The organism is Gardnerella sp. c10Ua_31 (assembly GCF_055700915.1).
In genome coordinates this window covers 402,559-460,229 of the sequence record NZ_JANUYG010000002.1, presented here as the reverse complement: position 1 = coordinate 460,229, position 57,671 = coordinate 402,559, and the positions used below count along the sequence as shown (strand labels likewise).

General features: G+C 43.0%; 54 protein-coding genes (2 of these 54 only partly in view). 11 read left to right on the top strand and 43 right to left on the bottom strand.

The genetic code is table 11. The annotated features are described in order from the left end of the window. The 7 genes from dnaB to NYP55_RS04460 all read left to right on the top strand — a co-directional run. Positions 1 to 618, top strand: partial view of a replicative DNA helicase gene (gene dnaB, locus NYP55_RS04490; protein ID WP_004131116.1) — the 3' portion only. It extends 846 nt beyond the left edge of the window; the window shows 618 of its 1,464 coding nt (coding positions 847-1,464); the start codon falls outside the window, past its left edge; it ends in the stop codon at positions 616 to 618. Then, positions 602 to 1,984, top strand: coding sequence for a MurT ligase domain-containing protein (locus NYP55_RS04485; RefSeq protein WP_180963203.1), 1,383 nt, complete (start codon positions 602 to 604; stop codon positions 1,982 to 1,984). Before dnaB ends, NYP55_RS04485 begins: the two co-directional genes overlap by 17 nt. 14 nt (positions 1,985 to 1,998) lie before the next feature. Then, entirely contained in the window at positions 1,999 to 2,802 is an 804-nt protein-coding gene (locus tag NYP55_RS04480) for a type 1 glutamine amidotransferase (RefSeq protein ID WP_472781613.1), read from the top strand. An 80-nt stretch (positions 2,803 to 2,882) separates the two neighbouring features. Beyond that, positions 2,883 to 3,080: a type II toxin-antitoxin system HicA family toxin gene (locus NYP55_RS04475; RefSeq protein WP_018634701.1), complete on the top strand. Its 198-nt coding sequence runs from the start codon at positions 2,883 to 2,885 to the stop codon at positions 3,078 to 3,080. Further along, positions 3,080 to 3,499, top strand: coding sequence for a type II toxin-antitoxin system HicB family antitoxin (locus NYP55_RS04470; protein WP_004116411.1), 420 nt, complete (start codon positions 3,080 to 3,082; stop codon positions 3,497 to 3,499). Before NYP55_RS04475 ends, NYP55_RS04470 begins: the two co-directional genes overlap by 1 nt. Positions 3,500 to 3,715: 216 nt before the next feature. Further along, entirely contained in the window at positions 3,716 to 4,738 is a 1,023-nt protein-coding gene (locus NYP55_RS04465) for an amidase domain-containing protein (protein WP_004131108.1), read from the top strand. Then, a complete protein-coding gene (locus NYP55_RS04460) occupies positions 4,725 to 5,156 on the top strand; it encodes a hypothetical protein (protein ID WP_004116406.1) in 432 nt (143 codons plus the stop codon). Before NYP55_RS04465 ends, NYP55_RS04460 begins: the two co-directional genes overlap by 14 nt. Before the next feature lie 132 nt (positions 5,157 to 5,288). Here NYP55_RS04460 and upp read toward each other — a convergent pair whose 3' ends face one another. From upp to NYP55_RS04445, 3 genes are all read right to left on the bottom strand, one after another. After that, on the bottom strand, positions 5,289 to 5,927 hold the full coding sequence (gene upp / locus NYP55_RS04455) for a uracil phosphoribosyltransferase (protein ID WP_004120306.1): 639 nt from the start codon (positions 5,925 to 5,927) through the stop codon (positions 5,289 to 5,291). Between the two features lie 263 nt (positions 5,928 to 6,190). After that, entirely contained in the window at positions 6,191 to 6,850 is a 660-nt protein-coding gene (locus tag NYP55_RS04450) for a hypothetical protein (RefSeq protein ID WP_016832426.1), read from the bottom strand. 46 nt (positions 6,851 to 6,896) lie between these two features. Continuing rightward, positions 6,897 to 8,129 (bottom strand): NUDIX hydrolase, encoded by a 1,233-nt coding sequence (locus NYP55_RS04445; protein ID WP_004131097.1) that lies wholly within the window; start codon positions 8,127 to 8,129, stop codon positions 6,897 to 6,899. 256 nt (positions 8,130 to 8,385) lie between these two features. On the opposite strand from NYP55_RS04445, the gene NYP55_RS04440 reads away from it, so the two are divergent. Further along, the gene (locus NYP55_RS04440) at positions 8,386 to 9,753 is read left to right on the top strand and encodes an ATP-binding protein (RefSeq protein WP_415702687.1); all 1,368 of its coding nucleotides are present in this window, start codon (positions 8,386 to 8,388) and stop codon (positions 9,751 to 9,753) included. 99 nt (positions 9,754 to 9,852) lie between these two features. Here NYP55_RS04440 and nucS read toward each other — a convergent pair whose 3' ends face one another. The 21 genes from nucS to NYP55_RS04335 all read right to left on the bottom strand — a co-directional run bounded on the left by nucS (position 9,853) and on the right by NYP55_RS04335 (position 31,617). Continuing rightward, positions 9,853 to 10,653 (bottom strand): endonuclease NucS, encoded by an 801-nt coding sequence (nucS, locus tag NYP55_RS04435; RefSeq protein ID WP_472781612.1) that lies wholly within the window; start codon positions 10,651 to 10,653, stop codon positions 9,853 to 9,855. A 76-nt stretch (positions 10,654 to 10,729) separates the two neighbouring features. Continuing rightward, positions 10,730 to 12,202 (bottom strand): amino acid permease, encoded by a 1,473-nt coding sequence (locus NYP55_RS04430; protein WP_415702689.1) that lies wholly within the window; start codon positions 12,200 to 12,202, stop codon positions 10,730 to 10,732. 112 nt (positions 12,203 to 12,314) lie between these two features. Continuing rightward, complete coding sequence (locus tag NYP55_RS04425; RefSeq protein ID WP_472781611.1) at positions 12,315 to 15,128, bottom strand: ABC transporter permease; 2,814 nt, start codon at positions 15,126 to 15,128, stop codon at positions 12,315 to 12,317. A gap of 32 nt (positions 15,129 to 15,160) precedes the next feature. Next, positions 15,161 to 15,862, bottom strand: coding sequence for an ABC transporter ATP-binding protein (locus NYP55_RS04420; RefSeq protein ID WP_020757715.1), 702 nt, complete (start codon positions 15,860 to 15,862; stop codon positions 15,161 to 15,163). A gap of 84 nt (positions 15,863 to 15,946) precedes the next feature. Then, on the bottom strand, positions 15,947 to 16,567 hold the full coding sequence (locus NYP55_RS04415) for a DUF5701 family protein (protein ID WP_004131086.1): 621 nt from the start codon (positions 16,565 to 16,567) through the stop codon (positions 15,947 to 15,949). A gap of 51 nt (positions 16,568 to 16,618) precedes the next feature. Then, positions 16,619 to 17,686: an aspartate-semialdehyde dehydrogenase gene (locus NYP55_RS04410; RefSeq protein WP_472781610.1), complete on the bottom strand. Its 1,068-nt coding sequence runs from the start codon at positions 17,684 to 17,686 to the stop codon at positions 16,619 to 16,621. A gap of 77 nt (positions 17,687 to 17,763) precedes the next feature. Next, positions 17,764 to 18,333, bottom strand: a complete 570-nt coding sequence (locus NYP55_RS04405; protein ID WP_032835986.1) for an ACT domain-containing protein — start codon at positions 18,331 to 18,333, stop codon at positions 17,764 to 17,766. 143 nt (positions 18,334 to 18,476) lie between these two features. Beyond that, positions 18,477 to 19,241 carry an aspartate kinase gene (locus tag NYP55_RS04400; RefSeq protein ID WP_004131083.1) on the bottom strand — a complete coding sequence of 255 codons (765 nt, stop codon included), beginning with the start codon at positions 19,239 to 19,241 and terminating at the stop codon, positions 18,477 to 18,479. A 194-nt stretch (positions 19,242 to 19,435) separates the two neighbouring features. After that, positions 19,436 to 20,044 carry a recombination mediator RecR gene (gene recR, locus NYP55_RS04395; RefSeq protein ID WP_472781609.1) on the bottom strand — a complete coding sequence of 203 codons (609 nt, stop codon included), beginning with the start codon at positions 20,042 to 20,044 and terminating at the stop codon, positions 19,436 to 19,438. Beyond that, entirely contained in the window at positions 20,045 to 22,315 is a 2,271-nt protein-coding gene (locus NYP55_RS04390) for a DNA polymerase III subunit gamma and tau (protein WP_020757977.1), read from the bottom strand. It abuts the gene before it with no gap. A gap of 131 nt (positions 22,316 to 22,446) precedes the next feature. Beyond that, on the bottom strand, positions 22,447 to 22,851 hold the full coding sequence (locus NYP55_RS04385) for an Rv3654c family TadE-like protein (protein WP_018632981.1): 405 nt from the start codon (positions 22,849 to 22,851) through the stop codon (positions 22,447 to 22,449). Continuing rightward, the gene (locus NYP55_RS04380; protein WP_472781608.1) at positions 22,848 to 23,426 is read right to left on the bottom strand and encodes a TadE family protein; all 579 of its coding nucleotides are present in this window, start codon (positions 23,424 to 23,426) and stop codon (positions 22,848 to 22,850) included. The genes NYP55_RS04385 and NYP55_RS04380 overlap by 4 nt, the downstream gene beginning before the upstream one ends. A 204-nt stretch (positions 23,427 to 23,630) precedes the next feature. Continuing rightward, the gene (locus tag NYP55_RS04375) at positions 23,631 to 23,906 is read right to left on the bottom strand and encodes a DUF4244 domain-containing protein (RefSeq protein WP_004132315.1); all 276 of its coding nucleotides are present in this window, start codon (positions 23,904 to 23,906) and stop codon (positions 23,631 to 23,633) included. A 151-nt stretch (positions 23,907 to 24,057) separates the two neighbouring features. Beyond that, positions 24,058 to 24,675, bottom strand: coding sequence for a type II secretion system F family protein (locus NYP55_RS04370; RefSeq protein WP_472781607.1), 618 nt, complete (start codon positions 24,673 to 24,675; stop codon positions 24,058 to 24,060). Positions 24,676 to 24,750: 75 nt separating this feature from the next. Further along, positions 24,751 to 25,389: a type II secretion system F family protein gene (locus NYP55_RS04365; protein ID WP_016795458.1), complete on the bottom strand. Its 639-nt coding sequence runs from the start codon at positions 25,387 to 25,389 to the stop codon at positions 24,751 to 24,753. Between the two features lie 107 nt (positions 25,390 to 25,496). After that, the gene (locus tag NYP55_RS04360; RefSeq protein WP_020757980.1) at positions 25,497 to 26,531 is read right to left on the bottom strand and encodes a CpaF family protein; all 1,035 of its coding nucleotides are present in this window, start codon (positions 26,529 to 26,531) and stop codon (positions 25,497 to 25,499) included. After that, the gene (locus NYP55_RS04355) at positions 26,512 to 27,645 is read right to left on the bottom strand and encodes a CpaE/TadZ family protein (RefSeq protein ID WP_020757981.1); all 1,134 of its coding nucleotides are present in this window, start codon (positions 27,643 to 27,645) and stop codon (positions 26,512 to 26,514) included. Before NYP55_RS04355 ends, NYP55_RS04360 begins: the two co-directional genes overlap by 20 nt. 140 nt (positions 27,646 to 27,785) lie before the next feature. Further along, positions 27,786 to 29,144, bottom strand: a complete 1,359-nt coding sequence (locus NYP55_RS04350; protein ID WP_018632993.1) for a ClC family H(+)/Cl(-) exchange transporter — start codon at positions 29,142 to 29,144, stop codon at positions 27,786 to 27,788. A 131-nt stretch (positions 29,145 to 29,275) separates the two neighbouring features. Continuing rightward, complete coding sequence (locus tag NYP55_RS04345) at positions 29,276 to 29,695, bottom strand: fluoride efflux transporter FluC (RefSeq protein WP_018632995.1); 420 nt, start codon at positions 29,693 to 29,695, stop codon at positions 29,276 to 29,278. After that, on the bottom strand, positions 29,692 to 30,249 hold the full coding sequence (locus NYP55_RS04340; RefSeq protein ID WP_415680882.1) for a fluoride efflux transporter FluC: 558 nt from the start codon (positions 30,247 to 30,249) through the stop codon (positions 29,692 to 29,694). Before NYP55_RS04340 ends, NYP55_RS04345 begins: the two co-directional genes overlap by 4 nt. Positions 30,250 to 30,315: 66 nt before the next feature. Beyond that, positions 30,316 to 31,617 (bottom strand): adenylosuccinate synthase, encoded by a 1,302-nt coding sequence (locus NYP55_RS04335; RefSeq protein WP_116689899.1) that lies wholly within the window; start codon positions 31,615 to 31,617, stop codon positions 30,316 to 30,318. A 309-nt stretch (positions 31,618 to 31,926) separates the two neighbouring features. Between NYP55_RS04335 and NYP55_RS04330 the strand changes: the two genes are divergently transcribed. Further along, positions 31,927 to 32,880, top strand: a complete 954-nt coding sequence (locus NYP55_RS04330) for an Abi family protein (protein WP_020758905.1) — start codon at positions 31,927 to 31,929, stop codon at positions 32,878 to 32,880. A 95-nt stretch (positions 32,881 to 32,975) separates the two neighbouring features. Here NYP55_RS04330 and fbaA read toward each other — a convergent pair whose 3' ends face one another. The 10 genes from fbaA to gatC form a co-directional block, all read right to left on the bottom strand. Then, positions 32,976 to 34,031: a class II fructose-bisphosphate aldolase gene (gene fbaA / locus NYP55_RS04325; protein ID WP_016636068.1), complete on the bottom strand. Its 1,056-nt coding sequence runs from the start codon at positions 34,029 to 34,031 to the stop codon at positions 32,976 to 32,978. Positions 34,032 to 34,107: 76 nt separating this feature from the next. Then, on the bottom strand, positions 34,108 to 34,485 hold the full coding sequence (locus NYP55_RS04320; RefSeq protein WP_346284233.1) for a chorismate mutase: 378 nt from the start codon (positions 34,483 to 34,485) through the stop codon (positions 34,108 to 34,110). Between the two features lie 7 nt (positions 34,486 to 34,492). After that, positions 34,493 to 34,990, bottom strand: coding sequence for an Lrp/AsnC family transcriptional regulator (locus NYP55_RS04315; protein ID WP_004132301.1), 498 nt, complete (start codon positions 34,988 to 34,990; stop codon positions 34,493 to 34,495). 303 nt (positions 34,991 to 35,293) lie between these two features. Further along, on the bottom strand, positions 35,294 to 37,207 hold the full coding sequence (rho, locus tag NYP55_RS04310) for a transcription termination factor Rho (protein WP_346284166.1): 1,914 nt from the start codon (positions 37,205 to 37,207) through the stop codon (positions 35,294 to 35,296). A 206-nt stretch (positions 37,208 to 37,413) separates the two neighbouring features. Beyond that, on the bottom strand, positions 37,414 to 39,033 hold the full coding sequence (locus NYP55_RS04305; RefSeq protein ID WP_004132294.1) for an NAD(P)/FAD-dependent oxidoreductase: 1,620 nt from the start codon (positions 39,031 to 39,033) through the stop codon (positions 37,414 to 37,416). Between the two features lie 102 nt (positions 39,034 to 39,135). After that, positions 39,136 to 39,450: a DUF2469 domain-containing protein gene (locus NYP55_RS04300; RefSeq protein ID WP_004105898.1), complete on the bottom strand. Its 315-nt coding sequence runs from the start codon at positions 39,448 to 39,450 to the stop codon at positions 39,136 to 39,138. Then, entirely contained in the window at positions 39,447 to 40,418 is a 972-nt protein-coding gene (locus NYP55_RS04295; protein WP_346284234.1) for a GNAT family N-acetyltransferase, read from the bottom strand. Before NYP55_RS04295 ends, NYP55_RS04300 begins: the two co-directional genes overlap by 4 nt. A gap of 178 nt (positions 40,419 to 40,596) precedes the next feature. Further along, positions 40,597 to 42,096 (bottom strand): Asp-tRNA(Asn)/Glu-tRNA(Gln) amidotransferase subunit GatB, encoded by a 1,500-nt coding sequence (gatB, locus tag NYP55_RS04290; protein ID WP_346284167.1) that lies wholly within the window; start codon positions 42,094 to 42,096, stop codon positions 40,597 to 40,599. A gap of 32 nt (positions 42,097 to 42,128) precedes the next feature. Next, complete coding sequence (gene gatA / locus NYP55_RS04285; RefSeq protein ID WP_346284168.1) at positions 42,129 to 43,670, bottom strand: Asp-tRNA(Asn)/Glu-tRNA(Gln) amidotransferase subunit GatA; 1,542 nt, start codon at positions 43,668 to 43,670, stop codon at positions 42,129 to 42,131. Positions 43,671 to 43,672: 2 nt separating this feature from the next. Next, positions 43,673 to 43,969, bottom strand: coding sequence for an Asp-tRNA(Asn)/Glu-tRNA(Gln) amidotransferase subunit GatC (gene gatC / locus NYP55_RS04280; RefSeq protein ID WP_004114131.1), 297 nt, complete (start codon positions 43,967 to 43,969; stop codon positions 43,673 to 43,675). 497 nt (positions 43,970 to 44,466) lie between these two features. Between gatC and vly the strand changes: the two genes are divergently transcribed. Continuing rightward, positions 44,467 to 46,017: a cholesterol-dependent cytolysin vaginolysin gene (gene vly / locus NYP55_RS04275; protein WP_020757501.1), complete on the top strand. Its 1,551-nt coding sequence runs from the start codon at positions 44,467 to 44,469 to the stop codon at positions 46,015 to 46,017. A gap of 142 nt (positions 46,018 to 46,159) precedes the next feature. On the opposite strand, the gene NYP55_RS04270 is transcribed toward vly, so the two are convergent. The 6 genes from NYP55_RS04270 to clpB form a co-directional block, all read right to left on the bottom strand. After that, a complete protein-coding gene (locus NYP55_RS04270) occupies positions 46,160 to 47,149 on the bottom strand; it encodes an ABC-2 family transporter permease (protein ID WP_020757502.1) in 990 nt (329 codons plus the stop codon). After that, the gene (locus NYP55_RS04265; protein WP_004131497.1) at positions 47,146 to 48,150 is read right to left on the bottom strand and encodes an ATP-binding cassette domain-containing protein; all 1,005 of its coding nucleotides are present in this window, start codon (positions 48,148 to 48,150) and stop codon (positions 47,146 to 47,148) included. Before NYP55_RS04265 ends, NYP55_RS04270 begins: the two co-directional genes overlap by 4 nt. A gap of 140 nt (positions 48,151 to 48,290) precedes the next feature. Continuing rightward, the gene (locus NYP55_RS04260) at positions 48,291 to 49,097 is read right to left on the bottom strand and encodes a TrmH family RNA methyltransferase (protein ID WP_060785806.1); all 807 of its coding nucleotides are present in this window, start codon (positions 49,095 to 49,097) and stop codon (positions 48,291 to 48,293) included. 57 nt (positions 49,098 to 49,154) lie between these two features. After that, the gene (locus tag NYP55_RS04255; protein ID WP_415702713.1) at positions 49,155 to 49,922 is read right to left on the bottom strand and encodes a hypothetical protein; all 768 of its coding nucleotides are present in this window, start codon (positions 49,920 to 49,922) and stop codon (positions 49,155 to 49,157) included. A gap of 56 nt (positions 49,923 to 49,978) precedes the next feature. Then, positions 49,979 to 51,319 carry a DNA recombination protein RmuC gene (locus NYP55_RS04250; protein WP_415702715.1) on the bottom strand — a complete coding sequence of 447 codons (1,341 nt, stop codon included), beginning with the start codon at positions 51,317 to 51,319 and terminating at the stop codon, positions 49,979 to 49,981. Positions 51,320 to 51,498: 179 nt separating this feature from the next. Next, the gene (gene clpB / locus NYP55_RS04245; RefSeq protein ID WP_472781606.1) at positions 51,499 to 54,090 is read right to left on the bottom strand and encodes an ATP-dependent chaperone ClpB; all 2,592 of its coding nucleotides are present in this window, start codon (positions 54,088 to 54,090) and stop codon (positions 51,499 to 51,501) included. A gap of 273 nt (positions 54,091 to 54,363) precedes the next feature. Here clpB and NYP55_RS04240 point away from each other — a divergent pair, with 273 nt between their 5' ends. After that, positions 54,364 to 55,179, top strand: a complete 816-nt coding sequence (locus tag NYP55_RS04240; protein WP_415702719.1) for a fumarylacetoacetate hydrolase family protein — start codon at positions 54,364 to 54,366, stop codon at positions 55,177 to 55,179. A 49-nt stretch (positions 55,180 to 55,228) separates the two neighbouring features. On the opposite strand, the gene NYP55_RS04235 is transcribed toward NYP55_RS04240, so the two are convergent. From NYP55_RS04235 to NYP55_RS04225, 3 genes are all read right to left on the bottom strand, one after another. Beyond that, entirely contained in the window at positions 55,229 to 56,029 is an 801-nt protein-coding gene (locus tag NYP55_RS04235; RefSeq protein WP_115794065.1) for a YggS family pyridoxal phosphate-dependent enzyme, read from the bottom strand. A gap of 34 nt (positions 56,030 to 56,063) precedes the next feature. After that, positions 56,064 to 57,113 carry a glutamyl-Q tRNA(Asp) synthetase gene (locus tag NYP55_RS04230; protein WP_415702722.1) on the bottom strand — a complete coding sequence of 350 codons (1,050 nt, stop codon included), beginning with the start codon at positions 57,111 to 57,113 and terminating at the stop codon, positions 56,064 to 56,066. Between the two features lie 160 nt (positions 57,114 to 57,273). After that, a protein-coding gene (locus NYP55_RS04225; RefSeq protein ID WP_415694956.1) for an MIP/aquaporin family protein crosses the window boundary here: on the bottom strand, positions 57,274 to 57,671 show its 3' portion. It continues 334 nt past the right edge of the window; the window shows 398 of its 732 coding nt (coding positions 335-732); its start codon lies off the right edge, out of view; it ends in the stop codon at positions 57,274 to 57,276.

Below are 57,671 nucleotides of genomic sequence, written 5' to 3'. Positions count from 1 at the left end.
GCAATGCATCGCGGAACTCCAGAAGACATTACAACAGATAGGTGGACTAAGCTAAATGCGTTTTGGTCAAAAATGAAAGACGCTCCGCTTTTTATAGACGATAGTCCAAATATGAGTCTTATGGAAATTCGCGCAAAATGCAGGCGACTAAAGCAAACGAACGACCTAAAGCTAGTTGTAATCGACTATTTGCAACTTATGACTTCGGGTAAAAGGGTTGAATCTAGGCAGCAAGAGGTTTCCGAGTTTTCGCGTGCGTTAAAGCTGCTTGCAAAAGAGCTAGAAGTGCCAGTTGTTGCACTAAGCCAGCTAAACCGAGGGCCAGAAATGCGAAACGATAAAAAGCCTCAGCTTTCGGATTTGCGCGAATCGGGATCTATTGAGCAAGACGCAGACGTTGTGTTTCTTGTGCATAGGCCTGATTTTTACAACAAAGAAGATCGCCCTGGCGAAGCAGACATTATTATGGCAAAGCATCGTAATGGCCCTACAGAAACGTTTAATCTAGCTTTTCTTGGAGCAACGTCTAAGTTTAAAGATATGCCGCAAGGATACCAGCCGCAATCATATGCGCAAGGAAACGATGCTGTTGGAGGCTATGATGGCCATGCTGCTTGATGCTTTTATGCCTGCTGTAGGAAAGCTGGTTCGCGCGGTTTCTAGAGCGTTGCACCACGGCGGAAGCGCTTTACCAGGCAAAGTTGTAGAAACACTAGACCGTGGGTTTTTAGCTAGAACGCTAGGGAGTTTGCCTTACGGAGTTGTGCTAATTTCGGGAACTAATGGCAAAACTACTACGACTCGCATGGTTGCGTCTATGCTCAGAGATGCTGGATTGCGCGTGTTTACAAATCCTACGGGATCGAATTTTACGCGCGGAGTTGTGGCGTCGCTTGTGCAAGAAATGCCTGTTTTTGGCACAAAGTTAGATGCGGATATAGCTGTTTTAGAGCTTGATGAAGCTTATGCTGTGCATTTTGTAAATCAAATAAAGCCGCGCTATTCGCTTCTTCTAAACGTTATGCGAGATCAGTTAGATAGATTTGGCGAGATTGACACTACAGCTAAATTGCTGAGTAATGTTGCGCACGCGACTAAGCGAGTAGTTGTGTTAAATCGCGAAGATCCGCGAATTTCCGCGCTTTCTAAAGACGTTTTGCCGCCTTGCAAAGTAAAGTATTTTGGTTTGGATGATTCGTTAAGAAGCATGTTCCCAACCGACGACGATTTGCATAGTGATTTGTGTGGCGATTTGTGTGGCGATTCGCGTAGTGATTCGCATGATGATTCGCGCAATCTTCCGCATGCAGATGTTGTTTTGGCAAAAGTTGCAGATGCAGATAATAAAGCCGATTTTTTGATTGATGGGCATAGAAAAACTACTAGCGTTAAGTTGCGAGGCGTGTATAACATTTTTAACGCGGCTGCTGCGTCTACGATTGTGCGCGCTATTTTGGCGGATGCTGCTAAAAAAGATGCAACACTCGCAAAATTCGACGACGATGCGCTTATGGAAGCTATTTCTCGCGTAACGCCAGCATTTGGTCGAGGCGAAGTAATCGAAGTTAACGGCGCTCCTGTGGAGCTTGTTCTAGTGAAAAATCCTATTGGATTTAGACTTGCGCTCGCTTCTTGTAAGCCTGCAAATCATGACACAATGATTGCAATTTGCGACGAATACGCGGACGGTCGAGACATGAGCTGGCTGTGGGATGTTGATTTTACGTGCTTTAGCAGCACTGGAGTCGCTTGCGTTTCTGGCACACGCGCATGGGATATGGCTTTGCGTTTGCAATACGACAAAGTTGCTTCTAGAAATGTGAACACTGATTTAGAAGAAGACGTTAAAGCTTTTGTGAATGGTGATTTTAGTAGCAATGCTAAAAACGCAAAACGCATATATTGCACATACACTGCAATGCTTCGCGTGCGAGCTACATTAGGGCAAATCGCAAGCGTTAAAGACGTTGGAGTTGGAAAGTAAAGAAAGTAGTCGTAATGAATAATATGAGTGATGTTGGTCAAGCGAATACTGTAGTTGCAAGCAAAGCCGAAAATCGTGTATTAGATATTGTGTCGCTCTACCCGAAAGACATGAATATTTACGGTGATTATGGCAATGTGCTTACGATTATGCGCCGAGCGGAATTGTATGGCTACAAGCCCGTGCTTCACGAGTACAATGTTGGTGATGATTGGCCAAAGCGCGTGGATATGATTCTTGGTGGCGGTGGCCAAGATCATGGTCAAAGTAGAGTGACAGATGATTTATTTGCGCGCGCAGACGCGATTCGCGAGCTTGCAAAAAATGGCGTTCCAATGCTTATGATTTGCGGGCTTTACCAGCTTTTTGGAGAATACTTTGAGACTATTGAAGGCCAGAAGCTTAAAGGCATAGGCATACTCGGCGAGCATACGGTTGGCCAAGACGTGCGCATGATTGGAAATCTTGTGGAGCATAGCGCCGATTTTGGAGATATTGTGGGATACGAGAACCATTCTGGGCGCACAAGTTTGCAAGATGGTACGCAGCCACTTGGATTGGTTTATGGCGAAAATTGTGGAAACAACGGCGAAGACCACACGGAAGGTGCGCGCAAATACAACGTTATCGGCACTTATATGCACGGTTCGGTTTTGCCAAAAAATCCGCGTTTGGCTGACTTTTTAATTCGTACAGCTGCGCAAAATCGTTACGGTGAATTTGCGCCAAAGCAAAGTGACGCTCAGCGCGCGGAGCTTGCCAAATTGGACGAATTAGCCGAGCGCGCTCGCAAAGTGGCCGTAACTCGTCCGCGGTAAATTAACATAGGCATATGCGCGATTTAGTAAAAATTTGATTGATTATTTTATTTTATGCGCATAGTGTGTATAATCTTTTTATGAGATACAAAGAGATTGAAAAACGTCTTAAGAAGGACGGCTGGATACTTTTTGCACAGCGTGGAAGTCATTGTCAATTCGTACATAAAACTAAAACAGGTAAAGTCACAGTGCCTAAACATCCAGGTGATATTAACCCATCTGTTGTTAAGTCAATTTGGCGTCAGGCGGGAATTAGTGAAGCAAAGGTGAAATGATGAAATTAGCGTATCCTGTTATTCTTACTCCATACGAAGATAATAGTGGGGGTTTTGTTGCAGAAGTCCCTGATTTGCCAGGGTGTGTAACTGGCGGTAGTAATCTTGCAGAGGCTCTGATTATGGCAGAAGATGCAGCAAGTGGATGGGTTCTTACAGAACTCGAAAGTGGTAAGACTGCGCCAAAAGCTAGTGATATTAGTGATATTGTTGTAGAAAATCCTAATTCAAAGTTGTCTATGGTTGCGCTTGATATGGATTCCTATGCTGCAAAATACGGTTCTCAGGCAGTTCGTAAAAATGTTACTGTTCCAGCTTGGCTTGACACTTGGGCACAAAAAGCTGGCATCAGCTACAGTGGGGCTTTGCGCGATGCTTTAGAGGCTTTATATGCTAAAGGAGCTGTGAATAAAGCTTAGTTGTATTATTAGCTATATTATCTGATTTGTTATGCAATATTGCACAATCAATTAATACAAAAGCCTGCTGAAGCTTGCAAAGTGTTGCAAATCAGTAGGCTATTTAAATGTAGAACTGATGAGTATATGATTACATAGCCGCTGTGTATATTTGACAACTGGTATTTATTGTGATAAAATAATGAAAAGGGATTTTATATAATAATGGAGTTATATATGAAAAACAAAGTTGTCTTGCATTATACATTTATAGCTGCGCTATTTTCTATTATTTTAATATTGTCATTTGCTAATGTTGCTCAAGCTGAATCATCTGACTATAAATCAGAGACTTATGTAGATTTTCCCAAAAAGCAGCATAAGACAAAATTTCAGAGTATGTATTTTTCTTTACTAGATACTTATGAAAATCCAGAGTTAGTAAAAAAGTTCTATATTTCAAAATATTTTACAGAATTACAAAGAATACAGAGCGAAGCTATGCTTCCTTCTCTTAGTGAAGAAACAGCTACTATTTACAAAAATTCTCTTTTTAATTCCTCGCATAAAGATAACAATAATGTAACAAAAATATTGCAATTTCTAGATATATATGAGAATAAATATGAAAATAATCAGATTCTATCAGAATTGCATAAATTAGAGTTAAAAGTATTAAAAAATGAACTAACACAAAAGGAAGCTATTAATATTGCAAAATTGTGGCTTCCATCAAAGCAGGAGGTTACACCTCGCAAACCTTTACTTACTGAGAGAAATTCAGGCATAAATCTTGAAGCGGCCAGAGCATATGCGCGAGAATGGGCGTGGAAAATAAATCCAAAATATGGTGAAGAAAAAAGTAAGTTAATATTTCCGGCAGATTGCACAAATTTCGCTTCGCAAATTCTATATGCTGGTGGTATTGGTATGGATAAGCATAATGATGTATTTAAAGGGTGGTGGTGGAAAGCTAGAGGAGATCGTTCGGTTTCTTGGATTAATGCCAATGTTTTTAAAAATTATATGGGGTATGGATTTAGTACAAGTTATTGGGGAATGTTAGTAGATAATGTTAGGGATGGAGATTTTATTGGTGTTGATGAAAGTAATGATGGTACTGTCGATCACATAGGGTTTGTATTCCTAAAAAGCAACGGTAGATTGCGTATAGCTCAACACACTGAAAATTATTTAGATTGGGATAAGAATTGGTATTCATTCAATGGTGAAGGAGCTTATTATCGTGTTCGTCGTTAAATATTGGAAAGAATGGTTTTTACCATTATCTTTTGTATTTTTAGCAGTTTTATTGCTTATTAAAATGCCAGGAAAGTATCCAGCAGATTTTGATTTAAGTCTTTTGGGTGTTGTGTTAGTTTCAATTATTTCACCAATAATTCAAATGATTGTTGGGTTGTGTAATAGAGGATTAATTCGTAAGAAAATATTAATTATTATTGATAGCATATTAATACTTGCTGGCTTTATTGAAATATTCTTTGGCCAATTTATTGTTGTACATGTTTTGAATCGTGGAATGGTCAAGTACACAATGGATCGTGGACCGCAAGTTAATGTTGCTACTGTTGCAGCTGCATCTATCGTAGTTGTCTCAATGGTATTATGGAGTATTCACGAACTGGAATTTAATAGTAATAAAATTAAACGAATATGAGACCGACAAATAATTAAAGATGTAAATACAAAAGCCTGCTGAAGCTTGCAAAGTGTTGCAAATCAGCAGGCTATTTTGTAGTTTTATTTCTAGCTTTTGATTCTAGTTTTCGTTTGATTTAGCTGGTGATTATTAGTCAATCAAGCCGTACAAACGATCGCCAGCGTCGCCAAGACCTGGAACAATATAAGCTTTGTCGTTCAAATGCTCATCTACAGCGCAAACAACAACCTTAAAGTCAATAGAAGGATCAATCTCCTTCTCAATGCGCTCCAAGCCTTCTGGCGCTGCCAAAATGTTAATAGCAGTAACATCTTTAGCGCCGCGCTCTGCCAAATAATGCGTAGCAGCAATAAGAGTGCCACCAGTAGCAAGCATTGGGTCAAGAAGGAAGCATTGACGACCAGTCAAATCTTCTGGTAAACGATTAGCATAAGTGACGATGTCGAGAGTTTGCTCGTCTCGCTTCATGCCAAGGAATCCAACCTCAGCGGTTGGAAGAAGGCGAGTCATGCCGTCGAGCATACCAAGACCAGCGCGCAAAACAGGCACAACCATTGGGCGTGGTCGGTTCAAATGCTTGCCAGTCATCTTGCAAATAGGAGTTTCAATCTCGCGATCGCTAACTTCCAAGTTGCGTGTTGCTTCGTATGCTTCGAGAGTTACCAATTCGGAAACTAACTCGCGGAAAATATTAGATGGTGTATTCTTATCTCGCAAAACGGTGAGCTTGTGGTCCACCAGCGGATGATGTAAAACATGAAGATCCATACCTTCTAGATTAGTGCAAGCATTGCACGTTAAGCTAGCGGCGTGCCGTGATTATTTAGAAAAAATATAAACAATTGTTAATGAAGGTTGAATTTTGTGAATTGTTGGAGAATTTAAAACATCTTAAAAACGCTGACTTGTGAAAGCGCCTGTCGGCGCAAACGCCGCTCGCAGCGGCAAAAAATGGAGCCCGGGGCTTAAGCACAAGCCAGCGTCACTTCCTGAGTATACATGCTTTTAGATTTCAGCGCGCCGCGAATAATCTAATCAAGCTTGCCTGCTTGCCATAATTTTGCGCCGCTAGCAAAGTCTAAAGAAAGCGCGTGCATGTTTGCGCAAGTGTGTAAAACGTTGGCAATTTTTTGCGCGCTGCTGCTTTCAGAATTTTGCGTCTGGCCTAGTCTTTTTGCGTACGTGCGCATTCCGCGCGAAATAATCGCGCTAAACGCAGAAGCGCGATATAGCGCAACAGCAAAATCGCCAGTAAACGCGCCAGAAAGAATCGAGTCTGCAAGTCGCGCAATATCTTCTTTTGTAGGAGACTCGTCAACTCCAGTAATCGCCGAAGCGCTAGTGGCCTCTGGCTCGCCAATGCGCCAATATGCAGCATAAGAGTCGCCATTCTTGCGTAGTGATGTTCTAAGCAAATACAGTCTCCAAAGCATTCCAGGAAGCGATTGTGCCTCTGCTTTACTCCACAAATCCGCAATAATCTCAATGCCTTCGTTTTCTACCAAGTTAAGCACGCGCGCAACAATCTCGGGAGTTTGCGTTTTATGAACGCGGTTCAGCAAGACGGCTGCGGAAGTGTGGCTAATCTCGCTTACGATTTGTGGGTCTGTGCCGCCTTCGATTTGCGCGAGCATAGCTGGATCCATTTGCGCTGGCCTACTAGGGCGATTTGCGCCGATTGGACTTGGCATAAACGCAGATCTACTCGAGTGAATTGAGCCAGATTTTGAATTTAGATTAGTAGACAATTGGCAAAACCTTTTCTATGTTTACGATTTTAGGGCCTTTTTCGGTGCTTACAATGTGCAAAATTACGGCACTTCCAGTAGGCATATATGGCGATTTTTGACTAAGTATGCGTTTATTTGCTTTTGGCTTAGAAATATCCCTTAAATGTGCAAAAAATGTTCCAATAATTGGGCGATGCAAGCACATAACTGTTGTTGCGGTTGTTGTTTCTGATTTTGTTTTTGTTGTTGTTTCTGTTGTGTTGCTATCGTTAGTTGTATCTATAAGATTTTTTATTTCACTTGTTAGCACGTTTAGAGTTGATTTTGGATTTTTATCGTGAAAATCTTCTGTAAGTTCCGCCACTTTTTCTATGTTGATTGAAGAGTTTTTTGCAAAAGCGTCTACAGTTTCCAAGCATCGCTTCCAAGGAGAAGAAACAATTTTGTTTGGAGCATAGCAAGCAAGCTCGCGACCGAGCGCATAGGAGGCGGCGGACCCAAGAGGTGTGATTGGACGAGTGGCTTCGCTGCCTTGCCAAGCTTTTCGCGATTCCGCTTTGCCGTGACGCACAAGAATAAGCGTTTTATAATTTGCTTGACCAGACTTTATTCGTTCAAGGAATGCGTCTAAAACAAGTTGATCACTATCGTGCGTAAGTTTTTTGCGAGCGTCTTCGGGTGTAAGCCAAATAACATTGCCAATTTCTGTAGGTTTTGCTGGTTTTATTGGGCCAAATGCTGGAAGTCGCTTTATTGCATCGCCTTCGCTGATTTCGCGCATCATCCAATAGTGAATTCGCTTGATTACTTCTGGCTGATCGTTATTTTGCGAGCCGTTTTTTGTGCTGCTTTTTATGCCGTTTTTTGCAGACGATTTTTTGCCTTCGTTTTCGAGTGGATACTCGATTTGCGCAATATGTGGTCCAAGTGTAACTGCGTAGCCAGTCTCTTCGCCAACTTCGCGCACAGCAGTGTGACGATGCGATTCATTGGCTTCGTTCTTGCCTTTTGGCCAGCTCCAATCGTTGTATTTTGGGCGGTAAACAAGGCAAAGTTCTATGTTGCTTTCGTTTAACACTTGATTACAAGCGTTGGATTCGCTGCCAACATTACCGAAATCTTTATTTGGATTTGTGATGTTCGGATTGCTTGACTTGCTTTCTTTGCTAGCAGTTTTGCGCAAGCGGTAGATAATACCGCCAGCTGCTTCAACATATCTCTTCGCTACTGTTGCACTCATATTCACTATTTTAGCGTTTTTCTTTTGTAACTTTTAGTTGTGCTTTAATGTTTTATATTTTGTACGCAGGCATGACTGGCATAAACGTGCGTAGCAAAAGTGTTGTTATTGTTTGCTAATCTTCCAAATATCCTAAAACTGGCAAATTATTGCGTAAAAAATATCCTAAAACTGGCAAATAATTACTCAAAAAACATCCCAAAACTGGCAAATAATGCTATAATCGTTGTAATATCAACATTAAAAAGAGTAAGCCATGAAACGACTAGCATTACAAAAATTAATCGCCTGGAATAGTAAACCAAATCGCAAGCCACTAATAATATGGGGTGCGCGTCAGGTTGGCAAAACGTATCTAGTAAAAGATCTATTTGCAGAAAAGTATTATAAAAATAGCTATATTTACATCGATCTTAAAAAAGAAGATGAGGTTCGTAACTTTTGCGAAAGCACAGCAAACGCAGAAAAAATTATAGAATACTTGTCTTTGCGATTTTCCAAGGCTATAGATGAAGGTACTTTGCTGATTTTTGACGAGATCCAAGAATGCCCAAATATTATTTCGTCGCTTAAATATTTTTGCCAAGATTTTAGAAAAATTCACGTAATTGCAACGGGTTCAATGGTGCGAATCAAATTGCATCGCGAAGCTCACAAGCAAAATTCGTCTAAATCAGCAGTTGGTCAATTCCTCTTTCCAGTAGGCAAAATTGACCAGATAACAATCTATCCAATGACTTTTGGTGAGTTCCTACTAAACAATAACAGTCTTTTATATTCTAAGGTGCGTGAAGCTTATGATTCTAAGCAAGCGCTTTCTGCCGAAATACATAATCTTGCGTTAAGCGAGGTGTATAAATATTTGCTGATTGGAGGTATGCCAGAAGCAGTAGAAGCATATATTGAACGTAAAGATTTACTAGAATCGCGTGAGATTTTGCGCTCGCTTTATGACAATTATCTTGCAGATATGGAGTTGTATCAAGCAAGTAGCGAATCGATTTTAAGATCTCGACTTTTATTTGAGAATATTTTTAGAGAGCTTAACAAGGAATCAAAAAACTTTTCAGCTGGTCTTATTAAAAAAGATAGTAGAACTAGAGATTTTGCTACGTCCATTCAGTGGCTGCTTATGACCCATATTGTTAATCAGTCATTCCAACTCAAAGAGCATATAACCATGCCGCTTATGCAAGAGAACGAAAGTAATTTCCGACTATTTTTGTGCGATATTGGCATGTTCTCGTATCAAAGTGCCATAAATGCAGCATCTTTTATTTCAAACGAAAGAGACAATACTCTATCTGGAATTTTCTTTGAGAATTACGTTGCGAATGAACTTAGTGCAAATGGTTTAAATCTGTTTTATTGGCGTGGAAAATCGGATTCGGAATTGGAATTTATAGTTGAATCAAATAACAAGCTTTTTCCGATTGATGTTAAAAAAGGCAGAGGAACTCTTAATTCTTTAAATAAGTTTGCAATGCACAACAAGTTTGAGTTTGCAATAAAAGTTTCTAAAAATAATTATGGCTATGATGCAAATCAGAAAATCGCGACTATGCCATTTTATTTTATGACGTTTGTTGCTGGCGATTTGGCTGCTGGAACGCTTGAGATTTAGTGACTGTGACTGTATGACGTGACTGTGTGGATGCGGACTGTGTGGATGTGTGGATGCGTAACTGTGTGGATGCGCTAGGATAGCGATTCGTGAGTATGCCTAAAAAAGTCGCAGCTCGTTTGAATCAGCACCGCGCATATCGTCATAATCCAAAATAAGGCAAGTAAATCCTCTATCTTGCGCAAGAACGCGTGCTTGTGGACTAATCGTTTGCGCTGCAAAAATTCCGCGAACGGGCTTAAGAAGTGGGTCGCGGTTTAGCAACTCGCAATATCGCGTAAGCTGCTCAACGCCGTCAATGCCGCCATTTCGCTTGATCTCAATAGCAACGTGAACGCCGTTAGAATCCTTAGCCATAATATCCACTGGTCCAATCGCAGTAGGGTATTCGCGGCGAACAAGCTTTGCGCCTTTGCCAATGCGTTCAATTTGCTCTGCTAAGTAATGCTGTAAATGCTCTTCCACGCCGTCTTTAACAAGACCTGGGTCTTCGCCTAAATCGTAGGAAGAATCGCTATAAACGTGTTGCAAAACTATGCGAAGTATGTCGTTGCCCTTTTTTGCTGCGATTTTTAGAACAGTTCCGTTTGCAAAAACAGATTCGACATTAGACACGGTATTAGATTCTTCGCTAGATTCATTAGATTCGCTATCTAATTCTGATTCTTCTGATTCTTCTGATTCTTCTGATTCGTCCGATTCTTCAGAATCGCCAGAATCCTTCTCAACGTGCATCGTGCACGGAGCAACCATCCAATTTAGAGGCTTGTAAGAGCCAATCTCCGAAAAAATAAGCACGCTTCCGTCTTCTTTAATAAGCAAAACGCGCTTAGCTGTTGGAAGACTTGCGTTAAGCCTACCCGTGTATTTTGCACTACAATCCGCAACAATAATTCGCACACAAAAAGCGTAGCATAAATCGCGTAACTATCTGCACAAAAACTATCTACCCAAAACTTCCGCTAAATCGCGTAAACTATCTGCCCAAAGCCGCCGCTAAATCGCGATTCTGCCAGCGCTGATGCAACGCGCAATAGCCTCCAAAAAGCAAGAGCCAAATAAGGCCGCCAATCGCAGATCCACGAGTGTCTTCGCTAATAAACAGCGTTATGTACACAAACACAAAGAACGCAATCGTTAGCGAATTAAGCAACTTATAGTGCGGCATAACAAAGCCGTCTGGCATAAAATCAGCCGAAGCGCGGTACTTTCTGTGCGTAACCATAATCAAAATGTAAATCATGATTATTACTGCCGAAGATGCAGAAGCAAACACAATAAACGCGCCATGCACTCCAGGAATTGAGTTAATAAGCGGCGAGAACAGGATTAGTGCAGCAGAGAAAATGATTGCTCGCGCAGGAACCTTAGTGCGCGAAACCTTGCGCAAATGCGAAAGAACAGGAGAATTAGATTCCAGAGCAATTTGATACATGTGCCTTCCTGCAGAATAAAGCAGTGAATTAAGCGCAGAAGACGCTGCTGTAATAACAACAAAGAACACGAGCGCCGAAGCCCAATGAAGTCCCGCATATTGGAAAACCATAATAAACGGAGACATGTAAACGCCTTTAGAATCGGTAGCTTTAAATTGTTGCCAAGGAACAATCAGCATGATTGAAGCGAGCGCTCCAACGTAGAAAATCAAGATTCGCATAATGATTTCATTAATCGCCTTTGGCAAAACTTGGCGAGGATTCTTAGTTTCCGAAACTGTAACGCCTACAAACTCAATAAGCTGGTATGCGTAGAACACCATTTGGAAGCTCATCAAAAATGCCAGCCATCCATTTGGCATAAGCGAGAAGTTGTTGAAAATATTGTCAAAGCCTGCGTGGCCTGCCGGATTTGCAACGCCACTAATCTGTGTTGCAGGGTAATGGTAGCCAATAATAACCATCACGGCAGCAGTTACAATAAGGGCAACGATTAGCGTTATTTTGATCATTGAGAACCAAAACTCTGTTTCTCCAAATAGCTTTACAGCAACCAGATTTATGCACACTAAAGCAGCCAAAAACGCTACTTCTATAAGCCATTTCCAGCTGCTAACGTCTATGCCAAAAGTTTGGAAGAAAGTAACGCAATATGTGCTAACTGCCGTAATCTCACTCATGCCAATAAGCACAAGCACTATCCAATACGACCATCCTGCAAAATTGCCCCAGCCTTTGCCTAAATATCGCGTAATAAAGCTAATAAACGTGTGCTGATTTGGGTCTTTATACATGAGTTCGCCAATGCCACGCATAAGCAAAAACATGATTAGGCCAACAATTATGTACACAAACATAATGCTTGGGCCTGTAAGACTAATGGATTTGCCCGAGCCTAAGAATAGGCCAGTGCCGATTGTTCCACCTATAGCAATGAATTGAACGTGTCTTTTTGTAAGGCTGCGCTCCATCTTGTTAGTGTGACCATTGTTAGTTTGGTCAATATCACTCATTGCTATAACTCCATTCTTTTAGACGTGAGCTTTCAATTTTATAGGAACCCTTAAATATTGGATTATTTATATTATTTGGATTATTGTTAAACATTTTTTAACGCATATAGGATTATTCCACACTTTTAAGCGAACTTACAGGGTCAATGCGGTCCAATGCGGGATTGGTTGACCATTGAACAATCAAAGCAAAGATTAGCGTTGCAAAGCCAGCAATCGCATAGCTTAGCCAAGATACCTCGACTTCAAAATACAGTGCTGGCATTCGCAAGGCGTTTGTTAGCAAGCCAGCAACTAGTCTTCCTAGTGGTAAACCAACTAGAATACCAATTAAAGTAAGAGTAAGCATCTCCTTATGCACGTAAGCGTGAACTTCTCTACGGTAGAATCCAAGAACTTTTAACGTTGCCATCTCTCGCGAGCGCTCCGAAATATTTGTGCTTGCTAACGTGAATAGCACGGCTAATGCTAAGCCAGCAGCCAAAGTTACTATAAGCGCTACAACAGCATTCATTAAATCGAAGCTAAACGAATGTTTCATGCGCGTAATGCTCATAACAGCTAGAATGCCGCTTCTGTTTGCAAACTGATCTGCGTAACGCATTTTTGCGTCATCGTTTCCGCGAAGGCGCATCATTAGTGCATTATTCTTAACATTTTTCCCATTTTTAAAACCGAATATTCTTTCATAGCAACGAGAAGTCATATAAATGTTTGAACCAATAAGATTACGCACGATTGCGCGCAACTTCACTTTTGCACGCTTAAAACTTGAGTTTGTTATTGTAATGTAGTTTCCACTCGAAATGCCCAGTGATGATGATGCGCTTTGTGAAAGAAGCGGACCCGAGTCATCAAGCGAAATATTTTGCAAATTATTGTTAACATCTTGAAGGCGAATCATTTTAGACAACGTTGCCGAATCTTTAACAACTACGATTTGCACGCTTTCGGAATCTTCAACGCTGCTATTATGTGATTTGCTATTAGATTTGCTGTTAGATTTACTATTAGAATTACCATTATTCGCATTGCTTTTTGCGATTTCTCCAGAGCTAATGTAGGCAGGCAAAATGGCATCAACAAGATTGTTGGATTTATCTTTTTGCACGCTTTTCTTCATATTATGGAATGCATCTGGAGTAGAAATAGAAATCATATCGTAGTGGTAAATGCCGTCATATTGGCGTATTCCAAGAGTTGCTACAGTATCGTTTAACGCTAAAGCACACACGATTAATGCCGTGCAGCCAGCTACGCCACCAATCGTCATAAATAATCTGCTTTTAAAACGAGCTAGATTTCTTATAGATACTTTGTTTAGGAAGCTTAGACGATTCCAAATAAAAGGTAATCGTTCAAGAAGCACGCGGGCTCCAGCTTTTGGAGATTTTGGACGCAATAATGCCGCTGGAACTTGCCTTGTCTCCCTCCAGCTTACGATTATTGTACATATTGCAACTGGTATTACAAACGCGAGCACACAAAGCGAGCCATAAAGCCAGTCGTATCGCAAAACGACTCCAGGAACTGTGTACAATCCGCGCAAAATCTTAAGTAGTAAAGATGGGATCGCTAAGAATCCTAGAATATCTCCTATTCCACCGCCTATAAAGCATGCAAAAATCGCAAAGAAAGCGTGCCTTGTTATTGCTGCGCAACGACCATACCCTAAGCTTAAGTATGTTCCAATTAGCCCTCGCTCTTCTTCTACCATTCTTGCCATGGATGTAAGGCTCATCATCATTGCTACTACAAGAAAAAGCACTGGGAAGGCATATCCAAGTGACTGAATTGAAGCTACGTCGGATCTTAAGCTAGCATAGCTTCCATTCTCAACGCGAGTAGTAATATACCATTTTGCTTTAGGAACATTCTTTTTTACTTCTGTCTTAATTTTTGCGTAAATTTGCGCACGAGCCTTAGCTAAAACCGAGTTGGGAGCGTTTTTAAGCATTGGCATGTTGACTATAGTTTGATCTACTTTTTGATTAGCTTGGTCTTCTATAACTTGATTTGTGCGCGCTTCTTCGCAATCATTTTGCACGCCATTTTTAATTTGGTTTGAAGCATTTGCCACAATTGCGCGATACTTTTGTGAAAAATTGTTAACTCGTTGAGTCTCATCTAGGCGCACAGAAATAGACGTGTATGGAAGATTATTTGTGTTTTCAGTAATCGCAGAGGTAAAAATTGGGTAGCGCGATACTACAGAATTGCGGAAAGCTTTTGATTGATACCCTTTTGGATTGTCTAAATCGTTTATGTCTAGCACGCTTCCTGTGATTAGAAGCTTATATTTTTGATTTTGATTCGTTTGATTAGACGAATTATTTTGATTATTTTGATTAGCTTGATTATTTTGATTAGCGTTCTGTTGCATACTCAAAAACAGTGTGCTACCAACGCGCAACCCACTATCGTGCAAAAATCGTTCAGTTACGGCAGCTTGGTGATTATTAGTTGGCATATTGCCGCGCAGTAGATGCAGTCGATTTAGATTTTTAGAATTGTGATTATATTGCACAACGTTCATTGCATAAGATGAGTCGGCATTATTTGAAGGATGAGCAGTAGCTTTTAAAGACTTTTCGCCCTCGGCTTCACTAACAAATGGCAATTTTTTGATTGATTTAACATCGTTTTTAGTCAATCCAAGAGTGGAAACGATTTGTAAATCGTAAGCTTTGAGCTTAGAGTAAGTGTCATCTGCTCCAAGAAGCATATCGTTGCATCCTGCATAAATGCCAGTCATAACAGCAACACCAAGCATTGCTATAACTGCTAGTATGCAAAAACGGCGCCATTCGTGAATCCACATTCGTACAGCGCTAATAAAAACTATTGGCAAAATAGAGTGTGCGCGCTTAGTGCGAATCGCAGTTTTACGCTTGATTATCTTGGATTTTACGGTTTTGTTATTCACTATAAATCACCACTCTGCATCACCCTTCTGCATTACCACTCAATATCTGCAATTGCCGTAGGATTTTCTTGCACTGTTTCGCTTATAACTTTTCCAGAATGGAATCTCACAACCTTATGAGCCATAGGAGCAATAGCAGCATTGTGTGTAATAATAAGAACCGTCATTCCTTCTTTTTGGCAAATATCTTGCAATAATTGCAAAACAGCTTTTCCAGTTTCGTAATCTAACGCACCCGTAGGCTCATCGCATAAAAGCAACTTAGGTTTTTTAGCAAGTGCGCGCGCAATAGAAACTCGCTGCTGTTCGCCTCCAGAAAGTTGTGCTGGGAAATTATTAAGTCTTTTTTCCAAACCTACGTCAATAAGTGTTTGAGCTGGATCAAAATGATCTGAGCAAATTTGTGAAGCAAGCTCCACATTTTCTAATGCAGTCAAGTTTGGAACAAGATTATAGAATTGAAAAACAAAGCCAATATCTTCTCTTCGATACTTTACTAATCCGCGGCCATTTAACTTTGTAATATTTAAATCACCAACAGTTACACTACCGCTTGTTGCTGTATCCATGCCACCTAAAATATTCAAGGCTGTAGTTTTACCTGCACCCGAAGCGCCTAATATTACGGTGAGTTTACCGCGTTCGGCAGTAAAACTAGCATCATTTAGCGCGCGCACAACACTTGAGCCAGATGGATACTCTTTTACAACATGATCAAAAGTTATGTACGCCACAATACTCCTTGCTTACTGACTACTTAATTGTGCTTTCGCTATTAATGTTTAATTTTAATTTATTCGGTTAATATTTAATTCTATTTATTGGAATAGTGATACGCCACGCCTTGCTGTGCAATATGCGTTTCCAAGCCAAGTGTGCCTTGAATTTGGCCAAACAGCGCCAAGACGTGCGGCTCCTTGACTTATCCAAATACTTGGAACCCTTCCATCGGAGCTTTTTGAGCCTAAAAGATTAAAGCCATTTTTGCTTTCAAGCCAATCAGGATGCTGCGTTGCAATCGCTAATCCTTCTTCTAAAGTTAAAGGAAGGCGCTCGTCGGAGTCTATAAGCTTTCTGGCAACATCTGGCTCACGATTCAAATACGATGTGCCCGTATGCGGGTCAATCGCAAGGTAAAATGGTCCTTCTGGAGGCTCAAAACCATCTTGAGGCAAGAAACTAGCTATATCTCGAGGTGGCATTGTTGTAAAACCGGCCATTCTCTCAATGCTAGTTCTAGAAATCAAGGATTCTGGCGAAACCAGCTCGCGAGTAGGCACAAGAAGAATGTTTGTTCCCAAATCGCTTTGCTCAAGCGCGCGAATAAGTGGCAATGCTAAAGCGCGGAACGCCGCTGCACTCATATCTGCAACATCTGGGTAGCCAAGGGCAACAATGCGGTCAAGCTGTTTTTGTATTTCTTGCGAAGCAATAGACATAGTTACATTTTACGTAAAATTTTCTACAATCGCGAGTGCGACTTAGCTTGATTAATACGCAAATCCGCGTTTTTTAGCTACGATTTCCGCCAATTGTACAGCGTTAAGCGCAGCGCCCTTGCGAAGATTGTCGTTTGTAATAAACATTGCTAATCCGCGCTTTCCATCAACCGCTTGATCTTGGCGAATGCGGCCAACGTAGCTCGCAGACTTTCCTGCAGCAAGCTGAGGCGTAGGAATATCGTCTAGTGCAACGCCAGCGGCCGATTTTAGCACTTCGCGAGCCATATCTGGAGTTACATCGTGCTCAAATTCGGCATTAATGCTCATTCCATGACCCGTAAAAACGCCCACGCGCACGCATGTGCAACTCGCTGCAAGCTTTGGCAAGTGCAAAATCTTACGACTTTCGTTGCGAAGCTTTTGCTCCTCGTCGGTTTCTTGCGATCCGTCATCAACAATCGCGCCAATAAATGGCACAACGTTGAATGCGATTGTGCGCACAACTTTGGTTGGTTGCGGAAAATCAATCGCATCTCCATCAAACACAAGCTTATCTGCGCCCTGATTTAAAGCCGCTTGCGCTTCGTTCATAAGCTGCAACGCACCAGCTCTGCCAGCTCCAGAAACGGCCTGGTAGGAAGATACAATAAGTCGCTTTAAGCCAAAAGCGTCAGAAAGTGGCTTTAGAACAGGCATGCACGCCATTGTTGTGCAATTAGGATTTGCAACAATCCCACGCGGAATATCGTTCAAATCTTGCGGATTTACTTCTGCAACTACAAGAGGCACATCGTTATGCATACGCCATTGAGAAGAGTTATCGATTACTATTGCGCCAGCATCCGCAAATCGCGGCGCCCACACTTTGGATGTTCCGCCACCTGCGGAGAAAATCGCAATGTCTATTCCGCTTAAATCTGCTTTTTCCACGTCTTCTACAACAACATCTTTGCCGCGATAGTTCAAAACAGTTCCAGCAGAGTGCGCGGAAGCCAAAAATCGCAAGTTTTTAATTGGAAAATCGCGCTCGTCTAATACGCGACGCATAACCATTCCAACCTGGCCCGTGGCACCTAAAACCGCAAGGTTTACGCCTGTGTTGCTTATAATTGCCATTTTGTCTCCCTTATTTTTGCGATTTTGCGTGAGTTTCTTTGATTTTTACGATTATTTAAGCGGATTTTTGCGCGCGATCAGCGCCCGCTTCCTCCATAAACAACAGCTTCGACTTTGCTTGCGTCCAATCCGTAGGCTGTGTGAAGTGCGCGAACCGCTTCGTCGAGCTGCTTTACTGGAACAATCGCCGCAATGCGAATCTCGGATGTGGAAATCATAAGAATATTAATTCCGTGATCGCTTAGCGCTGTAAAGAAGGTGGCTGCAAGACCAGAATAAGTTTTCATTCCAACGCCAACAACTGCGACTTTTCCAACAGAAGGGTCCACATCCATAGACGTAAATTGCAATTCTCCGCGCGCGCCCTGCAAAACCTTGCAAACGGCGTCCAAAGCCGAGCTTGGAGCTGTAAGAGATATGTCTGCCGTCTCGGTAGATGCGCTTGCCTGAGCAATCATGTCTATGTTAACGTTTGCTGTAGCAAGAGTCGTAAACACTTTTGCTGCGTTTCCAGGCTTGTCTGGCACGCCTCTAAGAGTAATCATGGACTCGCTTCTATCGTGTGCAACGCCAGAAATTACAGGAGTTTCTGGTCCTAAGTCTGGGAATAAATCGCCCATTGTGGAGCGAATATCTACATTTGTCATTTTATTTGCTATTGTATTTGCCATTTTTGCCGCCTTCTGTCTATTGCTTCTGCTTATTTACTGTGTCTTACGTTTCGTCTTATTTTGTGTGTTTTATTTTGTGTTTTATTTTTGTGTATTATGCCTATATTTTTAATAAATAATTAGCTTAGATTTGGCAGGCTTTTTGGATCTACGCCATTAGGAACAACCAAAGTGCCATTTCTGTGCGAAAACGAGCTGCGAACATGCAATGGCATGCTAAATCGTTGCGCATATTCAACGCATCGCAAAGCCAAAACGCGCGATCCACAAGACGACATCTCTAGCATTGAATCGTAGTCAATAACGGGGATTCGCTTTGCTGTTGGAACAATTCTAGGGTCTGCTGTAAAAACGCCATCAACGTCTGTGTAAATCTCGCAAATATCTGCGCCCAAAGCTACAGCCAGCGCCACTGCAGAAGTATCTGAGCCGCCTCGGCCAAGCGTTGTGTCGTCGCCAATTTCGCTGATTCCTTGGAATCCTGCAACAATAGCAACACTGCCTTTTTTAAGCGCGTGTTGAACGCGATCTGGCTTAACAGCGCGAATATGCGCCGCTCCAAATTGCGCGTCTGTCATAAAACCAGCTTGCGACCCTGTAAAAGAGTATGCGTGCGAGCCTTGCGCGTGAATCGCCATTGCCAGAAGGCTCATAGAAATGCGCTCGCCTGCAGTCATAAGCATATCCATCTCTCTGGCAGGCGGATGCGCGTTTACACTCATTGCTTGGTCAATAAGATTGTCTGTTGTATCTCCCATAGCCGAAACAACAACCGCAACGTCGTTTCCAGCAGCTTTTGTGTCTAGAATCCTTTTTGCTACGCGCTGAATTGCGTCCGTGTCTTCTACAGACGAACCGCCGTATTTCTGCACTATAAGAGCCACTTTAACCCCTTATGTTCAGCTGTTATGCTTCTAAAGCACGCGCGTTAGAAGAACTAATCTAAAATCAGACTACAAAATCAGATTACCAAGCGTGCTCTATTTATTTTTATTTTTATTTTGCAATATATTAGTGGTGTGCATTCTGGCTAGCGGTTGCTTGCGACTTTTCAGCGTGCAATTTCCGCGTGCAATCTCTAAACATCTTGCCTTCCTGCAAAAGCGCGCCCAAGAGTCACTTCGTCTGCATACTCAAGGTCTCCACCAACTGGCAATCCGCTTGCAAGCCTAGTCACCTTTATATCAAGCGGCTCAAGCAGTCGTGCTAAATACGTAACTGTTGCTTCGCCTTCTATATTTGGATCTAGCGCTAAAATAACCTCTTTTATTTGCGCGTCTTTTAAGCGCTCAAGTAGTTGCGTTATTTTTAAGTCTGCAGGTCCCACGTTTGCCATTGGATTAATCGCTCCGCCTAAAACGTGGTAAACGCCTGCGTACTCGTGCGTGCGCTCAATGCTCATAATGTCTTTTGGCTCTTCTACAACGCATATTTTTGTGTGATCTCTTCTAGGGTCTAAGCAAACAACGCAAGGGCTTTGTTCGCACATGTTACCGCAAATTTCGCAAAATCGCACGTTTTCTTTTAAGTCGTTAATCGAGTTGATTAGTTCTTGCGCTTGCGCGTTAGAAGACGAAAGTATGTAAAATGCAATTCGTTGTGCGCCTTTTGGGCCGATTCCAGGAAGGCTAGAAAATGCGTCTATAACTCTGCCGATTGCGCCTTCGTACGATGACACATTATGCATTTATTCCTCTTGCTTTCTTTTACGAGCACGCGCGTTTTTAGGATTATTTGGGTCGCTTGCGCCGAATTCTTTTACAGATTTGACTTCAAACATTTTTTCCAAGTCGTCTATGCTCAAATTTGTAGCGGATTCTAAAGACTCGTCTTGCATTGAGCATTCGTCTTCTTGAGCGCCATTTATGCCCTCTGCAGAATGAGTTTGTGCTTGTGACGACTCTTGCGACGACTCTTGCGACGGAGCTTGTTCTTGCAATGATTCTTGCGATTGATAAGATTCTTGCGTTTCTTGCACGTTTTGCGCACTGTTAACTGGCTTTATTGCTTGCTTTTCTTGCTGACTATGCAGTGCTTGCGATTGCTGAGTTTTATCTTGCGACTGCGTTTTATTTTGCGCTCGCGCAGGTGCAATTGCGTCTCCCATTGGAGCGGAAGCCATACTAGCCCAAGCGTCATCTTGTGATGCGTCTAAATGATCATCTAAAGGGTTATCTAAATGATCATCTAAAGAATTATCTAAAGGGTTATCACCGCCTAAAGGGCTATCAGCATTTAACTCGCTTTTCTCGCTTGTGTTTTTGCCAAATCCTTTTACAATTCCAGCTTTGCGCATAAGTAATTCGCGCTTAACTTGCGCAAGCTTTTGCGGATCCATTTTTGCTACAGACTCAACTTTTTGTCCATTTTCCGCAACAGAATCAGGCGCGATTGAAACATCTTTACCAAAAACGTCTTTTACTTTGCTCATAACAACAACTGGCACTTTTTTGCCATCGTAAGGAGCAGTCGTGCAAAGAGCAAGAGCAAAAGCATGCTGACTTATAGGCTCATCAAATGTTAAAACAAGCTTTCTTTTTAGCGGATTGCTTTCGTCTAATCTAACTTTTGGAACGTGATTTCTTTCTACGTATTCGCGAACATCGCTTGGAAGACTTTTAACAAGATTGTTCCAAGCTTCGTCAACGTCTAAAATTTGAGGCGCGCTTGTAGTTGCGCTTGCATTTGCATTTGTGCTAGCGTTTGCGTTTTCTGGCTGTTCTGGCCACTTTGCAGCTGTTTCTGCAGTTTCAATCGCATTTGCCGCAGCCGACCCAATAAAATGCTTTACGTTCGCTTTTGGCGCTTCAACATTTTTTGCATAAACTTGTGTTTGAATGTTTTCGCTCGAATCCGTTCTAGTGCAAAGTAAGCGTGCAACAAGAATTTCAAGATTCATTCTAGGCGAAACAGCATTTGCCATTCCTGAAAAAGCATTATTTACGATTTCTGCCATTCTAGACAAGCTTCGCAAAGTGAGCTGACTTGATTGACGTTGCAAAACTTGCATGTCTTCTGGCGATAAATCCCCAAGCAAGTTTTTAGCACTATCTACTCCAGCAGAAGCCAATAGTAACAAATCGCGCAAGCGACCAAGCAAATCTTCTACAAACTTGCGACTATCGAAGCCTCCAACAATAACCTTTTGCACAGTTTCGTAAAGTTTTGCTCCGTCTTTTTCAATAAGAGCGTCAACAACATCTCCGATTAAGTTAGAAGGCGTAAATCCAAGAAGAGCAACCGCAGAATCTAGCGATATAACGCCATCTACGGAGCCAATCATCAACTGGTCTAGCACAGAAAGAGTATCTCGCATCGATCCGCCGCCTGCTCGCATAGCAAGTCGTAATACGCCTTTTTGCGCGTTAATTCCTTCTTTTTGGCAAATGTTTTCTAAATACGGGCCCATTACTTCTGGTGGCACAAGTCTAAACGGGTAGTGGTGAGTTCTGGAGCGGATTGTTCCAATCACCTTATCTGGCTCAGTTGTAGCAAAAATAAACATAACGTGCTCGGGCGGCTCTTCCACAATCTTAAGCAAAGCGTTAAAGCCTTGAGGAGTTACCATATGAGCTTCGTCTAAAATAAAAATCTTATATCTATCTCTTGCTGGTGCGAATCCTGCGCGCTCGCGTAATTCTCTAGCGTCGTCAACGCCGTTGTGGCTTGCTGCGTCTATTTCTACAACATCTATAGAACCTGGGCCGCCTGTTGCAAGATCTTTACAGCTTTGGCATTTTCCGCACGGCTTAGAAGTTGGCCCTTGTTCACAATTAATGCATCGCGCTAAAATTCGTGCCGAACTTGTTTTTCCACATCCGCGCGGTCCAGAAAACAGATACGCGTGCGTAATTTTGCCTTGATCAAGTGCTCTAATAAGCGGAATCGTAACCTGATTTTGACCAATAACACCTTCAAAAGTGTCTGGTCTATATCTTCGATACAACGCAAGTGCCATAACTATAACCTACCGCCAACTAGATATTAACTTGAATCCGCTTACTGTTTAAGCAAATCATCTGTTCCATTTTAATCATCTAAGTACTAACATGCTAACGATGCGCACTCTACTACATGCTACATTATGGTTCACTCGCTACAATCCACTAAACCCGCTTTAGCGCTTACGGTTATTCTAGAGGCCATTGGAACGTGTAAAGGAACGCTTAATTTTAGCGATATGTCGTTATCTTTTTCCACACAAGACTCGATTTTTGCATTGTTTGCTGTAGCTGTGTTTTGCGCGATTTTGCAAGCGTCTCCGTTCATGTTCTGTATAGCAACCGCTCCCGATATTGCCGATGCATTTGCTAACGCATATGCGCGATGTTTTGAAACAAGAATCGTTCCAATAACCGCACAAAGAACCAGAATAGAGCAGATTGCGGTTACTAATCCTATGCCAAGCATAGTTCCAGATCCGCAATCCGCTCCGTGTAAATGTTTAGCTTTTAAGCATTGCGTTATTAATCGCTTAGCTCTTTTTTGATTCATATTAAAACCTGACTAATGCGCGCTTCTACTTGCATTGGCAAAATCTTCAGCGGGTCTGGCACAACCGGGCAACTAACAACAATATCTGCCATATTTCCAACATATTCGACTTTTACAGAACTATTTTTTCCAGATACTTTATGCACTATATTTTGAGCTTCTTTAGAATCGTGTGTAGATGCAATGTAGTAGGCAACTTGGCCTGCTGCATCGTTGCAATTCATTGTATTTACTACTGATTTGCCTACAAAAATTAACACTATAGCAAGAATCGCAACTGTAGGTAGAATAATCGCAAATTCTGCGGTTACTGCACCTGAATCTTTAACATCTTTAACATCTTTAACATCTTTAACATCTTTAACATCTTTAACATCTTTAACATCTTTAACATCTTTAACATCTTTAACATCTTTAACATCTTTAACATCTTTAACATCTTTAACATCTTTAGCATCTTTAGCATCTTTAGTGAATTTAGTGCTTTTAGTGTGCTTGTAACTATTTATGCTCGTATTTTTTGCATTCCTTTTGTTGAAAATATTCAAAAACGTATAATTCTTCATTTTTCTCATTTCTTTCGCATTAGTGAATCTCCATTATTAGTGTTTATGCTTAGTTCTTTAGCATTCGTTTAATCTTGTTTTAATCTTGTTTAATCTGAATCTTGTTTAATCTCATCGAATCTTGTTAAATATCAACAAGAGCTTCATAATGTTTCACGCAATGTTTCACGCAATGTTTCACGCAGTGCTTAACAACTTATATTCTTCTTTACATTAGCTAACGTGCAAAGCTCTTTTAACAAGTTCGCCAATAGCTTTGTGCACAGCATCCGACTTAGCAATAGCAATAAGAACTGTTGCAAAAGCTGTAGCAGCTATAAGAACAACCGCATATTCTGCAGTAACTGCTCCTTCGTCTAGTTTCTTTAGACTGTTATTCAAGCGGTTTTGCATACTATTGCACGCCTGTTCTGCTTTAATCAATCCTTTGTTTGCGTTTGTTGTAAACTCGCAACAAAGTTTTGAAAATGCTTTAGCAATTGTTTTCATGTTACTTACCTTCCTTTCTTTTATTTATTGTTTATTTTTTATTTATGTACCCAGTTTGGATACAAATTTTTTAAGTGCCATTTTTAAGACTTTTATATGCGACTTTTTATATAAAATCGTTTTCACTGCGATTTTTCACTGCGATTTGCAGCTAGTGCATAAATGATGCAACTGTTGGCAAAATGCCAACAAAAATAAACGCTGGCAAAAAGCACAATCCAACTGGCAAAAGAAGTCGCACAGAAAGTTTCGAACTTTCTTTTTTTGCAACATTCTTCATTGATTGCTCGTAGTTTTGCAAAACGGCGTTAAGTACTGGTACGGGGGAGCTTCCGTAAATCCAAGATTCACGCAAAGAATTTTTTAGCCATGTGCTTAAAATAAAAGATGCGCAAGCGTTCTTATCTTTTTTACTAAAGCAAACATGTGGCTCGCTCCAAGCTTCTCTCCAAGTGCTGCCAGAGATAAGCGCTTTAGAAACGCGACTTAGCCAAATTCCTTTTGATGCAGGCAAAGAACAACCGACTACGTCTAGTGCTCTAGTTATTGCAACACCACTTTTTAGTGCAACTATTATCATTTGCAAACCAAGAATCGGATCTATATCGCTTAGTATGTTTTGTCTAAAGTCGTAAGTGTTTTGCATAAAAACGCTCGGCTTAACAGCGCGCTCATAGAGTGAGCTAGATGCCATTTGCTTAGAAAAAAGTTTGCACAAAATAATTATGTATGCAACTAAAATAAGCCAAATAATAATTGCTCTTAGCATTTATCCTCCTTTACTGCATTAAGTTTTGACTAAAATACTTCTTTGATTACTTCGTAGATTATTTTTGATTGCGTTTTAATTGCCATTAAAAGAAGCGGATTGCATTGCGTTTCTAGAATTTTTAAGAATGCGCGCAACCCAAATAACTCCAACCGCGTAAAATGCCATTCCAACGCTTAAAAGCGTATATCCTTTGTAGCTAGTAAAAATCATTAGTATTGGGTTTGCTCCTAAAAGCTGACCAGTTAAAAGAGACAAAAATGGCAGTGCAATAAGCAACTTAATAGTGGCTTTTGGCATTGCAAAAACTTCCGCGCTTAAATCATCAACCCTTTTGTTTGCATAATAAGAATCCGCAACAGATTGAACGCAATCTGCCATTGGGCAGCCAATCGAATTACTTAATTTGTATACACTCATAAGAGATTGCGCTATTTTACGAATGTCTTTTTGTTTTTTGGCATTTTTATAATTTTTTGTATTCTTTGTATTCTTCGCGTTTTTGAAAGAGCTATCTAAACTAGACGTGATTGTGCTTTCGCTTAGTCTAGAATCAAACCACTGTAATATGGATTCTGCATTTATTTGCTTGTTGTATGCTTTGCGCGCATTGCCATTAGCATTGCAATCTGAGCATACGCCAATAATTGACTCAAACGAAGCTCCCGATTTTAATGATGCAACAAGAGATGCTAGCGACTCTTCAATACTCATGTTAAATCCTTTGTTAGCTTTTATTTTGCTTGTTAGTTTGCTTGTTAGTTTGCTTGTTAGTTTGCTTGTTAGTTTGCCTTATTTTTGCCCGTTTTGCTTTTTGCTTGTTAAGCTCTTAAAACTATTTGCGAATTTAGTGGCAAATGCCATTTAGACGAAAACTCTTTCCATGCTAAAGTGGCCTCTATTTGCGTGTCTTTAACTCTTAAAACAGGAACGCCTTCTAGTGCGCCAGAATCATTAGATCTTAAAACTCCAAGCTCCTTTACAACGCGTATCCCGTTTACGCGCTCAACGTGAATAACAACGTCGAATGCGTCTGCAGCAAGAGCGCAAAGTGCCATTGGCTCCAGCCCTGCGAGCAGACCAAGTGCCATTAATCGCGCTGGAACTTTTTGTACTTTATCTGCGTGCAAAGTCGTCATTCCGCCTTTGTGTCCGCATGTAAAAACGCGCAATAAATCAGCGATTTCTTTGCCTCTGCATTCTCCTAAAATGATTCTGTCTGGTCGCATTCGCAAAGTGGCTTTTACAAGCTCTTGTAAATCAATGCATCCTGCGCCTTCAACGTTTGCTTCTCTTGTTGCTAAAGAAACGTAATCGTTAGAAACACAGCCCAATTCCCTAGTTTCTTCAACAGTAACTATTCTGTCTTTTGGATTACAAGAAGCTAATAGAGCCTTCATAAGTGTTGTTTTTCCCGAACCCGTGCTACCTGTAATCAAAATATTTGCGCGACTCTCAACAAGCAAATAAAGAATCCTAGATAGCTCAATTGGAAACATGCCTTTGCTGCTAAGTTCCGTTAAACAGTAGTGCTTTAGCGCAGGGAAGCGAATCGAAATGGCAGCTCCGCTCAAAACTATTGGTGCAATAAGCGCGTGAATTCGCACACCAAGTGGACTAGAAGCGTCTGCAATTGGGCATGCGTCGTCTAATCGTTTACCCAATTGAGCACAAAGCCAGACGGCATATTCGCGCAAAACACTGGGATTATCAAACGGGATTCTTGGATTGTATTCATTAAGCCCAAGCCCAAAGTCTGCCCAAACTCTTCCCTCACCTGTAACAACAATATCTGTTACATTGGGATTATCTGCAATATCTTGCAAAATTCCAAAATCAATATCTTGTAAAGCCATGCCTACCACCCACTATTTTTGAAAATCTGCCAAATGCGTAAGAAGAATTACTTTGCGTGTTAGATGCCATTAAACCCGATTTACGCGAGTCGCCAAGCAGCCATATGGTGATTTTTTCTACCGCACTTTGCGCGCATTTTGGTATGCTTCTAATCCCATACCCACCAATTATGTCTTCGTACATCTTAGAATCGTGACCAATTGGGCCTTCTACATTGCAAAGTAAATAATCACAAGCTTCTGTAATCTCTACTGGGCAAAATCTGTTAGAAAGTCCGCGTGGATTTAAGCCTGCAACAATATAAGTTAGATTTTCCGCGTAATTTTTATGATCCAACTCTAGGTTTTGCAAATGCGCTCGCAATCGAGCTAAACCTAAAACGCTAAGCTCCGATGCAAAAATTGTTGGAACATTCGCTAGAGTTGGAAGACTTTGTAAAAGCCTTCTTGCCGAAAATCCAGATCCAATATCTACAATCACAACGTCGCAAGCTTTAGCAAGACCTCTAATTGCGGCCTCAATAACCCATGGCTTAGGCTCCTGATTTTTCCAAGGTGAGTAGGCCAGAATATCCACATTGTTCCAATGCAAAAGCTCGCAACGCAAAACGTAACCGTCTAGTCTTCCTAAAGGAGCTTGAACCTCTTGCAATCTTCTGCCTTCGTCTTGCTCCAATCCAAGTAGAACATCTAAACCGCCATTAGAAATATCTGCATCGATTAAAGCTACAACGTATTTTTTACTAGCAATATTGCTTGCAAGAAGTGCAAGAGTAGTGCTTAAGCCAATTCCGCTATTTGCTGCAGAACCAATTACAACATTTTTTGGAAAAGGCTTTAGCGAGTAGTTCAAGCTTCCAGTAGTTTTTTGAGCAACACTATTATTGCGATCGTCTTGAAGAACACGATTGCTTATAACGCCAAAATCTTTGTTAAACGTAGGATTTTCAGCCAGTTCACAACTGCGATTAAAAGATGCAATAACAGTTGAGTCGTTAACATTGTTAGACTGATTAATGGCGTTTTTAAGCGCACTCGCCTGCGGAGGGTATGTGTTAAGTACCCTAGCGGCGCACGAAGGCGCATCGTAATTATCAATACTCATATTGCTCATGCAGCTATTGAATCGCATACAAAATAAATAAGCAATACTTTTGTAAGAATGTGGTTAAAGGCTCAATAAACGTTGCAAATCCGCCAAAAAGTTATCCACATTGCTGTTTTAGCGTATTTTTGTATAAGCGTATAAGCATATTAGCGCACGAGTTTTGGATTGGAAGCCATGTACCTTTCCAGAAGTTCGCCATAGATTGGCTTAGTGTGCAAAATATCGGATACAAGAAGCGCAATAAAAGCAGATGCAGCAACTGGAAGAGTGTGAATCATTGTTCCCGACATTTCTACAGTTAGCAAAATCGAAGTGAGCGGAGCTTTTACAGAAGCCGAAAGCGTGCCAGCCATAACACACACTGTAAAAATTGGCATTAGCTTTGCGTCAATGCCAAGAATCGGAATGCTTATTATTGCGCGCGCAGCAACGCCGCCTGCTAGCGCTCCAACAGCAAGAATTGGCATAAAAATTCCGCCAGGCGCTCCGCACCCAAAGCTTGTAGAAGTAAATAGCATTTTTGCAACAAACAGAATGCACAGAAGCGCTATGCTTGCTTTTCCATATTCAGAGAGCTTAACAAGATTCGAGCCTCCGCCAAGAACTTCTGGCAAATATAAGCCAACAGGAATCGCGATTAAGCATGCTACAGATACGGGAGCCCACTTTGGCAAATACTTATACAGCGTTTGTAATCCAAGCAAGGATCTGTTCATTAAAGAGCCAATAAGTCCCGCAAAAATGCCAAGCGGAATCAGCCAAAAATGAAGCGTCATTGGCAAGTCTGGAATCTTTCCAAAGTCTAAAACAGGCCGAAGTCCAAAGCATGTTTGAGACACAAAGTCCGCGCAAATAGATGCAGCAGCAGCTCCCATAAGAACTGTAGAAGACAATCCGTGTTGAACTTCTTCCATAGCAAACATAAGCCCAGAAAGTGGAGCGCTAAATGCTGCAGATAAGCCAGCTGCAGCTCCAGCGGTTACAACATAGTGTTCTTGCGTATCGTTTTTATTGCCTTTTCTAAAAATGCGAGACATCATTTGCGCGCCGCAAGCTCCGATTTGAATCGAAGGGCCTTCGCGCCCAAGAGATAAGCCAAATAGCGAACCCAACAATCCGCCTACAAATCGAACAGGCAAAATAGTGTTCCAACACATTTTTAGACCGCGCTGAACGTATCCAACAACTTGTGGAATGCCGCTTCCAGACGCCATGCTTTCTTTGCGACTCATCCAGCCAATAAAGAATCCAGCAACAATCGCAAAAATCACGCAAGGCGCAATCCAAAGCATGTTTTGCAGCATTCGCGCATACATCCATCGCGCAAAATCGGTTCCGTACTCAATCCCAAGTCTATAAGTTGCTACAAGCGCTCCCGAAACAAGGCCAACAACTACGCCTGCAAGAACCATCTTCCATCTAAGATGCTTAAGTGTTTTAAGAATGCGATCCGAAAAGTCGCGCAAAAAGTCGCGTATAAAACCGCCTACGTTCTTTAAAGTCACAATAAACCTATTCTTAAATCAAATCGCAAACAAATACACAAAGCATTTTAACATTTTAATAACACAATAAACGTTAATTAATAAAATACATTAATTAATAAATAAAATACGTCAATTAATAAAATTAAAAACTAAGACTTTAGAAGTAAAAACATTACAAAACACGGTCCAGCGTATGCAATAAATGCGCACAAGAATGGCACTATTAGTTCGCTAATAAAAAGACATAGTCCAAGCTTGATTTTCTTTAGCTTAAACAGGCTTACGACTTCTAAGATTGCGGTTGAAAACGTTGAAAATCCGCCTAAAAATCCCAATGCGCACGTGTAGATAATAGTCGAAGCAAAAGTTAAATCGTATATAATCGAAGAACTTAAAAATACAACTAAGCCCATTATAAAAGACGCAAAAGCGTTGATTAGCAAAGTCGCGATTGGAAAATCATGGTTATAAACGCGCCCGATTGCGTCAGATATTGCGCAACGAAGAACGGCGCCAAGTCCCGCAAAAACAAGAGGCAGCCAAAAAAGAACGTATGCGTAAGACATCATTTTGCACCGCCCCTGTTAGCGTCTATTTTATTGATGGCGTTTGCATCACCAGCATTTTTTACGCTGCCATTGCCTTTAAAAGCAAAAATTTTATCTCCAATTAGACTCCCAACAAGCACTGCTAAAACGCCAAGAACCATAGACAACGCCATAATGGCAATTACTTCTACAATGTTCATTGCAGTAAATGCGGAATGCGCGCCCTCAAAGGCAAAAGTAGACATTGTTGAAAGTCCGCCGCAAAATCCTGTGCAAAAGCCGTATTTTATTAAGTCTTTATTTTTGCTGCGCAATCTATTTGCTACAAGCGAACTTACTAAAGCAAGAATAAAACATGCTAAAACGTTAGATAAAAGAGTTGCAAAAGTAAAGCGGCTAAAAAGCATAGAATATCCCGAATCCCAATGCATGCCGTACGTAAAAACGCCTATTTCACTACGCACAAAAGCGCCAAGCAATCCGCCAATAAAAACAACAAAATAGATTTTTAATCCAAGTGTTTTATGCTGGCGCTTTTTAGGCAAGTCTGGGCGATTTTTTCTCGGAACACTCATATTTTTAGCCGCCTTAAATCGCATTTAATATGTATTTAGTCAACTATTTAGTCAGCATTAATAGCATTAATCGATCAGCGAATGAACGCTAATAATGTGATCGCGCTGAGGGCCAGTGCCAATTGCAGAAATGCGGCATCTGGAAAGCTCTTCCAAGCGCTTTACGTAGCTTTGAGTGTTTGCAGGCAAGTCTTCAAACTTGTGCACTTTAGAGATATCTTCGCTCCAGCCTGGAAGCATCTCGTAAATTGGCTTAGCGCTAGCAAACAAAGACTGATCTACTGGCATCTCGTCTACGCGCTCAACGCTTCCGTCAGTTAAAGTTACATCGTAAGCTACGCAAACGGGAATCTCTTTTAAGCCAGTCAAAACATCTAGCTTTGTAAGAACAATATCAGTTAGGCCATTTACGCGAGTAGCATAACGGCTAACAACAGAGTCAAACCATCCGCATCGGCGAGGGCGACCAGTAGTTACGCCATATTCGTGACCCTGCTCGCGTAGCCAATCGCCGCTTTCGTCCAAAAGCTCTGTAGGGAATGGGCCTTCGCCAACGCGCGTAATATAAGCCTTAGCAACGCCGATTACGCGATTAATGCGAGTAGGACCAACACCCGTACCTGTGCAAGCGCCTCCAGCTGTAGGATTAGAAGACGTTACAAATGGGTATGTTCCGTGGTCAACGTCTAGCATAGTTGCCTGGCCGCCTTCAAAAAGCACGGTTTTACCATTTTCCATTGCCTGGTTTAGAACAAGCGAAGTGTCGGCAACGTATGGCTTTAAGCGCTTTCCAAGCTCTACAAGCTGGCTGGTAACGTTATCAATATCAATTGGGTGCTGGTTGTAGAGCTTAACAAGCATTTGATTCTTTTGATGCAAGCTGGCTTCTACTTTATCTCGCAAATGATCCGCGTTAAACAAATCGTGTACGCGAATACCAACGCGATTAATCTTATCGGCATAAGTCGGTCCAATTCCGCGACCCGTTGTGCCAATCTTATGCTTTCCAAGGAATCGCTCCGTAACTTTATCGATTACGCGATGATAAGGCGTAATAACATGCGCAGACTCGCTAACAAGCAACCTCGAGCAATCAACACCACGTGATTCTAGCGCGTCAATCTCTTCAAAAAGAACCTCTGGGTCTATAACAACTCCGTTTCCAATAACAGGAGTTACATTTGGGCTGATTATGCCGCTAGGAAGTAAGTGCAATGCGTAAGATTCGTTTCCTACAACAACAGTGTGGCCAGCATTATTGCCGCCATTAAAACGCGCAACAATATCTACCTTAGAACCAATTAAATCAGTTGCTTTACCTTTGCCTTCGTCACCCCATTGAGCGCCAATAAGCACAATTCCAGGCATGCCGCACCTCCATTTTTTGGGCTAACATTGCCCAAATAAACACAATTCCTACGTGTTAAGACTAGCGCAAAGCCAATACCGAATAATGCTAAATAATGCTGATGCGAGTTAGTTTGCTTGAGCAAATCGAAGCCAGACGCAAGCAATACGAGTACTATCGCGATCAACTCCTAACCTTTAAGTGTGCCTAATGTAGTTATGCACAATTTATGTAAAGCAAACTATAAAAGCGTATTTAGTATTAGAATTTATATAAATTACATTCCTAGTGAGACTCGCCGAAGAGATTGAAGATTGAGGAGGTAAGAAATGTCTGCTAAACTTGCCAGTAATAGCAGCCCCCTAAGCCTACTAACAGTGCTCAAACCTGGGGGTTCTTCTTGTTTTTCAGCTGATTCAAAGCCTCCAAAATCTATTGACGATATGATTCAACTCATGAAAACTCGAGAATTAGTAGTTACAGATGAAAATAATTTAAAAAGTATGCTATATAACTGCAACTACTATAGATTATCTGGGTATTTTCGAGTGTTTCAAGTCGATCCTTCTTCTGGCAATAATCAGTTTAAGCCAGGTAGTAAAGATGTTGATTTTCTTGTGCCGTACAAAATGGATGAAGAATTGCGAACAATTATTCTTAAAGGTACCGCACAAGTAGAGTTAACATTAAGATCTAGATTTGCATATCACGTTGCAAACTCTGGAGGAGCATATACATACCTCAATTCAGATTCATATATTAAAAAGTCTAATATAAGCATAAATAATCTTTTATCTAATATGAATAAATGGCTGGAAAAATCTAACGAAGTTTGTATAAAACATTATAAGAGTAAGAAACAACCTATACCAATATGGGCTGCTGTTGAAGCTTTTCCATTTGATACTATTTCACGAATGATTTCTTTGTATAAAGATACTAATGTGTTGCGAAAACTTTTTGATTCAATGGGGTTAAAAACAGAAATTCGTAAATCTTCTGAATCAATCCATTCAATAGTGTACTTGCGTAATTTGTGTTCTCATCATTGTAGGTTATGGTATAAGGAAACTGTAATATCGACTCCTTCAATTCGTGATGTTAAAAATTCTTCTTTATTAAACGGTTATACAGATAAATCTATTGCTGCAGCATTAGTAAATTTAATGTATTTAGTATCAAAAATAGAAAACAATCATAATTATGAGACTGAAATAAAAGAATTTCTGAATAAAAATGAAGAATATAAAAATGGAATATTTAACCATTTACATTGGAGATAATTTAAATTTGTAGAATATGCAATGCGTTATGCGAGTAAGCAAGAAAGCTGGGTTATAGACACATTTGGACTATAACCCTAATATTTGCGATTACACTATTTTAGAGCTTTTCCAGCAGAGCCTAGCTGCACGCATGCTTCAACAACACGCTGAGCCATTGCTTTTTCTGCTTCTTTGCCCCAAGACCTTGGGTCGTAAAGCTTCTTTGCGCCAACTTCGCCGTCGATTTTAAGAACGGAATCGTAGTTGTGGAACATGTGGTCGGCGATTGCGCGCGTAAAAGCGTATTGCGTATCTGTGTCAATATTCATTTTTACAACGCCATATTTTACAGCTTGCGCAATTTCTTCGGCTGTAGAGCCAGACCCGCCATGGAACACTAGCAAGAATGGTTTTGTTGGCACGCCAAACTTGCGATTACACAAATCAAGCTTGTACTTGTTGTATACAGCGCTTTGAATATTGTCTAGTAATTGCGGCCTAAGCTTAACGACGCCTGGCTTGTAAGCTCCATGAACGTTTCCAAACGTAAAAGCGGCCATGTATTTTGCGCGGTCCTCTAAACCTAATCGCTCAACAACGCGCATAGCATCTTGGGGAGTGGAGTACAGCTTTTCGTCAATATCTGCTCTGTGGCCGTCTTCTTCGCCGCCAACTGCGCCAATTTCAATCTCTAAAATCGTGCGTGCTTTTGCAGACTCTTCCAGTAATTCTTCTGCAATGTCTAGATTGTGCTCAAGCTTAACTGTGGAGCCATCCCACATATGCGACTGAAAAATCGGCTCTTTGCCATTTGCAACTTGATCTGCTTCATAAGCTAAAAGTGGCCTAATCCAATCGTCTAAATAGGCTTCTGCACAATGATCTGTGTGCAATGCAACCGTAATGTTTGGGTATTGTGCAGCAACTTGATGCGCGAATTGCGCAAATGCGATTGATCCAACAACGCGATTATTTACGCACTGGCCAGAAAAATACGCGGATCCGCCAACAGATACTTGAATAATTCCGTCGCTTTGAGCTTCGGCAAATCCTTGTAGTGCTGCGTTTAAGGTCTGTGTGCTAGTAACGTTAATCGCAGGGTAGGCGTATCCACCTTTGCTGGCTGCATCAAGCATTTGTGCGTAACGTTCAACGGTTGCAATAGTCATATTTTTATTATGACTCTAAGCGCGCATATTTTTTATATTTTGCTATATTTTTTACTATTTTTGATTAAATTTGTATTTATTTTTGACTATTTTTGATTTCTTGATGGCGTTTTTTTGCCGCCGCTACTACAAAATGTAGATACTCTAGCGCGATTTCTTCTTTTAATCCAGATTCTTCAGCAATTTTTTTAAGTCGATTCGCCTGGCGATTTTCCCTAGACTTATCTTCTGTAGCAAGATTTGCGCGAGCTTTTATTTCTCCGACTTTTTCCGTAACTTTAAAGCGCTCTGCTAGAAGCGAAACAATTGCATTGTCAATATTGTCAATCGACTGACGCAGCGCAAAAATCTCATTCATTGAATCGTTGCAATCACTATAATCACTGCAATCGTTGCAATGCGATTCATTAAAATGTTCGCGTGCGTCAATCGACTCTTTAGAAAAGTTGAACATGCTATTTTTAGTCAAAATAAGTTTGCAAAACCATTGTTGTTTCTGTGCTAACTGGAACAACACGATGAATTGTGTTGATTAGTTCTTCTAGCTTGCTAGGAGTTGCAACGCGAACAACAAGCATAAAGCTTGGGCTTCCAGTAATCGAATAGCACGCTTCAATGCCGTCAATGTCTTTCAACTTGGTTGGAACGGAAGCTTCTTGCTCAAAATCAAGAGGCGTAACCGCCACGAATGCGCTTACTGGCAAGCCTCTGCGCTCGTAGTCAATCAAAGCGCGATATCCAGTTATGATTCCTTTGCGCTCGAGCTTTTGAACTCTGGATTGCACAGCGGAAACAGACAGTCCAGAAGCTTTAGCTAGCTTGGTTAATGTTGCACGGCCATCGTGCTCAAGAATATCTACAATAATTGCATCCGTAGAATCTATCGGAGCAACTGTGCTCGCGCTGGTTTCTAAGCCAGAAGGAATATTATTTTCAATCCTATGAGAGTTTCCCGTCATGCGATCTCCATCCTCATACAGCGCCACCAAAATCTTTATTTTGCTTTTTCGACTTTAGCTGCGCCCCCTGCAGTCTCTTCAATCGTATCGTATTTTTTAATGAAAAAGAACAAAATTAGATAAAAAATCACGGTTTTTCACATTATTTAACACATGTTTACATATATAAACTTTTGACCATTCCATTTTTTGTATGTTTTTGTATGTTTTATGTATGAGATTATTAAAAATGCCTCCCGATTATTAAATCAAGAGGCATTTAATTTAGATTTTTATTTTATATGTAAATTTTACGCGCAAACTTTACGCGATTGCGCCTGCTCCGCCATTTGTAGAATTGTTGGCTTGCTGAACAATAGCCGCAAGAAAATCGCGATTAGAAGCTGTCTTCTTTAAGCGCGGAACCAAAGTCTGATAAGCCTGTTCTGGCTCTAGTCCGCCGAACAATCGCCTCAAGCGATAAATAATCGGCAACTCTTGAGCAGGAGTAATCAACTCTTCGCGGCGCGTGCCAGAAGAATTAATGTCTACAGCTGGGAACAGTCGCTTATCTGCCAAATCGCGGCTCAAACGAAGCTCCATGTTTCCAGTGCCCTTAAACTCTTCGAAAATAACTTCATCCATCTTTGAACCAGTTTCCACCAAAGCAGAAGAAATAATAGTCAAAGAGCCGCCATTTTCGATGTTTCGTGCTGCGCCAAAGAACTTCTTAGGAGGGTAAAGCGCTTGAGCGTCTACGCCGCCAGAAAGAATACGGCCAGAAGCAGGAGCAGCAATATTGTATGCGCGAGCAAGGCGAGTCATGGAATCAAGAAGAACAACAACATCTTGGCCAAGCTCTACAAGCCTCTTAGCGCGCTCAATCGCAAGCTCTGCAACAGTAGTGTGGTCTGATGCTGGGCGGTCGAATGTAGAAGAAATAACCTCGCCCTGAACAGTGCGCTCCATGTCTGTAACTTCTTCTGGGCGTTCGTCTACAAGAACAACCATCAAATGTACTTCTGGATTGTTAACAGCAATTGCGTTAGCAATATTTTGCAAAGTGATTGTTTTACCAGCCTTAGGAGGCGAAACAATCAAACCACGCTGACCCTTTCCAATAGGCGCCACAAGATCAATGATTCTGCCAAGCATGCGATTTGGCGTAGTCTCTTGCTTTAAGCGTTCATGCGGATACAAAGGTGTGAGCTTAGCAAATTGTGGGCGATTTTGAGACTCTTCTACGCTCATGCCGTTAATGCTGTCAACACTTTGCAAAGGAACGAACTTTTGACGCTGATTCCTGCGATCTCCCTCGCGAGGAGCGCGAATAGAGCCTTGAACCGCATCTCCCTTGCGTAAGCCGTACTTTTTGATTTGGCTCATAGAAACATAAACGTCATTTGGGCCAGGCAAATAGCCAGAAGTACGCACAAATGCGTAAGATTCAAGCACGTCTACAATGCCAGCAACTGGAACAAGCTCTTCTTTTGGCTCTTCGCGACGTGGAGCTTGCTCGTGAATCTCGTGCTCTTCACGAATCTCGGAGCGTTCCGCACGTTCAGTACGTTCCGCTTTAGAATCGTAGTCGTCTCTAGTGCGTCGCGTTCTGCGCTGGAATCTATCAGATCTGTCTGCTTTAGAAGTGTAATCATTTTCTTCGCTAGAGCGAGTAGACATACGCATTCTGCGCGATTCCGAGTTGCGGTTAGCGTTTGGAGCAGAAGACTTTTCGCTTGGCAAAGTGGCAAGAATCTGATCTAAATTAGCATCCACTTCGTCTGTTTTAGCAAAATTACTACCATTATTTTGCTCAGCGTTTACGCTTGCATTTGTACGAGCGTTATCTTCTCTCGTAACATTTGCAGAGCCTTCTTTGCGATATCGATGAGTCTGATTTTCGCGCGCAAAATTGCGATTACGCGTCCCACTATTTGCATCGCTTGAATCAGAAGAATCATTAAAATCGCGATTCGTGTCAATGCTCGAGCGGAGTTCAAAAGAAGATGAATTGTTTTGCGTTTCGTCGTCGCTTTGAGAAACACGATTTATTCGTAAAGTGCTTTTAGGAACATGAACGCTAACACCAGCTGGAGCATCCCCACCATTGCGCGCAGCAGTTAGCGTAGCAACCAAATCTGGCTTGCGCATTGTAGACGTACCGCGTAGACCCATTTGCTTCGCAAGATCCTTAAGCTCCGAAAGCTTCATATCATCAAGATTTTGGCTTGTTGCCACAGTTATGCCTTTCCCTAACTCCAAGATAGATTGCTTGGAGCTTTACGTGGAAGATTACGGAAAATCCGTTGTGAATATAACGACAAACACATATCAATGTGTATTAGTCGCTGATAAATGTATGCTACTACACTCGTAAGACTCACAACAACACGCGCGGCAGGGTATGCACTATATGTGCGATATACGCGAATACGCTACAGACGCTACTTCTTTTCGTGATACGATTTTTCGGTATTAACAGACCAAACGTTATCTTTAGACTTCTTACCACTATTGATGTTTTGAACAGCTTCGATAGCAGTTGCCATTGAGTGATCCTGGTTATTGTAGCGATGCTGGCCATTTCTACCAACACAATACAAGTTGCCAAAACCGTCTAAGTACTTAACAAGATCAGGCATTTGAGCGTAAGTATCAAAGTAAGCAGGGTAGGCCTTTGGAACGCGTTCGCGATGAGCATCTAAAACGTCGTCTTCGCTGTCAATAACTTGCATGCGAATCAACTCGTCAATTGCGTTTTTGCGAGCTTCTTCGTCGCTCATATTCCAAAAATCGTCGCCTTCGCTGCAGAAGTATTCAAGGCCAATCCAAACGGTATTATCAACATCTTTAACAAGGTATGGGCTCCAGTTGTTAAAGATTTGCAAGCGTCCGACCTTGTAGCCAGGGTCTTGAACGTAAATCCAGCAATCTGGCACAATAGGAGGGTTGCCAAGCGTTGGAATATCTGTAGTGTTGCGCAAACGCATGCGCTTAACAAGCAAGCCAACAGTTACAAAATCGCGGTAAGGCAAGCCTGCTGCAACTTTTTGCAAGTCTTGTGGAACTTCTGCATTTGCATCGCCATTCGCGCCTTGCTCAATAGATGCAACCAAATCTTTAATTGGCATAGACGAAATAAACTGATCTGCACGAAGCTCACTGCGTTCGCCATTTTGATTTTCAACAACAACACTGCAAATCTTGCCATCCGCTTGCTTTACGGCAACAACTTTAGATCCTGTTAAAACAGTGGCTCCATTTTCGCGGCAGCGGCGTTCAACGGTCTCCCAAAGCTGACCTGGACCAAGCTTAGGATACCAAAATTCTTCAATTAAAGAAGTCTCAACTTCTTTCTGACTTGCATTATTCTTAGGCATAAGCTTAGAAATAGCGTTCTTCAAAACTTCAACAATGCTCAAGCCTTTAACGCGCTGAGCGCCCCAATCGGCAGAAATCTGGCTTGGATGCCTTCCCCAAAGCTTCTCGGTGTAGCCCTCAAAGAACATGGAATACAACTTTTTGCCAAAGCGATTAATGTAGAAGTTTTCGAGGTTTGTTTCTGGCAACTTGTGAATCATGGACCAAAGGTAGCTAAAACCAACCTTCATTGTTAGCACAAAGCCCATAGATCGCAAGGTGGATGCCGAAAGAGAAATAGGGTAGTCGAAGAAATGATGATTCCAGAAGATTCTAGAAACACGATGACGCTTAAGCATAACTTCATCTTCGATTTCTGGGTCTGGGCCTCCAGCCTCTAAATCGTGATGCCTGCCAAGCTTCTTATCGTCGTAAGAAGGAGCGCCCTGAAGAGGTAACATATCTCGCCACCATTGCATAATGCGATCGTCTTTAGAGAAGAATCGGTGTCCGCCAATATCCATGCGGTTTCCGTTGTATTTTACGGTGCGAGAAATGCCACCAAACTCGCTGGTTGCCTCAAGAACAGTCACATCGTAGCGGCTAGAGCCGCCATCTTTTACAAGCTCCCAAGCTGCCGTCAACCCTGCCGGACCGCCACCAATAATCACTACAGATTGTTTCTGGGATTGTGTATCAGCCAATTTTCCTCCATAACTAAAAACCGCTTTATAAAGTCAAAAACGCAAAATTGCAAGCACGTATCTGTATTAAAATCTAAACGTAGCTTTACTAGCATACTCTTATCACGCGATAGATTCTGGAATATCGATATCCGTTTTTTGAACTTCCTCCACGTTTACGTCTTTGAAAGTAACGATTCTAACGTTTTTTACAAATCGCGAAGGTCGGTAAACATCCCACACCCAAGCGTCTGTTAATTGAACGTCAAAGTACACGTCTTGACCTGCGGAGCGCACGTTAAAATCAACCTTATTTGCCAAGTAAAATCGGCGCTCTGTTTCTACAACGTACGTAAAAAGCTTAATAACGTCACGATATTCCTTGTATAACGCAAGTTCGGCGTCTGTTTCGTAATTGTCGAGGTCTTCGGCGCTCATTGCTTCCCTTCCGTTGGCGTGATTTGCGTATTTGATGCAGCTTTATTCGCTGCGTCGTCTTCTTGAGCACGCTTGCGGCCTCGTCCTATAATACGCCACCATGCGCGCTTAGAGGAATCGCCTGTCTGCTTAACACTAGACTCGGCTTGTTCGGTTGCTTGCGACTTGCGCGAATCGCCATTTTTAACTGGGATTGCAATCGAATGTTCGTGCGCGCTTAAAGCCTCGCAAACTCCAGGATTATCTTCAATAACGTGTAGTCCAAAAGCGTCTAGCGAGCGAATCGCATCGTACTCGTCTACAAGAGTGTCCATTACAACAAAATCTTGATACTTTTGGCTTTGAGAATCCCAAAGTGCATCGCGAGCTGTTCCCGTTTTCATAAAGCCAAGCGACTGGTACACGGAAAGCGAGCGCGTGTTTGTTGCAGGAACGCCAACCCAAATTCTGTGCAAAGCAAGGCCAACCTCGCTTGGTGCAAAACCGTAAGTCATAACTCTAGGCATTGCGTCTCTAGAATATCCACGACCCCTATAATCGCGTCCTAGAATCACTTGAATCCTAGCGGATTTAGACCAACCGTCAATGTCAATCAAAAATATCATTCCAATAATATTTCCATTGATGTTTTCGGAGTCATCAATAAAATCTGGCACAATTGACCATGCGATTGTTGGGCGCGATTGAGCGTCGCCAGAGGCGGCATCATGATTAGATTTTGCTTCATTGATTCCAGCCGAAGACCATTGCACAGAACGATTTACCCAAGCGCGAACCATCGCGCGCTCCGATTGCGAATCTTTGCCTGTTATAACGGCAGCTCCATCAAAAGCATGCAATGCGTCCATTTGCACCAAATCTTCGATTGTTGCTGGCCTAAGACGCGCCATTTCGCCGCGGATTGGTGGAATCGTAATATTTTCTGGCAACTCGCGGTGGCTTGTAGAATCAGCATTGAATCCTTGCATATTCACCTTTTTCATACAATCGACTTACGTGTTACAAAGCTTACAAAAAGCGTTACAAGAGCAGTAAAAAAACCGCGTTATAAAATCGCACTTTTTGCACCCTATACAATGCTATAAAATACAAAGTTAAAACGCAAAGTATAAAGCGCAAAAAGTGCAAAGTAAAAGCTAATCTAAACTAGCCTTTGATTTTTGCCATTACAATCTTAGTAACGGCCTTAGCGTCTGCCTGACCCTTAGTCGCACGCATAACGGCGCCAATAATCGCGCCCATCGGCTTCATATTTCCAGACTTAAGCTTTTCGGCAACCTCTGGGTCGGCTGCAAGAGCAGCGTCAACAGCGGCTTCCAAAGCGCCATCGTCGTTCATAACCTTAAATCCGTGCTTATTAACAACTTCATCAGGCGTGCCTTCGCCAGCCAAAACGCATGCAACAGTTTGCTTAGCGAGCTTATCGTTAAGCAAACCGTCTGCAATTAGCTTTTCAACTTGCGCCACATCTTGCGGAGTAATAGGCAATTCTTCCAAAGTTACGCCACGAGTGTTTGCTTCGCGAGCAAGCTCACCAAGCCACCACTTTTTAGCACCAGCTGCAGTTGCGCCAGCCTTAACGGTTTCTTCAACCAAATCAAGAGCATCCGCGTTAAGAATATCGCGCATTTCAAGATCGCTAATACCCCATTCGCTTTGCAAGCGGTTGCGGCGCTCGCGAGGCATTTCTGGCATTTCGGCCTTCATGCGCTCAATATGCTCCTTAGTGATGTGAAGCATAACCAAATCTGGGTCTGGGAAGTAGCGATAATCGTCGGCGTCGGACTTTACGCGGCCGCCAGCAGTGGTCTGAGTTGCTTCATCCCAGTGACGAGTCTCCTGCAAAATCTCGCCGCCTTCGCTCAAAATAGCAGCCTGGCGACGAATCTCATATTGGAGCGTCCTTTCAATACCGCGGAATGTGTTCACATTCTTAGTTTCCGAGCGCGTACCGAATGGATCGGTTGGCTTTCTACGAAGCGAAACGTTTACGTCAGCACGCATATTGCCCTGCTCCATGCGAGCGTGGGAGATGTTAAGCGCGCGAACAATATCGCGAATAGCACGCATATAAGCACCAGCAATTTCTGGAGCGCGGCTACCAGCACCTTCGATTGGCTTAGTTACAATCTCGATCAAAGGCACGCCTGCGCGATTGTAATCAACCAAAGAATGATTTGCGCCTTCGATTCGGCCATCTGCGCCGCCAACGTGAGTATTCTTACCAGCATCATCCTCAATGTGAGCGCGCTCAATCGGCACGCGGAACACAGTGCCATCTTCCAGCTCAACATCCAAGTAGCCATTGCCATTAGTAGGCTTATCGTACTGGGAAATCTGGTAGTCGCGAGGCATATCTGGGTAGAAGTAGTTTTTACGAGCGAACTGGCTCCACTCAGCAATCTCGCAATGCAATGCCAAACCAAGCTTAATCGCGTAATCAACTGCAGTCTTGTTTACAACTGGCAAAGAGCCTGGCAAACCAAGGCTTACAGGAGTTAGCTGAGTATTTGGCTCGCCACCAAAAGATACTTCTGCTGGGCAAAACAGCTTTGTGCGCGTGCTAAGCTCAACGTGAGTTTCCAAGCCGAAAACTGGGTCAAACTGCTCCACAGCATCGGCGTATTTCATAAGTTTTTCAGCCATGAGAATCCTTCTTATTTAAGCTTTATTTCACTTTACTTAGCCAATGAATCGAGCCAACCAGCTTTAAGCGACTTCCAGATTGGGCCGCTCCACTTTTCTTCGAGCGCTGCTTCCAACGCTGCTGCAGGCTTGTACATCTTTTCATCATGGCATTGCGGAGCAATAATCTGAATGCCAACAGGCAGGCCATCGTCGCTTAAGCCAGCTGGGAGGCTCAAAGCTGGAACGCCAGCCATGTTTGCAGGAATCGTAGCAATATCGTTCATGTACATGGAAAGTGGATCGTTCATCTTCTCGCCAAACTTAAATGCCGTTGTAGGGCTTGTTGGAGAGACTAGAACATCTACCTTATTAAACGCTTCTTCAAAGTCGCGAATAATAAGCGTACGAACTTTTTGTGCAGAGCCATACCAAGCGTCGTAGTAGCCAGCGGAAAGTGCGTAAGTGCCGAGAATAATACGACGCTTTACTTCGTCGCCAAAGCCAGCTTCGCGAGTTGCAGCCATCATGTTTGCAGCAGTTTGAGGCTTATCTGCTGGCGGCATTACGCGCAAACCGTAGCGCATTCCGTCGTAGCGAGCCAAGTTGGAGCTAACTTCGGAAGGCATGATTATGTAGTATGCAGCCAGCGAGTAAGGGAAGTGAGGGCAGGAGACTTCTGTTACTTCTGCGCCCATATCTTTAAGCAATTGCACAGCCTCATTAAAGCGTGCTTCAACGCCTGGCTGGAAGCCTTCGCCGCTAAGCTCCTTAACAAGACCAACTTTTACGCCCTTCAAATCGCGGCGAGCGCCCTCACGAGCAGCTTGAGCCATTGGAGGAACAGGAGCTGGAATCGAAGTGGAATCGCGCTTATCGTTGCCGCCAATGATTTCCTGCAAAAGTGCAGAGTCAAGAACGGTACGAGAAACAGGACCAATCTGATCCAAGGAGCTTGCCATAGCGATTGCACCAAAACGGCTAACACTGCCATAAGTTGGCTTTGCGCCGACTGTACCAGTTAAAGCGCCTGGCTGACGAATGGAGCCGCCAGTATCTGTACCCAAAGCAATAGGAGCCTCGAATGCAGCAACTGCAGCTGCAGAACCGCCGCCAGAACCGCCAGGAACGCGCTCGGTATCCCAAGGGTTGCAAGTAGTTTGATAAGCAGAATGCTCGGTAGAAGAACCTTGAGCAAACTCATCCAAATTAGTCTTGCCAAGAATTGGCATGCCAGCTGCCTTGAGCTTTTCAATAACGGTAGCATCGTAAGGTGGAACCCAGCCTTCAAGAATCTTAGATGCTGCAGTAGTAGGAATGCCCTTAGTAACAATCATGTCTTTAATGGCAATTGGAACGCCTGCAAGCTCAGGTAAGCCTTCGGATTCGCCATTAGCATTCTTTTTATCAAAAGCGTCTGCTTGTTCAAGTGCAACATCTGCAGAAACGTGCAAGAATGCTTTGATTTCTGGTTCGGCTGCTTCGATTACTGCCAAGTGAGCTTCAACAAGCTCACGGCTAGAAACTTCCTTAGCTTTTACAGCTTTTGCCATATCGGCAGCAGAAAGCTTTACTAAATCTTGAGTATTAGTCATGTTTATTCCTCCCCCAAAATTCGAGGTGCTACAAACATGCCAGACTCGCTTCTAGGAGCGCCAGAAAGCGCTTCTTCTTGAGTCAATGGCGTAGCAGGCTCGTCTGGGCGCAAATACGCTTCAAGAGGTACTGGATTTGCAGTAGGTGGCACATCTTCGCCAGCAACTTCCTGCACTTTGTTAATAGATTCTGCAATGACGTTTAATTCGCCTTGCAAGCGACTGATTTCTTCGTCGCTAAGCGCAATCTGGGATAGAACGCCCAGATGCTCAATTTCTTCGCGTGTGAATGTTGGCATAACCTCAACTATATGTGTGATGCGTGACCTTCTTATAGAAGAAAAAGCAATATTAATAAAAGATTTACACACGTTACTGCAGGAATATTTTCCCAATTTTAGAACATGATTGTCGATCCATATTTTCTAGGGAAAATTATGTGTAATATTAAAAAAATTTTATTAGTGAGACAATAAGCGAAATAACAATTATTATCACATACAGTTTTCATAAAATTAACGAGTATAAAATAGTGAAGACGAGGGTCTATGCATGTCAACACGCCATGAAATGGAAATAATTCAATAAAAGAATGTTGGCATTCCAACCTTCTTCATACGTTTATTTGCAGAATAAAAAAATTTGTTTTATTTCACTATCCCAGAAATAAAAAAGCATGTAATAATTAAATGCTATGAGATATTAAGCTAATGCAGCGAAGCATTCCATGCATAGAAGCAAATAAGTTACGGTATCTCATAAAAAATAACATAAAATATAAAATTGAAGGACACATATGAATAACACAAAGTTCTACCGTAATGCAGCAATGTTGCTCCTCGCGGGCGCAACTATTATTCCACAATGCTTAGCAGCACCAGCAATGGCCGCTCCTGCAGCTAAGGATTCTGAGCCAACCGCATCTTGCGCAGCCAAGAAGGACTCGTTGAATAATTATTTGTGGGATTTGCAATACGATAAAACAAACATTCTCGCCCGTCATGGCGAAACCATTGACAACAAATTCTCTAGCGATAGCTTCAACAAGGGCGATGAATTCGTTGTTGTTGAGCATCAGAAGAAGAACATCACAAATACAACTTCAAACTTGTCGGTTACTTCCGCCAACGATGATCGCGTATACCCAGGTGCTCTTTTCCGCGCTGACCAGAATTTGATGGACAATATGCCAAGCCTGATTTCCGCAAACCGCGCTCCAATCACGTTGAGCGTTGATTTGCCAGGCTTCCACGGCGGCGAAAGTGCTGTAACTGTTCAGCGCCCAACCAAGAGCTCTGTAACTTCCGCAGTGAACGGCTTAGTTTCCAAGTGGAATGCACAGTACGCTGCAAGCCATCATGTTGCAGCTCGCATGCAGTACGATTCTGCAAGCGCACAAAGCATGAACCAGCTCAAGGCAAAGTTTGGTGCTGATTTCGCCAAGATTGGCGTTCCGCTGAAGATTGATTTCGACGCTGTGCACAAGGGCGAAAAGCAGACTCAAATTGTGAACTTCAAGCAGACCTACTACACCGTAAGTGTTGATGCTCCAGATAGCCCAGCTGACTTCTTCGCACCATGCACTACGCCAGAAAGCTTGAAGAGCCGCGGAGTAGACAGCAAGCGTCCGCCAGTATATGTGTCCAACGTAGCTTACGGCCGTTCAATGTACGTAAAGTTCGACACCCGCAGCAAGAGCACCGATTTCCAGGCTGCTGTTGAAGCTGCAATCAAGGGTGTTGAAATCAAGCCAAATACCGAGTTCCACCGCATTTTGCAGAACACTTCTGTAACTGCTGTAATTCTCGGCGGCAGCGCAAACGGTGCAGCCAAGGTTATTACCGGCAACGTCGACACGTTGAAGGCTTTGATTCAAGAAGGCGCAAATTTGAGCACCTCCAGCCCAGCAGTTCCAATTGCTTACACCACTTCCTTCGTCAAGGATAACGAAGTAGCAACTTTGCAAACCAATAGCGATTACGTTGAAACCAAGGTTTCTTCCTACCGCGACGGCTACTTGACTTTGGATCACCGTGGAGCTTACGTAGCTCGCTACTACATCTACTGGGATGAGTACGGCACCGAAATTGACGGCACTCCTTACGTGCGTTCTCGCGCTTGGGAAGGCAATGGCAAGTATCGTACAGCTCACTTCAACACCACTATTCAGTTCAAAGGAAATGTACACAATCTACGAATCAAGCTGGTTGAAAAGACTGGCTTAGTTTGGGAACCATGGCGTACAGTATATGACCGTTCCGATTTGCCACTGGTTCGCCAGCGCACAATCAAGAACTGGGGCACCACCTTGTGGCCACGAGTTGCTGAAACTGTGAAGAACGACTGATACTTATCACAATTTCAAAAAATAACTTAATAAAGATAATTTAATAAATAATAAATTAAATATAAGTGAATACAATTAAGGGCTTTATCTTGTAGTCGGTTACGAGATAAAGCCCTTGTTGTTTGCTAAATATTATTTGTAGTTAAATATCGCGATGTTTTTCAACAACGTGGCCAATTGCATACATGACTACGCCCCAAGCGAGAACCACCAAGCCTGATTGCCACCATGTAAAAACATATGCGTTTGGTGGAAGCTGTGCACCCGAATTAGGGGAGCTGCCCAAGAATTTCTCCACCGCTGTGGCTGGCAAAAGCTGTATAAGTATTGAATTCCACTTCGCGAAATTGCTCGCAAACATAATAATGCTAAGAACACTAGGCAAAATCATCACGGCTCCAATAACGCACATAATTCCGCCAGCAGTTGACTTGCAAATCATGCCAAAGCCGTACGCCATTGCTGCTACAACAACCATAATTGCAGGAGATCCAAGAAACAGCGTAAGAGGCAATTTCCACGCGTTGCTTCCAGATAATCCAGAAGTGCTGTCTCCTATAAAAGCTAATTCTGCAGCGCCTAGCGAAACTGCCATTGCAATAAGTTGCACCACAAAAACGTAGATTGCAACAGCAATAAACTTAGCCGTAAAGAACATACCCCTTCTAGGTACAGCAGTAAGAGAAGCCTGAATCGAAGTTGTAGAATGCTCCGCGGTTACAGCAAGCACTGCAAAAATCGCTAGAACAATCAAAGATACAGAAGCAAAACTAATAACTAAGTGGAAAATGCTATCTTGAGATGCAATAAGGCTGCTTTTATTGCTTGGCCCAACAGTAATTGCAGCGCTTGATCTACCTTGATTTGCTCCATTCTTAATGTCAACTTTAGACATTGCTTTTTGCACAATCGCAATAATAAAGCTAAAGATTACTGGCAAAACAATAGCTAATGCCATGCACCACCATGTTGATGCAAGTCCGCGCAACTTAACAATCTCAGATTTAAGCGTGTGCATAAATGTAAGGCGCAAGTGCTGAGCGTTCATGCTGCGACCTGTTTTATACGCGTTAGACTGATGTGCGTTAGATTCAGAAGATTGCACTTGTTGATTTGCTACTTGCTCACTCATTTTGCACTCTCCTTATTGTTAGATTGCTCTACGTTTTGCTCACTCGGCTTCGATCCGCTGCTAGGAACAGTCTTAGTAACGTACTGCTCCTGGCCATGCGTAAGAGCCAAATATGCTTCCTCAAGTGATGCGTGCTCTTGATTTAGCTGATATACCAAAATTTGATTATCCGCAATTTCGCGAGCAAGCTGATTAAGCTCACATCCTGTTATTCTAAAAAGTTCGCCTTCTTGAACGTCTTGAGGCGTGCGATTATCTGGCAAAATCTTGCATTCAGGATTATTTTGAGCAAGCACAGACTTTAGTTTTTCGCCTTCTGGAGTTACAAGTCGAACAGCGTGCTGCGAATGCGCGTCAACAAAATCTTGAACCGTTGTGCGCTCCAAAATTTCGCCATGCGCAATAATAACCAAGTTATCTGCAGTGAGCGCAACTTCGCTCATTAAGTGCGAACTAAGTAGTATTGCGCGGCCTTCGCTTGCGTAATACTTGCATAATTCGCGAACCCACTTAACGCCTTCTGGGTCTAAGCCGTTAATCGGCTCGTCCAAAATAAGATTGTGTGGGTCTGCTAAAAGCGCTGCCGCAATGGAAAGACGCTGGCTCATGCCAAGCGAGAAGGATCCCGCTTTGCGGGTTTTAACACTTGATAATCCAGTAATATCAATCACTTCGTCAACGCGCTTTTTTGATATTCCGTGAGTTAAAGCCAGCGAGTACAAGTGATTGTAAGCAGTTCGGCCTCTGTGAGCGGACTTTGCGTCAAGAACTGCGCCAACTTCTGTCATTGGGGATGCGATTTTTGCGTAAGGTTTGCCGTCAATAAGAGAAGTACCACTATTGGCATGAATAAGATTTAATGCGCAACGCATGGTGGTAGATTTACCAGCGCCATTAGGACCTAAAAAGCCAGTGACTTTACCGTCTTCGGCGACGAAAGAAACGTCGTTAAGCGCTGTTTTTGCGCCGAAACGCTTTGTAATATGTTGAAATTCTAACATAAATTAACAATATCACAAATAGAAAAAATAAACATAAAATGTAAGCGTTTATGAGTACAGGCTGCTGCGTTTTGTAATGCGATTTTTGTTTTGTATTTGTTTGCGATTGTTTTTTTATATTCGCTTGTTTGTAGTTTGTGTCAGCAATTTGGTGCTGCATGTTGCGCAATCCACGCGTGCATGGAAACAGCCGCAGCAGCTCCTGCGTTTAGAGAGCGAACAGAGCCAAATTGCGAAATATAAACAACGTCATCCGCCATCTCTAGTGCTTTTTTAGAAAGACCTGGACCTTCCGCGCCAAAAAGCATAAGGCAACGTTTAGGGAACTTGTAGTTTTCCATAGCAACAGCGCCTGGAATAATGTCGAGCGCTATAACGCGCGCGTTTTTAGCGTCTTGTTCCTTAATATTTGCGATTTTTTCGGCTTCTTTATTGCCTTCTGCTTGTGCTTTAAGCAAAAGTTGATGCGCTTCTTCTGCTTCTTTAAGCATATTTTCGCGCCAATTAGTTACTAGAGTTTCAATAGTTGGGCAGCATTCAACGTATTGGTATAGCTCGGTCATTAACGAGCCTTTACGATTCCATTTATGAGGCCCTACGATATACACTTTTTTCGCAGTAAACGCGTTTGCAGTGCGAACCATAGAGCCTATGTTGAAATCGTGAGTCCAATTTTCTACAGCTACTTCAAACTCATGACGACCTTTAGAATCGAGATCCGCTTTTATGGCTTCTACTTTCCAGTACCGGTAACGGTCTAAAACATTACGCTGGTCGCCTTCGTCTAGTAATTCAGTGCTAAACCGCGCATCGTAATTTGGAGATTCTGGATTATCTGGACGAGGCTCGCCTGGATGCTCTTCTTCCCACGGGCCAACTCCTATAGGTCGGAATTCTGGCTCGTCGGAAGCTTTTGCAGCCAAAGTAATTGGATTCGGTTCGTGCATGTATAAGTTTTGCTCCGTTTAATACTTTTGCTTAGTATTGGTAGCTAGTAATTGCAACTAATCTTGGCAGCCGTCAGTTGCGCAATCGCCTGTGCAACCTGACTTGCAGTGGCCACCGCAGCAATTGTCTTCGCAACATGGCTCAGTGCAGCCATCATGAGCGCAGTCACCCGTGCATTTAACCTCGCAATGACCGCCGCAGCAGTTGTCGTTGCAGCAATCTTCGTGATCTGCATCTGCGCGTAATTCTTCTTCACCGAAAGCTTGAACAAATGCCATTTTAGTACTCTCCTCGCTTATTGGATTTACTAATTGAAGATGCCTCGTGCCTTGTTCGTCGGCGTCAACACCACCAATTAATGCAACTATAGCAAGAATTTGCGCGCCTTGCTGATTAACAATGCCAAAATCAAGACTTAATTCATTTCCGTGTCGTAAAGTCACAAGCGAAGAAGTTTGAACATACGATTTTTCAGAAAGCCAAGAATCAAGCAACAATACTCGCTTGCCTTTAACTGACGGACCTTTTGTTGCAGGGAAAACAAAATCCATAACGAAGCCGTCGAGTGCAATTCCTTTACGTTCTGCAGCATGAATAAGTGCAAAAACCATCGGCACTGCAGCAGCAGTTAATGCTCCAACTGCGTCAACATCGCGCTCTAACGAATACCCAGCTTTCTCAATTGCATCAAAAAGAACATCACCAACCAGCTTAGAGCCGCGCTGATTAAAAGTAACAGAAAACAGTTCGCTAAATGGTTTCGCACTCATATCCGCACAAAGCATGCGTTTAAGTTCCGCGCGTTCCTCTTGTAATTCTGTCATTTTTGCACTCCTTAGCGTTAGAGTTCTTCAATTTTTGATGCTTTGATGTTTTATGCTTAACGATCTTCTACTGATACTTCCGGAGCACTCAGCTCTTTAACATCAGCTTTATCAGAATCGATAAGATCTATTGAAGCAATAACTTTACTTTGATCTAACTTCTGAAGTTTACGCGCTGTTACCAACACTCGCGACTCAAGTGAGGAAGCAAACTTATTGTAAGCTGCGACTGTTCTTGCCAAAGATACGCCAAGTTTTGAAGCATTTTCTCCAAGAACCGCAAAGCGATCGTACAATTCTCGAGATAAATCGAAAAGTTCTTTTGCGTCATCTGTAAGACTTTGCTGCTGCCATGCGTATGCAACAGACTTAAGTACAGCCCACAAAGTAACTGGGGAAGTGAGTGCTACTTTTTGCGCAAAAGCATCATCCATAAGCGTTGGGTCCGCTTCAAGAGCTGCCTGAAGCAACGCTTCGTTTGGAATAAATGCAACTACAAAATCTGGTGCTGTTTCAAAAGCCTGCCAATACGCTTTAGCTCCCAATACTCGCACGTGTTCTCGCAAAGCCTTAGCGTGCGCTTTTAGAAGCTCACTTCTTCTAGCCAATTCTTCGTCACTTGCATTATCTGGAATTTCACAAGCACGTTGATAATCCGCATACGGCACTTTTGCATCAACTGGAATTGTTTTGCCTCCTGGCAGATGCACAACCATATCTGGCCTCTGCTGCTCACCATTCACTCCTGTTACAACAACCTGCGTATCAAAATCAACATGTTCAAGCAAGCCTGCGGATTCCACAATATTCTTTAGCTGAGCCTCGCCCCAAGCTCCGCGAACCTTGTTATTCCGCAATGCTGCAGAAAGCGAACTTGTTTCGCGGTCAAGCCTTGTTTGCTGCTCGCTTAATCCTTTAAGCTGAGTGCTCAGCACACCCATTTCTTGCTTGCGGCCTTCTTCAATCTGCGAAACTTTATTCTTCAAAGCTTCGAGATTGTCTTTTACTGGAGCAAGCGCTTCCAAGACTTTGCCTTGCTCTTTCAAAGTTTTTTCACGATTTAACCGTTCGCGTTCTTCTCGTTCTGCTCGCAATTGTTCTTCGCGATTCACTCGCAATTGTTCTGCTTGCTGCGCTTTAGCAAGTTCTGCTTCAACAAACTTTAATCGCTCAGCAAGCTGCTCTGATTGTGTGCGATATCGTATAGCCTGATTGCCATTTTCTTGAGCTTGAGCGCGCGCTTGCTCGTACTGCGAGCGCAATTCGTTAAATTCGCGTTGACTTACGCCATTAACGCCTTGCGTTCCAGAGTTGTGCTTAACAATAGCCAACACAACAATGGCGGTTATTACAACAGCAACCACCATTAAAACAAACATCACAATATTATCGAACATACGTTCTATTAAACACTACTGATTCGACTTTTGAAACATAATTAGACACGCGTATTATTGCATAGAAAAATAAGCGTTATGCAACAAAATAGCGTGCTGCCTACTGGAAAATAATCCAATAAACAGCACGCTTTGTTTTATTTGACTACATTATTTGACTACATTGAAGAATGCAGGCACTACGCAATCTTGAGAGTTACATGGTCGCTCTCTACACAATCCGCAACTACGCGAGCGCCATCATGCACCTTGCCAGAAAGCAGCAATCGCGCAAGTTGATCGCCAATTTCTGTTTGAACCAATCTGCGCAACGGACGAGCGCCGTAAACTGGATCATAGCCATGCTCTGCAAGCCAAGCGCGAGCAGAGTCACTCACATCCAAGCTAATGCGGCGGTCGCTCAAGCGCGCAGCCACTTGACGAACTTGAATATCCACAATTCCACCAAGCTCTTCGCGGCTCAACGGATGGAACATAACAAGTTCATCCAAACGGTTGATGAACTCTGGCTTAAACTCAGCGTGAACAGCATTCATAACAGCTTTACGCTTAGCAGCATCGTCCAAGCCTTCTTGCACAAGGAATTGCGAACCCAAGTTTGATGTCATAATCAAAATCGTATTCGTAAAATCAACCGTTCTACCTTGTCCGTCAGTCAAACGACCATCGTCCAAAACCTGCAACAAAACGTCGAATACTTCTGGATGCGCCTTCTCAACTTCGTCAAAAAGCACTACAGAATACGGGCGGCGTCGCACGGCTTCAGTAAGCTGGCCGCCTTCCTCGTAGCCAATGTAACCAGGAGCAGCACCGATAAGCCGCGAGACGGAAGCCTTTTCCATGTACTCGCTCATATCAATGCGAACCATTGCACGCTCGTCGTCAAACAAAAAGTCAGCAAGAGCCTTTGCAAGCTCCGTCTTACCAACGCCAGTAGGACCCAAGAATAGGAACGAACCAGTTGGGCGATTCGGGTCTGCAATTCCAGCGCGGCTTCTGCGCACAGCATCCGCTATAGCCTGAATTGCTTCGCTTTGACCAACAACGCGCTTAGAAAGCTCCTTTTCCATGTTGAGCAGCTTCTCATTTTCGCCTTGCATCAAGCGGCCAACAGGGATGCCTGTCCATTCGCTAACGACTCCTGCAATAGAATCAGCATCAACCTGATCCGGAACCATCGGCTCTTTTGCTTCACTCTTAGCATTAGCAGCCTGTGATTCCGCTTCTTCCAAAGCTTTTTGAATGCTTGGAATTTCGCCATACAAAATACGGCTTGCTTGCTCCAAATTGCCTTCGCGCGTGAATTTGTCGGCTTCTACGCGCTTAGCATCGAGTTGCGCTCGCAAATCGCCAACCTTGTTATGGCCAGCTTTTTCCGCATCCCAGCGCGCTTTCAATCCAGTAAGCTTTTCGCGCGAGTTTGCTAATTCTTCCTGCAACTTTTCTAAGCGTTCGCGTGCAGCAGCATCTTCCGCCTTCTTTAATTGCATTTCTTCCATTTCAAGACGCGTAACTTTGCGCTGCAATTCGTCGATTTCTTCTGGCTGAGAATCAAGCTCCATGCGCAAGTGGGCTGCCGCTTCATCCACCAAATCAATCGCCTTATCTGGAAGCTGACGACCAGTAATATAGCGGTTTGAAAGCGTTGCTGCAGCTACGATTGCATCGTCGCTAATAGTCACCTTGTGGTGCGCTTCGTAACGTTGCTTAAGTCCGCGCAAAATCGTCACCGTGTCTTCAACAGACGGTTCGCCAACAAACACTTGCTGGAATCTGCGTTCAAGTGCCGAATCCTTTTCAATATGCTCACGATACTCGTTAAGCGTAGTTGCTCCAACCAAGCGCAGCTCACCGCGCGCAAGCATTGGCTTAAGCATATTGCCAGCATCCATTGAACCTTCTGCGGATCCTGCTCCAACAACAGTGTGAATTTCGTCAATAAACGTAATAATTTGACCGTCTGATTGCTGAATTTCCTTCAACACTGCTTTTAAGCGTTCCTCAAACTCGCCGCGATACTTAGATCCTGCAACCATCGAAGCCAAATCGAGACTGATAAGACGCTTGTTTTGCAAAGTCGTAGGCACATCTCCTGCCACAATTCGCTGAGCCAATCCTTCTACAACTGCCGTTTTTCCAACGCCTGGCTCGCCAATTAGCACAGGATTATTCTTCGTGCGGCGAGAAAGAATCTGAATCACGCGGCGAATCTCCTGGTCGCGCCCAATCACAGGGTCAAGCTTTCCTTCGCGAGCGCGCGCAGTCATATCAACCGAATATTTTTCAAGCGCTTTGTAGTTGCCTTCCGCGTCTGGGCTTGTAACTTTCGCACCACCGCGTACAGTTGGCACAGCCTTGCGCAACGCATCTGCAGAAACATTGTGCTTTTTGAAAATATCCGCAACAGCATTCGGCGCGCTTGCAATTATGCCAATAAGCATGTGCTCCGTAGAAACGTATTCGTCTCCCATTGAGCGCATCTCTTTTTCTGCCTGGCTTAGCGCGGCCAAAAGCTGACGACTTGCGTCTGGCTTAGTCGTAGTAGAGCCAGTAGATGAAGGCAATGCCACTAATGCATTGCGAATTTCGGCTCCGATTTGTTGCGCATCTGCCCCTGCCTGAGCAATAAGCGCGCGCACTACGCCTTGCTCTTGGCGAAGTAGGGCATCTGCCAAATGTAACGTATCTACTTGCGCATTGCCAGCTGCCGCCGCGCTTTGCACAGCATCACTCAATGCATCTTGCGCTAAGGTTGTAAACTTTTGTTCCATATTTACCCCCATTTGCACCGCTATCTAGCGGATTTTAGGTGATTTGCGTGCACTTTTTGCGATTGCACTCAAACCACATTCTGTCAATTTCTAAAACTTGAGTCTACTACACTCAAGTTTTGTTTTCAAGATGTTTGTGGCGTTTCCTTAAATCTTCGGTTGCTGGCGACTTTTCCATATCAAAGTCGTCAATCGCAAAGTCGTCAGTCAAATATCAAAAATAAATAAGTATCAAAAATAAATAAGTATTAAATATGTCGTAATCTTAAAAATATGAGAATTGCACGTTTTTCCTATAATGAAGTTCCTCAATACGCGTTTGTTCAAAAAGACGAAGCAGACGGCAAGGATTATTTAGTAGCGCTAGAAGGTCATCCATTAAGCACTCAGGGAGTTAAGCCAACAGGCAAGCGCTACGAGTTAGACGCCGACGGTGTGCGTCTGCTTGCGCCAGTGATTCCTTCAAAAGTCTACGGATTGGCAAAAAACTACGATACTCGTTCTGCCGAAGAGCGCGCATCTTCTGCTGCGGCCGCGTCGCATACTGCAGCAGATATGGTGATTTTTACAAAGCCGAGCACATCTGTAATTGGCCCAGACGATCCGATTGTTATTCCTGCTTTCTCAAACGACATGAATTTTGAGCCAGAAGTGGCTGTTGTTATGGGCAAAATCGCCAAAAATGTGTCGGCAGATGCTGCAATGGACTATGTTTTTGGCTTTACTTGCGTAAATGACGTAACTTTGCGCGATTGCGCAGGTAGCGACCCAATGTTTACGCGCGCAAAGGGCTTTGACACTTCTTGCCCACTAGGCCCATGGATTACAACCGAACTAAATTGGCGAGACGCGCATATCTCATTTACGCTTAATGGCGAAAATGTTCCGGAAGCTGACGGCACTACAGCGCGATTGATTCACAGTATTCCAGAGCAAATCGCTGCGATTTCAAGCTTCTCAACACTTCTTCCAGGAGATGTGATTTTGACTGGAACGCCGTATCCAGCAGGAACTTTGCGCGCTGGTGACGAAGCGATTGTGCATGTAGATGGCATTGGTTCGCTGCGCAATGTGATTATGCATGCGTAACGGCAATAAAAGTAAAAGATAAAAATCAGAAGCTAGACAAAACTTAATACTACACAAATGCGCGCGGGCCAAAGATTGCCGAACCGATTCGAACCATCGTCGAACCTTCGGCAATCGCCCACGCAAAATCGCCGGACATTCCCATTGAAAGCTCTAATTTTGCAGAGTTTCCATCATGATCTTGCGCTAGTTGTTCACTCACGCAATCTCTAATTTCTCGCAATTTTGCGAAACCACTTCTCACTATTTTTTCATCATTCACGCGCGCTCCAAGCGTCATTAATCCGCGCAAATTAAGCGATGGCAAACTAGATATAGCGAGTGCTTCGTCAATCGCACGTTCTGGAGCGCACCCAGATTTCGTAGCTTCTCCCGAAACGTTCACTTCCAGCATAACGTTTGTGCAAAGTCCCAAATTTTGCGCGCGAGCAGATATTTTTTGTGCAAGATCAATGCCATCAACCGACTGAATCCCATTTGCAAGCGGCAAAACTTTGTTTATTTTATTGCTTTGCAGCTGACCAATTAAGTAGAGCGGAATTTCGCCGTTTACACCAACGCTTAAGCCTTCTTTAGCAGCCTCTGCGCGTAAAATCTCGGCTTTTGCAACAATTTCTTGCGGACGATTTTCCCCAATTACGCGCACTTCAGCACGAAGCGCTGCCATGATTTCGCCAACATCGCGCGTTTTAGTTGCAGCAAGCAGCGTAACAGACCCAGCTTTGCGCCCGTAACGCGATTCGGCTTGAGCAATGGTGTCTTGCACGATGTGCACGCCGTCGGCAATTTGACGCGTACGAACACAATCAACCTCAGTATTCGCTAAATCTTTTTGCGTCATATATGCCATTTATTGCCCCAATCTATCAGTCTAAATACATAGTTTAGTCGAGGAAGGGCACGGATTTGTCGGCTAGGTTTGCGTGAACAGAATCCCACGGCGTTTCGTCGTTTTCAAACAACGCAAGCGCATCGGTTGCGCTCATATCTACAGGCTGATTTTGCTCAGGATTCTTGTATCCCAAAAGATACATACAATAGCCAATCATGCGCTCGGCACTCCAACCAGATTCACGAAGTGCACCAACGTCTAGCGAATGCTTACTTTTTGCGAGTCGCTCGCCTTGAGCGTTATCAATTAGTGGCAAATGCGCAAATCGCGGACGCACATAATGCACGCCATGAGCCGCAAAAAATCCCGATTTTTCTAGCAGCTCACCAATCCAAATTTGAAGCGCCGCCGAACGCAGCAAGTCGCGTCCGCGCACAATATCATTTACTCCGCTCAAAACATCGTCAACAACAACAGCAAGCTGATAAGAAAAAACGCCATCCGCGCGGCGAATCACCATATCTCCCAAATCGCGATTAATGTTAAACGATTGCGCGCCAAAAATCGCGTCTATAAAACTCACATTTGCTTGCGGCGAATCAGCCGAGGGAACAGCAAGTCGCAAAGAATGTTGCTGATTATTTTGCAAACGCTTTTCGATTTGCGCTAAGCCTTCCGAAGTTTCGCGAAGATTTCTGCACGTACCTGGGTAGCGTATAAAGCCGTCGCCTTCTTGCGGAGCTGCGATTGCGCGAATATCGGAACGCGAGCAAAAACAAGGGTAAATCAGGGAATTTCCGTCGTCGTCTTGCAAAGATTCTAGCGCCTCAAGAGCTTCTTGGTAGATTGCAGTGCGCTCATGCTGATAAGTCGGCTCGCCAACCCAATCAAGACCAGCCCAATGCAAATCGTCAATCACTCGCGCGCTGGCATCCTTCGGCATTCGCGCAATATCAAGATCTTCCAGACGCAAAATCATGCTTCCACCTTGCGACTTTGCAGAAAGCCAAGCAGCCAACATTGCTACCATATTGCCAATATGCATGCGCCCAGAAGGAGTGGGGGCAAAACGTCCAATTGCAATAGTTGACTTCGAAAACATTATTCCGTCTTTCTTAAAATCTTTTTAATAAGCACAAGCTTGCAAAACATAAACTTGTAAAATAAAAAGCGCGTAACGCATTCATACTAGCATTACGCGCTTCTTACAACCGCAATTAATCACAATCAACCGCAATCAATAACAGTTAAAAGCAAATGTTTTACGCAAATAACGACTTAAAAATAAGCACGCCCAAAATTGCGCCAGCAGTAGGAGCTACGACTGGAATCCACGCTTCGCACCAGCGAGAAGAACCCTTGTGTGGAATCGGCAAAATGGCGTGAAGTAAGCGCGGCATAATGTCTCGAGCAGGATTCAAAGCAGGACCAGTAGGGCCGCCCATAGAAGTCACCAATCCCCAAACAACAAAGCCAACTACAATTGAAGCGCCAGCCAAATTCTTCTCTCCCCAAGGAGAAGTTAGGCAGCAAAGAGCTGCCAAAACAAGTACGAGCGTGCCAAAGAATTCGTTGAGGAAGTAGTTAAGCTTGTTATTGTAAGCGTCTGTAGTGCAGAACGTTCCAAGAATTGCTTCTGGCTCTTCAGTCTCGTTGTAAT

Coding starts and splice junctions, on each gene's coding strand:
- NYP55_RS04485 (WP_180963203.1), top strand. CDS start 602: ATGGCCATGCTGCTTGATGCTTTTATGCCTGCTGTAGGAAAGCTGGTT.
- NYP55_RS04480 (WP_472781613.1), top strand. CDS start 1,999: ATGAATAATATGAGTGATGTTGGTCAAGCGAATACTGTAGTTGCAAGC.
- NYP55_RS04475 (WP_018634701.1), top strand. CDS start 2,883: ATGAGATACAAAGAGATTGAAAAACGTCTTAAGAAGGACGGCTGGATA.
- NYP55_RS04470 (WP_004116411.1), top strand. CDS start 3,080: ATGAAATTAGCGTATCCTGTTATTCTTACTCCATACGAAGATAATAGT.
- NYP55_RS04465 (WP_004131108.1), top strand. CDS start 3,716: ATGAAAAACAAAGTTGTCTTGCATTATACATTTATAGCTGCGCTATTT.
- upp (WP_004120306.1), bottom strand. CDS start 5,927: ATGGATCTTCATGTTTTACATCATCCGCTGGTGGACCACAAGCTCACC.
- NYP55_RS04450 (WP_016832426.1), bottom strand. CDS start 6,850: ATGCCAAGTCCAATCGGCGCAAATCGCCCTAGTAGGCCAGCGCAAATG.
- NYP55_RS04445 (WP_004131097.1), bottom strand. CDS start 8,129: ATGAGTGCAACAGTAGCGAAGAGATATGTTGAAGCAGCTGGCGGTATT.
- NYP55_RS04440 (WP_415702687.1), top strand. CDS start 8,386: ATGAAACGACTAGCATTACAAAAATTAATCGCCTGGAATAGTAAACCA.
- NYP55_RS04430 (WP_415702689.1), bottom strand. CDS start 12,202: ATGAGTGATATTGACCAAACTAACAATGGTCACACTAACAAGATGGAG.
- NYP55_RS04415 (WP_004131086.1), bottom strand. CDS start 16,567: ATGTCTATTGCTTCGCAAGAAATACAAAAACAGCTTGACCGCATTGTT.
- NYP55_RS04410 (WP_472781610.1), bottom strand. CDS start 17,686: ATGGCAATTATAAGCAACACAGGCGTAAACCTTGCGGTTTTAGGTGCC.
- NYP55_RS04405 (WP_032835986.1), bottom strand. CDS start 18,333: ATGACAAATGTAGATATTCGCTCCACAATGGGCGATTTATTCCCAGAC.
- recR (WP_472781609.1), bottom strand. CDS start 20,044: ATGCATAATGTGTCATCGTACGAAGGCGCAATCGGCAGAGTTATAGAC.
- NYP55_RS04390 (WP_020757977.1), bottom strand. CDS start 22,315: ATGGCACTTGCGTTGTATCGAAGATATAGACCAGACACTTTTGAAGGT.
- NYP55_RS04385 (WP_018632981.1), bottom strand. CDS start 22,851: ATGAATCAAAAAAGAGCTAAGCGATTAATAACGCAATGCTTAAAAGCT.
- NYP55_RS04380 (WP_472781608.1), bottom strand. CDS start 23,426: ATGAGAAAAATGAAGAATTATACGTTTTTGAATATTTTCAACAAAAGG.
- NYP55_RS04375 (WP_004132315.1), bottom strand. CDS start 23,906: ATGAAAACAATTGCTAAAGCATTTTCAAAACTTTGTTGCGAGTTTACA.
- NYP55_RS04370 (WP_472781607.1), bottom strand. CDS start 24,675: ATGCTAAGAGCAATTATTATTTGGCTTATTTTAGTTGCATACATAATT.
- NYP55_RS04365 (WP_016795458.1), bottom strand. CDS start 25,389: ATGAGTATTGAAGAGTCGCTAGCATCTCTTGTTGCATCATTAAAATCG.
- NYP55_RS04360 (WP_020757980.1), bottom strand. CDS start 26,531: ATGGCTTTACAAGATATTGATTTTGGAATTTTGCAAGATATTGCAGAT.
- NYP55_RS04355 (WP_020757981.1), bottom strand. CDS start 27,645: ATGAGCAATATGAGTATTGATAATTACGATGCGCCTTCGTGCGCCGCT.
- NYP55_RS04345 (WP_018632995.1), bottom strand. CDS start 29,695: ATGATGTCTTACGCATACGTTCTTTTTTGGCTGCCTCTTGTTTTTGCG.
- NYP55_RS04340 (WP_415680882.1), bottom strand. CDS start 30,249: ATGAGTGTTCCGAGAAAAAATCGCCCAGACTTGCCTAAAAAGCGCCAG.
- NYP55_RS04335 (WP_116689899.1), bottom strand. CDS start 31,617: ATGCCTGGAATTGTGCTTATTGGCGCTCAATGGGGTGACGAAGGCAAA.
- NYP55_RS04330 (WP_020758905.1), top strand. CDS start 31,927: ATGTCTGCTAAACTTGCCAGTAATAGCAGCCCCCTAAGCCTACTAACA.
- fbaA (WP_016636068.1), bottom strand. CDS start 34,031: ATGACTATTGCAACCGTTGAACGTTACGCACAAATGCTTGATGCAGCC.
- NYP55_RS04320 (WP_346284233.1), bottom strand. CDS start 34,485: ATGTTCAACTTTTCTAAAGAGTCGATTGACGCACGCGAACATTTTAAT.
- NYP55_RS04315 (WP_004132301.1), bottom strand. CDS start 34,990: ATGACGGGAAACTCTCATAGGATTGAAAATAATATTCCTTCTGGCTTA.
- NYP55_RS04300 (WP_004105898.1), bottom strand. CDS start 39,450: ATGAGCGCCGAAGACCTCGACAATTACGAAACAGACGCCGAACTTGCG.
- NYP55_RS04295 (WP_346284234.1), bottom strand. CDS start 40,418: ATGCAAGGATTCAATGCTGATTCTACAAGCCACCGCGAGTTGCCAGAA.
- gatB (WP_346284167.1), bottom strand. CDS start 42,096: ATGGCTGAAAAACTTATGAAATACGCCGATGCTGTGGAGCAGTTTGAC.
- gatA (WP_346284168.1), bottom strand. CDS start 43,670: ATGACTAATACTCAAGATTTAGTAAAGCTTTCTGCTGCCGATATGGCA.
- gatC (WP_004114131.1), bottom strand. CDS start 43,969: ATGCCAACATTCACACGCGAAGAAATTGAGCATCTGGGCGTTCTATCC.
- vly (WP_020757501.1), top strand. CDS start 44,467: ATGAATAACACAAAGTTCTACCGTAATGCAGCAATGTTGCTCCTCGCG.
- NYP55_RS04270 (WP_020757502.1), bottom strand. CDS start 47,149: ATGAGTGAGCAAGTAGCAAATCAACAAGTGCAATCTTCTGAATCTAAC.
- NYP55_RS04265 (WP_004131497.1), bottom strand. CDS start 48,150: ATGTTAGAATTTCAACATATTACAAAGCGTTTCGGCGCAAAAACAGCG.
- NYP55_RS04260 (WP_060785806.1), bottom strand. CDS start 49,097: ATGCACGAACCGAATCCAATTACTTTGGCTGCAAAAGCTTCCGACGAG.
- NYP55_RS04255 (WP_415702713.1), bottom strand. CDS start 49,922: ATGACAGAATTACAAGAGGAACGCGCGGAACTTAAACGCATGCTTTGT.
- NYP55_RS04250 (WP_415702715.1), bottom strand. CDS start 51,319: ATGTTCGATAATATTGTGATGTTTGTTTTAATGGTGGTTGCTGTTGTA.
- clpB (WP_472781606.1), bottom strand. CDS start 54,090: ATGGAACAAAAGTTTACAACCTTAGCGCAAGATGCATTGAGTGATGCT.
- NYP55_RS04240 (WP_415702719.1), top strand. CDS start 54,364: ATGAGAATTGCACGTTTTTCCTATAATGAAGTTCCTCAATACGCGTTT.
- NYP55_RS04235 (WP_115794065.1), bottom strand. CDS start 56,029: ATGGCATATATGACGCAAAAAGATTTAGCGAATACTGAGGTTGATTGT.
- NYP55_RS04230 (WP_415702722.1), bottom strand. CDS start 57,113: ATGTTTTCGAAGTCAACTATTGCAATTGGACGTTTTGCCCCCACTCCT.